Here is a 57127-nt window from a genome sequence, read left to right on the forward strand (position 1 = left end):
CCGTCCCGCGCCGCCCCGCCGCGTCGATCTAGGGCATATCGCTGCGGATGGAGATCAACTCACGACGATATGCCCTAGATCGACGGGGCTGGGGGCGGGGAAGGGGGCGGGCGGGGGAGGGGAGGGGCTTAGGCGGGGGATTCGGTACGGTCGCCGGCCCAGGTGGTGTGGAACGAGCCCTCGCGATCGACGCGCTGGTAGGTGTGCGCGCCGAAGTTGTCCCGCAGGCCCTGGATCAGCGCGGCAGGCAGCCGCTCGGCACGCAACGCGTCGAAGTAGGCCAGCGACGACGAGAACGCTGGCGTCGGCACCCCGGCCCGGGTCGCGTCGGCCACCACCCGCCGCCAGCTCGGCACGCCAGCGCCGACGGCCTCGGCGAAGTATGGCGCCACCAGCAGCGTCGGCAGGTCCGGCTGCTCGTCGTACGCCTCCCGGATCCGGTTCAGGAAGCGGGCCCGGATGATGCAGCCGCCCCGCCAGATGGTCGCCGTGCCGCCCAGGTCGATGTCCCAGTCGTACTCTTGGCTGCCCGCGCGGATGTGGTCGAAGCCCTGCGCGTACGCGACGATTTTGGAACTGAGCAGCGCCCGGCGGACGTCCTCGACGAACGCCTCGCGGTCGGCGACCTGCCACTTCTCGCCGGCGTCCGGGAACGCGCGGCGAGCCGCCTCGCGCTGGTCGATGTGGCCGGAGAGCGAACGGGCGAAGGTCGCCTCGGCGATCCCGGTGATCGGGATGCCCAGGTCCAGTGCGCTCTGCACGGTCCAGCGGCCGGTGCCCTTCTGCTCGGCCCGATCCTGCACCACGTCGACGAAGGGCCGGCCGGTCGCCGCGTCACGGTGCGCCAGCACGTCGGCGGTGATCTCGATGAGGAAGGACTCCAACTCGCCGTCGTTCCAGCCCCGGAAGATCTCCGCGATCTCCGCCGGCTCCGCGTCCAGGCCGGCTCGAAGCAGGTCGTACGCCTCGGCGATGAGCTGCATGTCGGCGTACTCGATGCCGTTGTGCACCATCTTGACGAAGTGCCCGGCGCCGTCCGGCCCGATGTGCGTGCAGCACGGCACTCCGTCCACCTGGGCGGCGATCTTCTCGAACATCGGGCCGAGCTTGGCGTACGACTCGGCGGAGCCACCCGGCATGATGCTCGGCCCGAGCAGAGCGCCCTCCTCGCCACCGGAGACGCCGGTGCCGCTGAAGTGCAGCCCCTGTGAGCGCAGCGTCTCCTCCCGACGGCGGGTGTCGGCGAAGTGGGCGTTGCCACAGTCGACGATGATGTCGCCCTCCTCCAGCAGCGGCACCAGCTCGTCGATCACCGCGTCGGTGGGCGCACCCGCCTTCACCATCACGATCACCGCGCGAGGCCGCTCCAGGGACGCCACGAAGTCGGCCATCGACTCGCCGGGCACGAACGTGCCCTCGTCGCCGTGCTCGGCGACCAGGCTGCGGGTGCGCTCCGGCGAGCGGTTGTGCACCGCCACGGTGAAGCCGTTGCGGGCCAGGTTGCGGGCCAGATTGCGGCCCATCACCGCCAGCCCGGTCACGCCGATCTGCGCCGTCGCCTGCTCAGCCATCCGTGCCGCCACCCTTCGCCGTCGTACTGCCGTGCTGCGACCGTATCGCGGTGCACGATGGTGTGTGCGGTGTCATCGACAGCCGGTCACCGGCCGGTGGCGCTCAGCCCCGGGCCAGTCGATCTTCCACGTGCGCCACCTTCGCGGTGAGCGCGTCGGTCACACCCGGCCGGACGTCCGCCTTGAGCACCACACTCACCCGGGGCGCCTGCGCGGCCACCACGTCGACGGCTCGCTTCACCACCGCCATCACCTCGTCCCACTCGCCCTCGACGGTGGTGAACATGGCATCGGTCCGGTTGGGCAACCCGGACTCACGGACCACCCGTACCGCCTCGGCGACCAGGTCACCAACGGACTCACCGACACCGAGCGGGGTAACCGAGAACGCGATCAGCATGCCGTCGATGGTGTCAGGAAAAGCGGCTGCGCCGATGCCCCGCAGCGGATAGCGTCTGGTTCATGCGTAACTGACGCCCCACTTCCCGAGCCGGCCCGCAGCCCCGCGCCGCGGTCCGTACGCTCCCGGGCGCCCGCATCCCCACCCGCCGCGACGGCGGTGCTGGCCTGATCGACCCCGGTGAGCAGTCCCTTCCCGTTCGACCGTCGCGGTACGACGGTTCACCAGCCGATCCGACCGACCGCCGAAGCGCGGGACCGGCCGCGACGGTCGGCACCGAAGGAGGCCCGGATGCCCGCCAGGCGCAACCCGAAGAAGTCCCGTACACCCGGCCCGACGCCGCCCGGCACCAACCCGCCGGCCGGCCACGGCCCATTCCCGCTCCCACCGACCCGCGACCTCGTGGCGGAACCGGTCGAGCCGGCGCTGGTCGGTGAGCCGGCGCTGCTCATCGAGCCGGCGTTGCCAGCGGTGCTGGTCGAGCCGGCGTTGCCGGGTGGTGTGGTCGAACCGGCCCTACCGACGGCGTTGGTTGAGCCGGCCTTACCGACGGCGTTGGTTGAGCCGGCGCTGCCAGGTGGGGTGGCGCTGCCGGTCGACACGCCGGCAGTGGTCGACGCGCCGTCGGTCGCGGATCTGCCGAAGGCATCCGGTCGGCCGGCGGCGCCGACGGCCGGGCCCCCGCAGGGCGGCGGAACCCGCTCCGAAGGTGGCCGAAGCCAACGAGCCGGCCAACCCCGTCGCTACGCCTTCCGTCGAAGCTAGGCCATCCCACCCCGCTGGCCTGGTGCGGCGTGCCGCGCTGACCTGGCGCGGCGGGCGGAGGCAGCAGTTTCAGGGTTGTAGTGGCCTCTGCAGCCAGCGAGGCCACTACATCCCTGTAGTTGCGTGGATCTTGCGGCGCGCGGCGTGCGGCGTGCGGCGTGCGCCGCGCCCGGTGCGCGGCATGCGCCGCGGGAGGCAAGCGGCGGCGCGGGGAGGGTTAGCTGATCAGGGGGCGGAAGGTGCCTAGCAGGATGCTGGTGGTCAGGGTGGCGGCGGCCAGGGCTGTGGCGGTGGCGATGAGCAGGGCGTCGGCGCGGGTGAAGGGCTGACGACGGGCCGTGGTTCGCGGGGTGCCGGCGTCGAAGCCGCGCGCGTCCATCGCCACGGCCAGCCGGGTGCCCCGGCGGATGGCCCCGACCAGCAGAGCGAACGCGGTGGAGACGAACAGCCGTAGCTTCGCTGCCGGATTTCGCCCGGCGTCGACGCCGCGCGCCCGCCGCGCCATGCTGATCATCTGCCACTCCTGACCGAGCAGCGGCACCAGTCGGAACGCGGCCAGCGCCCCGATGGCGAACCGGGCCGGTGCCTTCGCGTTCTGGATGAGCGCGTCGGCCAGGTCGGTGGGATCGGTGGTGGCAAAGACGATCACGCCGGGCAGTGCCACCGCGAGTACCCGCAGCACCAGGCCGAGCGCGGTGCGCAGCACTCCGGTGGTGACCAGTACCGGTCCCGCGTCCAGCAGGACCCGGCCGGACCGGTCGGCGGCGAAGAGCACCAGGGTGACCAGGATGCCGGCGGCGCTGAGCAGCAGCGGCAGGGCCCGCCGGGCCAGCACCCGGTAGCGGACGCCGAACAGCGGCAGCACGGCGAGTTCGATCGCGATCGCGATCGCCGGAGCTACCGGGTCCAGGGTGGCCAACAGGGTGAACGAGAAGACCAGCGCGGCGGCGACCTTCGCCACCGGGTTGCGCCGCGCCAGCGGTGCGCCGGGCGCGGCGACCGGCTCGATACTGATCATCGAATGCCGTCCCGGCTGGGCTGGCCGGCCAGCACACCACTGGTGCAGCCGTCCCGGCTGGGCCGGCCCGCGGGTACACCGCTGGTCACGGTCGCTCCAGGGTGACGGTGCGGTCGGCGAGCGCGGTCACGAAGTCCGCGTCGTGGGTGACCGTGACCACGCCGTGCCCGGCGTCGCGCAGGTCGGCGAAGAGGTCGACCAGTTCCTGCCAGGTCCGCCGGTCCTGGCCGAAGGTGGGTTCGTCGCAGATCAGCAGGCGGGGCGCGGTGGCCAGGGCCGTCGCCACGCTCAGCCGCCGCGCCTCCCCACCCGAGAGGGTGTACGGGTTGGCGGCGGCGAGGCGGGTCAGCCGGAGCCGGTCCAGCAGCTCGGTCACGGTGTCCTTGACGGCTGGCTCGGGTTGGCCGGTACGGCGTGGGCCGAGCGCCAGCTCGTCGAAGACGGTGCCGGTGACGAACTGGTGCTCCGGATCCTGGAAGACCGAACCGATCCGTCGGGCCAGCGCGGGGGCCCGCCACCGGTGCGGGGGAGTGCGGTGGTCCGGCCCGGCGAGTTCGGCGGACGCGGTGACCCGACCGGTGCCCGGCTTGAGCAGCCCGCCCAGCAGGAGTGCCAGGGTGGACTTGCCGGCGCCGTTGGGTCCGCGTACGGCGAGTGCCTCTGCGGCGCGTACCGCCAGGTTGGTGGAGCCCAGCCGGGGTGGTAGGCCGAGCTGGTCGGCGGTGAGCAACAGGTCCCCGGCCGCGGTTTTCGCCGGCCGGGGCGCGATGGGGTGGCCGGGGACCCAGACGCCCTCGGCGGCGAGCGCGGCACCGTGCGCGGCGAAGACCGCCTCGGGCGGGCCGTCCGCGCGGACCCCGCCGCCCGGCTCCAGTACGACGACCCGGTCGACCAGCGGCAGCGCCTCGGCGACCCGGTGCTCGACCAGGATCAGCGTGGTGTCGGCGTCCAGCGCGCCGGCCACCGCCTGCCGGATCAGGGTGGCCCCGGCGGGGTCGAGGTTGGCGGTCGGCTCGTCCAGGAGCAGCAGGCCGGGGCGCAGGGCCAGCGCGCCGGCCAGGGCGAGTCGTTGCTGCTCGCCGCCGGAGAGCGCGGCGGTGGACCGGTCCCGGTGGTACGGGAAGCCGACCCGGTGCAGCGCCTCGTCCACCCGCGGCCAGATCTCGCCGGCCGGTACTCCCCGGTTCTCCAGCCCGAACGCGACGTCGTCGCCGCAGCGGGCCATCACCAGCTGGGTCTCCGGGTCCTGGAAGACGATGCCGACCCGTTCGCGGCCCTTGCGCGGGTCGAGCCCGTCGATCTCGACGGTGCCCTCCTGCTCGCCCGAGTCCTCGGGCAGTAGCCCGGCCAGCGCGCTCAACAGCGTGCTCTTACCGGCCCCCGAAGGCCCGAGCAGCAGAACCCGCTCCCCAGCCTCAATCCGCAGGTCGACCCCACGAACAGCCCAGGCCCGCCGCCCAGCGTGCCGCCACCCGAACCCCCGCAAAAAAACCCCACCCACCCCCACCCCAACCCCAACCCCAACCCCAACCCCAACCCCCACCCCAACCCCCACCCCAGGCCGCCGGCTTCACCCTGCCCGGTCGATCATGAGGTTGACGGTGGTTCCGGAGATCCAACCGACCGCCAACCTCATGATCGACACGACGGGCGGGGTTAGATGGGGGCGCGGTCTCGGGCTACCGGGAAGCGGTCCAGGGCTCCGGTGTTGGCCAGGGCCTTGGTGAGCAGCCAGCCTCCTGCGCCGGCCACGACCGTGGCGCTGACGATGGTGAGCAGCGCGTACGGGATGCGGTAGTCGGTCAGCTCGTAGTCGGCGTTCCAGACGAAGAAGTCGAACAGCGCGGCGCTGAGGCCGGTCAGCGCGCCGGCCAGCACCGCGGTCGGCAGCCGGTACGACCGGTAGCGGAAGGCGGCGAAGGCCAGTTCGGCGCCGAGACCCTGCACGATGCCCTGTGGGATCACCGTGCCGGCCCACTGGCTGCCCAGCAGCGCGGAGAGGACTGCCGCGACCGTCTCGCAGTAGAGGGCGGCACCGGGCTTGCGGATGACCAGGCCGCCGATCACGGCCGGCATCAGCCAGATGCCGTAGAGCAGGGTCTGCGCCGGCGGGAAGAAGGCGAACGCGCCCTCGGTGGCGCTCCAGACCAGGCCCCAGGCCCAGAAGATGACGCCGAAGGCGACCGCGATCACCGAGGCGACCACGATGTCGATGGTTCGCCAGCGGTTGGTGGTGTTGTCCATGCTTGACTCCCAGTTCAAGAGAAAGAACCAGGAGAAGACGCACGCCGCGCGTCCGGTTGCACCGGACGGCGGCGCGGCTGGAGGTCGACCGAACTCCCTGCGCTGGCATTACCCAGATCAGGTTCGAGGGTCTGCGGGCGTGCCCGCACTCTCAGCGCTGTGCGCTCCCCTGTCGGATGTGAAGTTGTCTCGCTGACGCTAGCACTGACCAGGGGTATCGGCCCAGCAGGGCGTCCGCCACCTCGGCGTCCGGCCGCTCCGCCGCCGGCTGGGTAGGCTGACGATCATGCGGGTCGACGCGCGAGGTCTGACGTTCGAGGTACGCACCGGCGGTCCGCAGGACGGCGCGCCCGTCCTGCTGCTGCACGGCTTCCCGCAACACGGCGGCGAGTGGGACGAGGTCGTTCCGGCGCTGCACGCCGCCGGGCTGCGCACGTACGCGCCCGACCAGCGGGGCTACTCGCCGGGCGCGCGGCCGACGGAGGTGACCGCGTACCGGATTCCCGAGCTCGTCGCCGACGCGGTGGCGGTGCTCGACGCGCTCGGGCTGGACGCCGTCCACCTGGTCGGCCACGACTGGGGCGCGATCGTGGCCTGGGCGCTCGCCGCCGATCACCCCGAGCGGGTCCGTACGCTGACCGCGGTGTCCGTACCCCACCCGGCGGCGATGGCGCACGCGCTCGCCCACGACGGCCAGCAGAAGGCGCGCTCGTCGTACATCGCGCTGTTCCGTCAGCCGGGCAAGGCGGAGAAGGTGCTGCTGGCGTTGCACGCGACCGCACTCCGCAAGCTGCTCGGCGGAGTGGGAGACGCGTCCAGGGTGGACCGTTACGCCGACCCGATGCGCGAACCGGGGGCGCTCACCGCGGCACTGAACTGGTACCGGGCGATGTCCCGCGCGGATCTGGCCGGCGTCGGGCCGGTCGCGGTGCCCACGACGTACGTGTGGAGTGACCGGGACGTCGCCATCGGCCGGACCGCCGCCGAGGCGTGCGCCGGCAACGTCACCGGCGACTACCGCTTCGTGTCGCTGCCCGGGGTGAGCCACTGGATCCCGGACGTGGCGCCGGGCCCGCTGGCCGAGGCGATCCTGGCCCGCGTCGGCACCGCCGCCTGAGCCGCGCCGGTCGACGAGGAAGGACCACCGTGACGACGGAGACCGGCGGGCCGGGCACCCGGCGCTCGCTCGCCGCGCAGCTGCGCCTGCTCGGGGTACGCCCCGGCGGGACGGTGCTCGTGCACGCCGCCCTGAGCCCGCTGGGTTTCGTCTGCGGGGGGCCGCAGGCGGTCGTGCTCGCCCTGCGCGACGCGCTGGGCCCGGACGGCACGATCGTGGTGCCCACCCACACCCCCGACAACAGCGACCCGGCGCAGTGGCGCAATCCGCCGGTGCCGGCGAGCTGGTGGCCGTTGATCCGCGCCGAGATGCCCGGCTTCGATCCGGCGATCACGCCGAGCCATTTCATGGGCGCGGTCGCCGAGATGGTCCGCTGCTGGCCTGGAGCGCTGCGCAGCACGCATCCGCAGGTGTCGTTCGCGGCGCTCGGACCGGCCGCCGAGCGGGTGGTGGCCGGGCACGACCGAGCCGACATGCTCGGCGAGGGCTCCCCGCTGGCCCGGCTCTACGACCTGGACGCCGACGTGCTGCTGCTCGGCGTGGAGCACGACGTGAACACGTCACTGCATCTCGCCGAGTACCGCTGCCCGGCCCCGCCCCGGGAGCGGCTGGGCGCGGCGGTGCGTACCGCCGACGGTGGCCGCGCCTGGGTGTGGTGGGAGGACGTACGGCTCGACGAGGCCGACTTCGGCGCGTTGGGCAGGGACCTGGAGGCCACCGGGGCGGTCCGTACCGGGCCGGTCGGCACCGGGACCGGCAGGTTGATGCGCCAACGGGCGGCGGTCGACTTCGCGGTGCGCTGGATCGCCCGTAACCGGAAGAGGGAGGACGCGTGAGCGTGAGTGCCGAGGACTATCTGGCCGTGGTGACCGAGACGATCGGCCGGGTGGCCGCCAGCCAGCGGAAGGCGGTGGGGCGGGCCGCCGACCTGATCGCCGACGCGGTCCGCGCCGACGGGGTGGTACACGCCTTCGGTACCGGGCACTCGGAGGCCCTCGCCATGGAGATCGCCGGCCGGGCGGGCGGTCTGGTGCCGACCAACCGGATCGCGCTCCGCGACCTGGTGCTGCTCGGCGGCGAGCCGGCCGAACGGCTCGGCCCGCTGTTGGAGCGGGACCCGACGGTGGCGCACCGGCTCTACGAGCTGGCACCCGTACGGCCCGCCGACGTGTTCGTGCTCGCCTCGAACTCCGGGGTCAACGGGGCGATGGTGGAGTTCGCCACGCTGGTCAAGCAGCACGGCCACGGGCTGGTGGCGATCACCTCGGCCCAGCACTCCGGCCAGATGACCTCCCGCCACCCGTCCGGCCGCAAGCTGGCCGACATCGCCGACGTGGTGCTCGACAACGGCGCCCCGTACGGCGATGCGACGCTGCCGCTGCCCGGCGGCGGTGCGGTCGGTGCGGTCTCCTCGATCACCGCGGCGCTGCTGGCCCAGCAGATCACCGTGGAGGTGGTGGCGCGTCTGCTGGCGGCGGGGGAGCGGCCCCCGGTCTACCTGTCGGCGAACATCCCGGACGGCGACGCGCACAACACCGCGCTGGAGGCCCGGTACGCGGGCCGGATCCGCCGCGGCTCCTGACGCCCCTGGTCGCCGGCCCGGTTGTCGTGAGCTTGTTTCGCGCTCGGCCGGGTGGGGCACTGGCGTTGCTGCCGGCGGCTGGGACCGCCGGCAGTACCGTCGCACCGGAGGTAGCACGTGTCGAAGGAGACCGAGAAGCAGCGTTGGCAGCGCAACTTCGCCGACCTGCTGCAGGAGTTGCGGGTCGCGCAGACCGGCGTACAGATCCTCTTCGCCTTCCTGTTGACGCTGCCGTTCAGTAACGGCTTCACCCAGACCAGCGAGTTCCAGCGGGACGTCTACGTGGTCGCGTTGCTCGCCGCGGCCGCCGCCACCGCAATGATCATCTCGCCGGTGGCGTTCCACCGGGCGCTGTTCCGGCAGGGCCGCAAGCCGGAGTTGGTCCGGTTCGCCCACCGGATGGCCACCGGTGGACTCGCCTTCATGCTGATCGCGATGGTCAGCGCGGTGCTGCTGATCACCGATTTCGTGCTGGACCGGCCGATCGCCTTCGTACTCAGCGCGGTGACCGGCCTGTGGTTCCTCACCTTCTGGATGTTCCTGCCGTTCGCCCGACGCAGCTGGGGTGACGACGATATCGACGACGACGATGACGACCCGGAGACGCTCACCCGTGGCTGATCGCGTCGAGACAGCTCGTGCCGATCTTCACGGACCGCTACCCCTGGGTAACACCCGGGAGTAGCGTGACGGTAGTCGCGCACCTCGACGCAGCCGCACCGAAGTTCTGAGGGGGCAGCCGTGACCACGACACAGAACAGCCGACCCGCGCCGGACGGCCCGGACCAGCCGGTCACGTCGACCGACGAACCAGCCGGCCCGGCGGACACGGCCGGCGCGGCCGGTCCGTTGCCCCGGGAGGCCGGCCAGGTCTCGGAGAAGGAGGCCCGACAGGTCGCCGAGGCCGCCCGGGAGTCCGCCTGGGACCGGCCCAGCTTCGGCAAGGAGTTGTTCCTCGGCCGATTCCGGCTCGACCTGATCGACCCGTGGCCTCGGTCCGCGCCGGACGACGTGGCCCGCGCCGAGGACTTCCTCGGCCGCTTCCGCGCCTTCCTGAGCACCGAGGTGGACGGCGCGGCCATCGAACGGGACGCCTCCATTCCGGACTCCGTCTTTCACGGGCTGGCCGACCTGGGCGCGTTCGGCATGAAGATCGACCGCTCGTACGGCGGTCTCGGGCTGAGCAACCTGCACTACTGCCGGGCGTTGATGCTGGCCGGCTCGGTCAGCCCGGCGATCGGGGCGCTGCTGTCGGCGCACCAGTCGATCGGCGTGCCGCAGCCGCTCAAGATGTTCGGCACCGCCGAGCAGAAGCAGCGGTTCCTGCCCCGGCTCGCGGCCGGCGAGGTCTCCGCGTTCCTGCTCACCGAGCCGGACGTCGGCTCCGACCCGGCCCGGCTGGCCACCATCGCCGAGCCCACCGAGGACGGCACCGGCTACCGGCTCAACGGGCTGAAGCTGTGGGCCACCAACGGCACCGTCGCGACCCTGCTGGTGGTGATGGCCCGGGTGCCCGCGGCCGAGGGGCGGCGCGGCGGTATCACCGCGTTCGTGGTGGACGGCGACAGCGCGGGCATCACGGTGGAGCGGCGCAACGAGTTCGTCGGCCTGCGCGGCCTGGAAAACAGCCTCACCCGGTTCCACGACGTGTTTGTACCGGCCGAGAACGTCATCGGCGGCGAGGGCAAGGGGCTCAAGATCGCCCTGACCACGCTGAACACCGGCCGGCTCTCGCTGCCGGCGATGTGCGTCGGTGCCGGCAAGTGGGCGCTGAACGTGGCCCGGGAGTGGGCCGCCGACCGCGTCCAGTGGGGCCGTCCGGTGGGCGAGCACGAGGCTGTCGCCCAGAAGCTGTCCTTCATCGCCGCCACCACGTACGGCATGGAGACCATGCTCGACCTGTGCTGCCTGCTCGCCGACGACGACCGCAACGACATCCGGATCGAGGCCGCGCTGGTCAAGCTGTACGCCAGCGAGATGGCCTGGAAGATCGCCGACGAGCTGGTCCAGATCCGGGGCGGGCGCGGCTACGAGACGGCCGACTCGCTGGCCGCCCGTGGCGAACGCCCGGCCAACGTCGAGCAGGTGCTGCGCGACCTGCGGATCAACCGGATCTTCGAGGGCTCGACCGAGATCATGCATCTGCTGATCGCGCGGGAGGCGGTCGACGCACACCTGTCGGTGGCCGGCGACATCATCGACCCGGAGGCGGGGCTGGGCCGCAAGGCCCGAGCCGGTGCCCGGGCCGGGGCCTTCTACGCGAAGTGGCTGCCCACCCTGGCCGTCGGCCGGGGGCAGAGCCCCTCGGCGTACGCCGAGTTCGGTCCGCTGGCCGGGCACCTGCGGCAGGTGGAGCGCTCGTCGCGCAAGCTGGCCCGGTCCACGTTCTACGCGATGTCCCGTTGGCAGGGAAAGATGGAGCGCAAGCAGGCGTTCCTCGGCCGGGTGGTGGACATCGGCGCCGAGTTGTTCGCGATGTCCGCGGTCTGCGTCCGGGCCTCCGCCGAGCGGGACACCCGACCGGAGAACGTCGAGCTGGCCGACCTGTTCTGCCGGCAGGCCCGGGTCCGGGTCGACGCCCTGTTCGGCGCACTCTGGGACAACACCGATTCGGTCGACACCGCCGCCGCGAAGCGGATCCTCGCTGGCCGCTACGCGAGCCTGGAGGAGGGCGTGATCACCCCGTCCGACGAGCTGCCCTGGGTGGCTCGCTGGTCGCCCGGTGCGTCCACCGCCGAGGACGTCCGCCGCCGCATCCCACCGAAGCCGTGACCGGTACCGCCCGGCGCTGCCACCGCGCCGGGCGGGCCGACGGCTGCGTCGCGCTCGGGGGGTCGGCGGGCCGACGGCTGCGCCGCTCTCGGGGTCGGCGGGCCGACGGCTGCGCCGACCGAGGTCAGCGGGCGACCGCCCAGGCCAGCACCGCCGCCAGGATCAGGCCGTTGAGCAAAGCCAAGCCGAGGTACGCCGCGGGCGGGATCTTCCTGCCCCGTCGGACGAAGGAGACGAGGACCGCGGCGTAGCCGAGCAGCAGGACGGCGATGACGACCAGGAAATAGAACACCCGACGACCTTAGCGGCCCCTACCGCGCAGGCCGAGTTGGCGCAGCTCCAACGCGGCCAGGGCGTCGACCGTGTCGTCGTCGCCGCGCCGCCATGCCTCGGCGACGTCCGGCGCGATCCGGGTCAGCCGGCCCAGCGGCTGGGTGGCCAGCGCGCGCAGGGCGAGCAGGTCCCGGCCGGCCGGCCCGGCGGCCAGCTTCGCCGCGGACCCGGCCCGGCGCATCCAGCGGACCCGCAGCGGCAGCCATCCGAACAGCACGATGCCGAGCGGGAAGATCAGCACCGCGACGGCGAGCGCGAGGGCGAGCTGGTCGACCAGGTGCTGCTGGTCGCGACCGGCGTCGGCGAGCGATCGTGCGGCATCGGCGGCCCGCTGAAAGGGCGCGGTCAGCTCGTCGCCGACCAGCGGCACCCGGCGGACCTTGCCACCGGCGTCGGCGAGGTTGTCGGCGAGCCCGCTGCCCGCACCCTCCAGCTTCTGTCCGGGTACGGCGAGCTTCTGCACCAGGTCGTGCAGCCAGAGTGCGCCGCGGATCGCGACGTACACCCAGGCGACGACGAGGAGGTCGGTGAACAACTGGCGGGCGGCGGTCGGAAACCGATCGGCGTAAATTTTCACGCCGGACAGCGTGCCACGAACGGCCGGCGCTGGCACCCGACGGATCAGCCGGCGGGACGCCCCGGCATGATCACTTTGCCCTCAGCAGTTGTCAGCGGGCCCGGCGAACTACTGACGACAAAGTGATCATGAGATGACGGCGGCACGGCGGCACGGCGGCACGGCACGGCGACAGCTCAGTGGACGCAGCCTGGGCAGGTGCCGAAGATCTCCAGCGTGTGGCTGACGTCGGCGTAGCCGTGCTGGGCGGCGACCCGGTCGGCCCAGCTCTCCACCGCCGGGCCGGCCACCTCGACCGTACGACCGCAGGCCCGACAGACCAGGTGGTGGTGGTGCCCCTCGCTGCACCGGCGGTAGAGGTGCTCGCCGCCCGGCGGGCGCATCACGTCGATCTCGCCCGAGTCGGCCAGTGCCTGCAGGGTGCGGTAGACGGTGGTCAGGCCGACCCGGTCGCCGCGCTGCCGGAGCATCGCGTGCAGGTCCTGGGCGCTGTGGAAGCCCTCCATCTCGCCCAGCAGCGCGCTCACGGCCGATCGCTGCCGGGTGTTGCGCACCGCGGCGCCACTCTCGCTCATGATCCCTCCCCGGCGTGGCTGACCGCGTCCGCGACGATGTGCGCGACGTGCTCGTCGACCAGGCTGTACGCGATCTCCCGACCTCGGCGCGAACCACGCACCACCCCCGCGCCGCGCAGCACCCGCAGGTGCTGGGAGACCAGCGGCTGTGCGGCACCGAGCTGCTCCACCAACTCGTGCACGCACCGCTCACCGGACGCGAGTTCGCTGACGATGGCCAACCGGATGGGGGCCGACAGAGCGCGGAGCAACTCGCTGGCACCCTCGAAGCCCTCGTAGCCCGTTGCGCTGGTCACCTCGTCACGGTAACCAATATCGCCGGCCTCCGGCTGATCAGCATCACTGGAGTACGACCTCGTGCGGCTCCGCGGCTGCCGCGGCGGCCGGGACGGACCGGCGGCGCAGCGCCCGCCAGATCCCGCCGGCCACGGCCACCACCAGGAAGGACGCGATAGCCAGCAGCACCACCGAGGCACCCGGCGGGGTGTTTGCGGTGGCGGCCACCCAGACACCGGAGCCGGCCGCGAAGAGCCCGAGCGCCATCGCCGCCGTCATCGTGCTGCGAAAGCCCCGGGTGACCTGCTGGGCGGTGGCCACCGGCACCACCATCAGCGCGCTGATCAGCAGCACTCCGACGGCCCGCATCGCGATGGTCACGGTGACCGCGGTGGTGACCGCGATCAGCAGGTTGAGCGTCCGCACCGGCAGACCGGAGACCCGGGCGTACTCCTCGTCGTGGGTGACCGCGAAGAGCGCCGGGCGTAGCGCGATCATGGTGACCAGGATCGCCGCGCCGAGCACCGCGATGGTGGTCAGGTCGGCGGGCTTGATGGTGGTCAGCGAGCCGAACAGGTAGGCGTTGAGGTTGGCGCTGGTGGCGTCGGAGAGGCCGACCAGCAGCACACCGCCGGCGATGCCGCCGTAGAAGAGCAGGGCCAGGGCCAGATCCCCGGAGGTACGCCCACGGGAGCGGACCACCTCGATGGTGATCGCGCCGACGGTGGCGACCAGCACGGCCACCAGCACCGGCGAGCGGTTGAGCAGCAGGCCGGCGCCGACCCCGGTCAACGCCACGTGCCCGACACCGTCGCCGATCAACGCCAGCCGGCGCTGCACCAGATAGATGCCGAGCGCCGGCGCGGCCAGGCCGATCACCAGCGCGCCGATCAGGGCACGCTGCATGTAGGGGTACTGGAAGAGTTCCATGTCAGTTGCTCCACAGCCCGGCGGGCGCATCGGGACCGTGCGGGTGCACGTGGTCGTGGTCGGGCTCCGCGTGATGGCCGGCCGGGTCCGGCACCGGGCCGTCGTGACAGATACCACCCTGGTGTACGACGACAGCCCGGCTGATCACCGGTCGGAGCGGGCCCAGCTCGTGGGCCACCAGCAGCACCGTCCCGCCGTCGGCGACGAAGTCGCGCAGCGCTCCGGCGAACGCCTCCTGGCTGGCCGCGTCCACCCCGGCGGTGGGCTCGTCGAGGACCAGCAGTTCCGGCTGCCCGGCCAGCGCGCGGGCGATCAGCGTGCGCTGCTGCTGGCCGCCGGAAAGGGTGGCCACCGGATCGGAGGCCCGGTCGGCGAGCCCGACCGCGCGCAGTGCGTCGTCGACGGCGGCCCGGTCGGCCGCGCCCGGCGGGCGGAGCACGCCCCGGCGGGCCAGCCGGCCGGAGGCCACCACCTCGCGGACGGTGGCCGGTACGCCACCGCCGGCGCCCAGGCGCTGCGGGACGTACCCGATGCGTTCCCACTGCCGGAACCGCCGCAACGGCCGGTCGAAGAGGGTGATCGAACCGGCGCTGAGCGGGACCAGCCCGAGCACGGCGCGGATCAGCGTGGACTTGCCGGAGCCGTTGGCGCCGAGCACCGCGACCACCTCCCCGGCGGTCACGGTGAGCGAGACGTCCCGGAGCACGGCGCGGCCGTCGTAGCCGACCACCCCGTGCTCGACGGAGATCACAGGCGCGCTCACGAGCAGCTCAACGCCGTCCGCAGGGTCTGCAGGTTGGTACGCATCACCGAAAGGTAGTCCGCGCCGGTGCCGGCGGCGAGCCCTTCGATCGGGTCGAGCACCGCGGTTCTCGCGCCGACCTCTCCGGCGATGGTCTCGGCGACCTTCGGGCTGACCAGCGTCTCGAAGAAGATCGTGGTGGTCTTGTGCGCCCTGGCCTCCTCGATCACCTGCGCGAGCCGTTGCGGTGAGGGCTCGACGTCCGGGCTCAACCCGGTGACGCCGACCTGATCGAGCCCGTACCGGTCGGCCAGGTAGCCGAACGCGGTGTGGCTCGTCACGATCTCCCGCCGCTCGCAGGTCGCCAGGCCGTTCTTGAACTCGGTGTCCAGGGTCGTCAGGTCGGCGCGCAGCGCCGCCGCCCGATTGGTGTAGTCGGCCGCGTGATCCGGGTCGGCCTTGCCGAGCCGCTGGGCGAGCTGGTCGCCGATGGTGCTCAGCCGGGTCGGGTCGAGCCAGACGTGCGGGTCCTTGCTGCCGTGCTCCGGTGCGTCGGGCTCCTCGCCCTCGTGGTTGTGCCCGCCCGCGGTCGCGTCCAGCAGTGGCTGCACGCTGGTCACGTCGAACGCCCGGTCGCCACCGCCCTGCTCGACGGCGTCGTCCACCGCCGGCTGGAAGCCCTTCAGGTAGACGATCAGCTCCGCGTCGCTGACCTGACCGACCTGGCTCGGATTGAGTTCCAGGTCGTGCGGCTCGGCGCCGGGCTTGGCGAGGTTGGTCACCCGCACCGCGTCGCCCCCGACCCGCTCGGCGAGGAACTGGAGCGGGTAGAACGCGGCGACCACGTCGACCCGTTGGGGGTCGGCACCGGACGCGCCGTCGGTGGAGCAGCCGGCCCCGGCACCCAGGGCGAGGAGGGCGGTCGCGGCGGCCAGGACACGTGCCGTGGTGCGGTTGGTCATGCCGCCAACTGTCCTCGGTAACGATAATGATTGTCAAAAACGCATGATTGCATGTCAGAGCAGCTTGGCGAGGCCCACCGTCACCAGCAGGGTGAGCATCAACAGTCGGATCACCCGGGTCTGCGGTGCCTGAACCGGCCAGGTGGTCGCCAACAGGGCGATCAGGGCCGCCGCCAGTGCCAGTGTCAGCAGCCCGCCGAGCACTCCGGGCGTGAAGAACGCCACCAGCACCACCACCAGGGTGAGCAGGAACACCGACGTCGGGTTCGCCCCGGCCAACCGGGCCAGCAGAGGCCGCTGCGTACGCTGCATCCCACAGACTCTACGAGGAGGAACCCGGTGCTGGTGACCAACCGGTTCGTGGTCGACGTCGATGTCGCCGACGACTTCACCGAACGGGCGCACACCGCCCTCACCGCGCTGGCCGCCCGCCCCGGCTACCTGCGCGGTCAACTGCTCCGGGCGCTGGACGACCCCCGCCACTGGTCGCTGATCACCGAGTGGGAGTCGGTCGGTACGTACCGGCGGGCGCTGGGCGCCTTCGAGGTCAAGGTCAGCTCCGTGCCGTTGCTCGCCGAGGCGCTCGACGAGCCGTCCGCGTACGAGTCGCTGGCCAGCGCCGCGCCGGGCGGGGCCGTGGTGGTCGCCGAGAGTGATCGGGCTGCGGGTCCTTACCGCTAGGTCATCGGGCACTACCCTGCTCCTATGACCGCACCCGCCCCGCCGCCCGGTCCCGGTGTGGCTCCGCCGTTCGCCGCGCCGCCCACCGAGGGCCGCCGGACCCGGCTCTGGATCGGCCTCGGCGTCGGCGCGCTCGCCGTGGTGCTCTGCTGCGGCGGGGGCGGCGCGGCCGTGGTCGGCCTGGCCGTCAGCGGCGTGCAGGCGGTCCGGGAACAGGGCCGCACGGTGACCGGTGACTACTACCAGGCGTTGGTCGACCGAAACTACGGCCGGGCCTACGACCAGCTCTGCGACGACGCGCAGCGGCGCGAGTCGCGCCCGGAGTTCGAGCGACGGGCCGCCGCCGAGCCGCAGGTCGCCACGTTCCGGGTGGGTGAGGTGGACACCACCAACCTGACCGTGCCGGTCGACGTGACGCTCGACGGCGGCGAACGGGAGCAACAGCAGGTCAGCCTGGGCCAGGACGGTCAGACCGGGGGCATGGAGGTCTGCGGGATCAGCTGACTTCGCCCCGGTATTCTGCTGGGCTCGGGGCGACGGTGGTCGTACCGTAGTCCCGAACCGACCGTTCCATCCACATCTCGCCCCCGCCGACCGCCAGCCGGCGTAGGAGGAAACATGCCAGCCGACCGTATCGATGCCGTCGTCAGCCTCGCCAAGCGCCGAGGCTTCGTCTTCCCCTCCAGCGAGATCTACGGAGGCACCCGGTCGGCGTGGGACTACGGTCCGCTCGGCGTGGAGCTGAAGGAGAACGTCCGCCGGCAGTGGTGGAAGACCATGGTCCAGCAGCGCGACGACGTGGTCGGCCTCGACTCCGCGGTGATCCTGTCCCGCAAGGTCTGGGAGGCGTCCGGCCACATCTCCGAGTTCGTCGACCCGCTCACCGAGTGCCAGTTCTGCCACAAGCGGTTCCGGGCGGACCACCTGGAGGAGGCGTACGAGGCCAAGCACGGCAAGCCGCCGGTCTCGCTCGCCGAGCTGAACTGCCCCAACTGCGGCAACAAGGGCACCTTCACCGAGCCGAAGATGTTCAACGGCCTGATGAAGACCTTCCTGGGCCCGGTGGAGAGCGACGAGGGGCTGCACTACCTGCGTCCCGAGACCGCGCAGGGCATCTTCGTCAACTACAAGAACGTCGAGACGGTCGCCCGCAAGAAGCCGCCGTTCGGCATCGCGCAGACCGGCAAGTCGTTCCGCAACGAGATCACCCCGGGCAACTTCATCTTCCGGACCCGCGAGTTCGAGCAAATGGAGATGGAGTTCTTCGTCGAGCCGGGCTCCGACGAGCAGTGGCACGAGTACTGGCTCCAGGAGCGCTGGAACTGGTACATCGACCTCGGCCTGTCGGCGGACAACCTGCGCCTCTTCGAGCACCCCGCAGAGAAGCTCTCGCACTACTCCAAGCGGACGGTGGACATCGAGTACCGCTTCCAGTTCGGCGGCACCGAGTTCGCCGAGCTGGAGGGTGTCGCCAACCGCACCGACTTCGACCTCTCCACGCACAGCAAGCACTCCGGCGTCGACCTGTCGTACTTCGACCAGACCAAGAGTGAGCGCTGGATGCCGTACGTCATCGAGCCGGCCGCCGGTCTGACCCGCGCGGTCCTCGCCTTCCTGCTGGAGGCGTACGACGAGGACGAGGCGCCGAACACCAAGGGCGGCGTGGACAAGCGCACCGTGATGCGGTTCGACCCGCGGCTGGCCCCGGTCAAGGTCGCGGTGCTGCCGCTGTCCCGCAACGAGGCGCTGTCGCCGAAGGCCAAGGACCTCGCCACGCTGCTGCGCAAGCGCTGGGTGGTGGAGTTCGACGACTCGCAGGCCATCGGCCGCCGCTACCGCCGGCAGGACGAGATCGGCACGCCGTTCTGCGTGACGGTCGACTTCGACACCCTGGACGACAACGCCGTCACCGTCCGGAACCGGGACACGATGGTCCAGGAGCGGGTCTCCCTGGACCAGGTCGAGCGCTACCTGATCGAGCGCCTCCCCGGCTGCTGAGGTGCAAGGAAGGGCCCCTTCTTAACGCCTCCGGTAGAGAAGGGGCCCCTTCTTAACATCACCCGCCCGCCGCCGACGGGAACGAGCCGGGTGGATCGACCTGGACCCGGAGGGTGTCGCCGATCCCGCGCCGGGACTCGTACGCATCCTCGACGGTCTGCCGGATCCGACCGGGATGTCGTCGGAGCTGCGCCGGCGTGAAGTGCAGGACCAGAATCCCCTGGCGACTGAGCTCGTTGTGCCGCTCCAACGTCCGTGCCCAGTCGCTCGGGCTGAAGTGGTACTCCTGCGAGTCGACCTCCAGCGCCACCGCCGAGTCGATCAAGTACCCGTCCGGTGTCGGCAGCACCGCGTCATCCGCAGTGCGTAGGCGTGGATTCCACCGGATCTCCGGCAGCACCCGGCTGCCCGCGAGGCACTCCCGCAGCTCGGCCTCCGGTGCGGAACGTGTCCCGGCCAGGACCTCCGCGTACGCCAGCCTGACCAGGGCCGTGCGACTACGCCGCGCTCGGCGGATCTCCTCATCCAACGCGGCGAGGTCGGTGAATCCGCGCTGCACGGATTCGGCGATGATGGCCCGCACCTGGCGTAGCTGCCGCAGGTCACGAGCCGCGTCCACCACAGCCCGGGCCGGCGAGCACACCGAGTAGAGCGCGGCCGACCGGGGTCGAGCGTCGAGCGTCAACGCTCGCCGAATATGGACATACCCCACCGATCGGCGCCGCGCGTGGTGCGGCATGACCAGGTGTACGTCGGTGCTGCGCGGAATCTGCCGGAAGCCGTACCAGGTGAGCGCGGCCAGGCCGGTGAGCTGTGCCTGCGGTCCGGCATAGAGCGCGGCGGAGATCCGTGTCTGCTCTTCGGTCAGCACCCCGGTGACCAGGGCGTACGTCGCAGGGAGGATGCGCTGCCACAGACCGCGCCGGGCCTGACGGTACAGGTACATGTCGTCGTAGCCCGCGGTCAGCAGTTGTGCGCGGGTGACGATCTGCTGTTGCCGTTCGGCCAGTTCGGCCAGCTCTGGTGGGTGTTCGCGCATGGGTCGCAGCATGGGCGCCGGAGCCGGGCGCCGTCCTGCCCCGACCCTCCTCGGTGTGGACAGCCGGCCTGCTGTGGAAAACCCGTTCGACGCGCCGCCGCTGTGATATGCGTCGTGTTAGCAGGGGACCCTTCCTATGCACGAGGCGTTAAGCGGGGGCCCTTCCTTACACTTGTCCGGTGACTGCATCGACTCTGCCTGCGCTGCGCCCGTTGACGCTTGGGCAGTACCAGGTGTGGCCACCGGTGGTGCTCGCACCGATGGCCGGGATCACCAACGTCGGGTTCCGCCGGCTCTGCCGGGAGCAGGGCGGCGGCATCTACGTCTGCGAGATGATCACCACCCGCGCCCTGGTCGAGCGGAACCCCAAGACGCTGCGCATGATCGCGTTCGGCGCCGACGAGCAGCCGCGTAGCCTCCAGCTCTACGGCACCGACCCGGAGATCACCGCTGCCGCCGTGCGGATCGTGGTCGAGCGCGACCTCGCCGACCACATCGACCTCAACTTCGGCTGCCCGGTGCCCAAGGTGACCCGCCGTGGTGGCGGCGCGGCCTTGCCCTGGCGGCGCCGGCTCTTCGCCCGGCTGGTGCGGGCCGCGGTGGACGCCGCGTCACCGGCCGGAGTGCCGGTCACCGTCAAGATGCGCAAGGGCATCGACGACGACCACCTGACGTACGTCGAGGCGGGGCTCGCCGCCCAGGAGGCCGGCGTCGCCGCGGTGGCCCTGCACGGGCGGACGGCTGCGCAGCGCTACTCGGGTACCGCCGACTGGGACGCGATCGCCACTCTCAAGCAGGCTCTCGACGTGCCGGTGCTCGGCAACGGCGACATCTGGGAGGCGGACGACGCGCTGCGGATGGTGGCGCACACCGGGGTGGACGGCGTGGTGGTCGGCCGGGGCTGCCTGGGCCGGCCGTGGCTCTTCGCCGACCTGGAGGCCGCGTTCAACGGTCGGCCGGAGCGGCGGTTGCCCAGCCTCGGTGAGGTGGCGGTGACCATGCGCCGGCACGCCGAGCTGCTGGTCGACCAGTTCGTCGCGGGCGCGCGCAACTCGACCCGGGGTGAGCGGGACGGCTGCACCGACTTCCGCAAGCACGTCGCCTGGTACCTGAAGGGTTTCCCGGTCGGCGGCGAGCTGCGCCGGTCGCTGGCGATGATCGAAAGCCTGGCCCAGCTCGACGACCTGCTCGGCAAGCTCGACCCGGCCGAGCCGTTCCCGGTGGCCACCCTGGGCCAGCCGCGCGGCCGGACCAACTCGCCGGGCAAGGTCGCCCTGCCGGAGGGCTGGCTGGCCAGCCGCGACGACGACACCGTCCCCGAGGGCGCGGAGATGGACGACTCCGGCGGCTGAGCCTGCGACGGCAGATGACCGTCCTGAGCGCCGATACCTGATCGGGACGTGGCGAAGGGCCGGGCCCCGTGGTGGGGTCCGGCCCTTCGTGGTGGTGTGTGGTGGGTCAGCTGGTGGCGTAGCCGCGGGTGGCGATCCAGTCGGCGAGGTGCTCGACGGTGACCTCGTAGGAGGCCATGTTCGGGTCGGCGGAGTCGGCGATCTTGACGATGTTCCCGCCGTCGCGGTAGCCCACGACGCTGATGTAGTGCCCGCCCTCGAAGGAGTGCGTGGTGCCGTCGGTGTCGGTGGTGGTGCCGGCGATGTTGGCGACCACGGCCCGGCCGTCGTCGACGGTGCGTACGACGTCGGCGCGCAGGGTGTCGGTCTGCTTGGTGTCGGCGTTGGGGTTGCTGATCTCGACGCTGTGGTAGGCGTTGTTGCCGGTTTCCTTGTTCAGGACCGGGGTGATGTCGTTGATGGAGTTGGTGCCGGCCTCGGTGGTGCCCATTTCCTTGGCCATGGAGTCGACGCTGATGTCCTTGCCCTGCACGGACAGGGCGTTGCGGGTGGCGGCGGGGCCGCAGTAGTAGAAGTTCGGCTGGGCCTCGTAGCGCACGCCGAGTTGACGCTCGCCGTGGCTCTTGCGGTCGCTCTGGGTCTGCGTGGTGGGCTTGGCGTCCGACGCGGCGTACGCGGCGGTGATCGGCCCGGCGATGGCGCCGCCGGTGAAGGCGAGGCCGGCAGCGGTCAGGGCGGTCTTACGGATCAGATCGGTACGCATGATGGCGTGCTCCTCTGCCTCAGGGGGTACGCACGACACACCAGGGGGGTGGTGTGTCACGCGGAGGGGGAAGTTCGAGGGGGATCTGCCCGGCGATCCAGGGACCTGCTCGGGGCGTCCGGGGGGTGTAACGGTTCGGGGCGGCGGGTCATTCCGCCGAACTCCCGGGGGTCAGGTCCGGTGGTGCTGCTCGGGCCTGCGGGGTGTGTAACCGTCGCGGGGCGGCGGGTCATTCCGCCGTACTCCCCGGGGGTCAGGCTCGGGTGGTGCTCGGGCCTGCGGGGTGTGTAACCGTGCCGGGCGGCGGATCATTCCGCTGGGCCGGGGGCCGGGGCGGGGGGCCGCCGGTTGTCGTGGTTACCCCCTGTACAACGACCCGGGCCGGCCCACGATTCCGCGATCGGGGTGGCCCCGCCCACGGGACGATCAACCACAAACCCGACACCATGCCCGCCCGCTCACGCCGCGTGCCCGTGGGCCGCTCGCCGCGTGCCCGTGGGCCGCTCGCCGCTCGCCGTTGCCCGGTCGCGAGATCCGCGCAACATCACCGAAAGTGCTGCCTCCCGCCCACCGCAGGCAGCACTTTCCCTGTAGTTGCGCAGATCTGGGGGGGTGACGGGGCAGATCTTGGCTGGTGTGGGCGGGGGCGGATGGTGGGCGGTGTGAGCGCAGATCTTGGCCGGTGTGGCGGGCGTGGACCTTGGGCTGTGTGGGGGTCGGCTGTGTGTGGTGGTGCCGGCGATACCGGAGTTCCTGCGGCCCAACGGGAAGAGGCGGGCGGTGTCAGGATGCCTCGGTGTCGGCCTGGGTCCTGTCGAGCTGGGTGGGGATGGTCGGTGTCGCCGGCCAGGGGATCTCCGGTGCACGGTGGAAGGCGATGTCGGCGGTTGCCCAGCGCGGCCCGTGGCCGGCCAGCCGGGTACGGAAGTCGTCCCAGTCGTGCGTCGCGCGGGGTGACCAGCCCAGCTCGGCGATGGCGGGCAGGCGGGGCAGCAGCATGAACTCGATCTCGGCCAGCGAGGTGACCGATTCGGTCCAGAGCGGTGCCTCCACGCCGATCACGGCGGCTTCGGGTACGCCCGGCACGTGTGTCCCCGGATCCCAGTCGTACGACCGCCGGACGTCGATGAGGCCGGCCCAGTCGTGCCCGATCGGGGTGTCCGGGGCGTACTTCATGTCCAGGTAGGCGTGGTTGCCGGGAGAGAGGATCAGGCGGGCGCCCCGCTGAACCGCCTCGCGCGTGGTCGGGTCCTCGGCGGTGGTGCCCCACCACTGCAGGACCCGCCCGTCGACGTGCCCGGCCGGCGCGAGCTGGTGCCAGCCGACCACGGTCTTGCCGGTGCCGGCGACGATCTGCTGCGTCCGCTCGACGAAACCGGTGTACACCTCGCCCTTGACCTTGAACGCCTCATCGCCGCCGATGTGCAGCCACGGCCCGGGGGTGAGGTCGGCCAACTCGCCCAGCACGTCGGCGATGAAGTCGTACGTCCGCTCGTCGGCCGGGTCGACGTAGCTGAAGCCGACCTCGGTGCCGGTGTACGGCGGCGGTGCGATCTTGTCCGGTGCCAGCTCCGGGTAGGCGACCAGCGCGGTGTTGGTGTGCCCGGGCAGGTCGATCTCCGGGACGACGGTGACGTGCCGGGCGGCGGCGTAGGAGACGATCCGCCGGTAGTCGGCCTTGGTGTAGTGCCCGCCGGGGCCGCCGCCGACCTCGGTCGCTCCGCCGACGGTGGCGAGCCTCGGCCAGGAGTCGATGGCGATCCGCCAGCCCTGGTCGTCGGTGAGGTGCAGGTGCAGGTGGTTGAGCTTGTAGCGGGCGAGGTGGTCGACGACGCGCAACACGTCCTCGACGGCGAAGAAGTGCCGCGCCACGTCGAGCATCGCGCCCCGGTACGGGAACCGGGGTTGATCGACGATCGAGCCGCCGGGCAGCACCCAGCGTGCGGTGACCGGGACCGGGCTCTCGATCGCCGCTGGCAGCAGTTGGCGCAGGGTCTGCACGCCGTAAAAGAGGCCGGTGGCGGTGCCCGCGGTGATGGTGACCCCGGCCCGGGTCACGCGGAGCCGGTAGCCCTCGGTGCCCAGGTCGTTGTCGTCGGCCAGCGCCAGCGCGATGCCACCGGCCGGGGCCGGTTCGGTGGCGTTGGTGACCGGCAGCGGGTAGCCGGTGGCGGGTCGCAGCAACTCGGCGAGCTGCTCGGCGACCGCCAGCGCGGCGGAATCGGTGCTGGCCACGATGACCGCCTCGGCCGGCAGCAGCCAGTCCTCGGCCGGGTCCGGCTCGACCTGCTGCGGGGCGGGCACGACGTCGGCCAGCCGGATCGGCGCTGGCGGGGCCAGCAGGTCGGCCGCCGCTCGGTCGGCCGCCTGGGTCAGCGTGGCGGCGTCCGGTTCCTGGGCCGACAGCGGCACCGGGCCGCTGGGGCCGGCCGCGCTCGGGGAGGTGGCGGAAGGGGTGGACACGGCGGCGGCTCCGGGGGTTATTCGCGTCGGTTATGGCAAAAGTGAGGTTCACCGACAGGGGTGGCGTCAAGGGTACGACGGCCGGCCGAGATGCGTGATCCTGCGCGTGGAAGCGTTCCCAAAAACCGGTACGAACGCGGATAGTCGTGATGGCTGTGCCTATTGTCACCGAACGGTCCCAGGCCACCCGATGTTCGCTTAACCTTCGCCCACCGATCGGCGGCGATGACCGGATTACCGGCGGGCCACCTCGGGGTATGAGGGCAACTGAACCTTCGTTAAGTGTCGGACCGGCGCGTGGGAGGCTCCAGGTGGCAGCGCAAGAGACGGTGGAAGACAAGTACGTCTACGACTTCTCCGAGGGCAACAAGGACCTCAAGGACCTGCTCGGAGGCAAGGGGGCGAACCTGGCCGAGATGACGAATCTCGGTCTGCCCGTTCCGCCCGGCTTCACCATCACCACCGAGGCCTGCAAGGCGTACCTGGCCACCGGTGCGGAACCGGACGGGCTCGCCGGTCAGATCGAGGCGCACCTGGAGTCGCTGGAACGGGCGATGGGCAAGCGCCTCGGCGACCCGCAGGACCCGCTGCTGGTCTCCGTCCGATCCGGGGCCAAGTTCTCCATGCCCGGCATGATGGAGACCGTCCTGAACGTCGGCCTCAACGACCAGAGCGTCGAGGGGCTCTCCGCCCAGGCCGGCGGCTCGGCCGACCGGGCCGCCTCCGGCGGCGCGGACCGGTTCGCCTGGGACTCGTACCGGCGCCTCATCCAGATGTTCGGCAAGACCGTCTGCGACGTGCCCGGCGACGAGTTCGAGCACGCGCTCGACGACGCCAAGCGCGCCAAGGGCACCCGTGACGATCTGGACCTGGACGCGGACGATCTGCGCGGGCTGGTCGACGCGTACAAGAAGATCTTCTTGAAGCACACCGGTCGGGAGTTCCCGCAGCAGCCGCGCGAGCAGTTGGATCTGGCCATCCGCGCGGTCTTCGAGTCGTGGAACGCCGAGCGCGCGGTGCTCTACCGCCGACAGGAGCGCATCCCGGCCGACCTGGGCACCGCGGTCAACGTGGTGGCCATGGTCTTCGGCAACCTCGGTCCGGACTCCGGCACCGGCGTCGCGTTCACCCGCGACCCGGCCAGCGGCGCGCAGGGGATCTACGGCGACTACCTGGCCAACGCCCAGGGCGAGGACGTGGTCGCCGGCATCCGCAACACCGTGCCGTTGCAGGAGTTGGAGCAGCTCGACAAGGCGTCCTACGACGAGCTGATCGGGATCATGGCCCGGTTGGAGGGGCACTACAAGGACCTCTGCGACATCGAGTTCACCATCGAGCGCGGCAAGCTGTGGATGCTGCAGACCCGGGTCGGCAAGCGCACCGCCGCCGCCGCGTTCGTCATCGCCGGACAACTCGTCGACGAGGGTCTGATCGACCTGGACGAGGCGCTGCACCGGGTCAACGGCGCGCAGTTGGCCCAGCTGATGTTCCCCCGCTTCCAGCTCGACCACGAGTTCCAGCCGGTCGCCAAGGGCATCGGCGCCTCGCCCGGCGCGGCGTCCGGCACGGTGGTCTTCACCTCCGCCCGGGCCGTCGAGCTGGCGGCCGAGGGCGAGTCGGTGATCCTGGTCCGTCGGGAGACCAACCCGGACGACCTGAACGGCATGATCGCCGCCAAGGGCATCCTCACCTCGCGCGGTGGCAAGACCAGCCACGCGGCCGTGGTGGCCCGGGGGATGGGCAAGACCTGTGTCTCCGGCGCGGACGAGATCGAGGTGAACGTGCCGGCCAAGCGGTTCACCGTGGCCGGGCAGACCGTCGGCGAGGGCGACGTCGTCTCCATCGACGGCACCACCGGCAGGGTCTACCTGGGCGAGGTGCCGGTCATGCCGTCCGAGGTGGTGCAGTACTTCGAGGGCAGCCTCGACCCCGAGCACATCGACAACGCGCTGGTCCGGGCCGTACACCGGATCATGACGCACGCCGACGGGAAGCGGCGGCTCGCGGTCCGCACGAACGCCGACACCGGCGCGGACGCGGCCCGTGCCCGGCGCTTCGGCGCCGAGGGCATCGGGTTGTGCCGCACCGAGCACATGTTCCTCGGCGATCGGCGCGAGCTGGTCGAGCGGCTGATCCTGGCGCGCGCCGCGGACGAGCGGGAGGCGGCCCTGGAGGCGCTGCTGCCGTTGCAGCGGGCCGACTTCGTGGAGATCTTCCGCGAGATGGACGGGCTGCCGGTCACCGTCCGGCTCATCGACCCGCCGCTGCACGAGTTCCTGCCGCCGTTGGAGCAGCTCGCCGTCAACGTCGCGGTCGCGCAGGAGCGCGGCGAGGACGTGGCCAAGGAGGAGGCGCTGCTCGCCGCCGTCCGGCGGATGCACGAGGAGAACCCGATGCTCGGCCTGCGCGGCGTCCGTCTCGGCCTGGTCATCCCCGGCCTGTTCGCGATGCAGGTCCGGGCCATCGTCGAGGCCGCGGTCGAGTGCGCCCAACGCGGCGGCGATCCCAAGCCGGAGATCATGGTCCCGCTGGTCGGCGCGGTGCAGGAACTGGAGACGGTACGCGCCGAGGCCGAGAAGATCATCGAGGAGGTGACCCGGGAGAAGGCGGTCGAAGTGCTGATCGGCACCATGATCGAGGTGCCCCGGGCCGCGCTCACCGCCGGGCAGATCGCCGAGGCGGCGCAGTTCTTCTCGTTCGGCACCAACGACCTGACCCAGATGGGCTGGGGCTTCTCCCGCGACGACGTCGAGGGCGCGTTCTTCTGGCGCTACCTGGAGCTGGGCATCTTCGGCATCTCACCGTTCGAGTCGATCGACCGCGACGGCGTCGGCCGGCTGGTGCGGATCGCCGCCGAGGAGGGCCGGGCCGCCCGACCCGGGCTGAAGCTCGGTGTCTGCGGTGAGCACGGCGGCGACCCCGACTCGGTGCACTTCTTCCACGAGGTCGGCCTGGACTACGTCTCCTGCTCACCGTTCCGGGTGCCGGTGGCCCGTCTGGAGGCCGGGCGCGCGGTGGTGGAGACCGGCGGGTCGGACAGCCGCTGACCGCACGCCGACGGCGGGCCCGGCTCCCGGGCCCGCCGTCGGCGACGGCTCAGATCGGCGGGCGACGCCAGGTGGGTCGGGTCGAGCGGTGCAGTTGCGCCGGCAGAGTGGCCATCGGGGTACGCACGGCCAGCGGCGCGTTCGCGTCCGGTAGGGCGGTGGCGCCGATCCCGCCGCCGCGGATGTCCAGCATCGAGCCGGCCCGGCGGGCCACCGCCCGGGCCTCCTCGTGCAGCGACTCCAGTTCCTCGGGCATCGCGACGGTGACCAGGGTCAGCAGGGCGGTGCGCCCGGCCGGGTAGGTCACCACGCAACCGGCGGTGGTGCGTACCACCGACTCCCGGAACTCGCCCCGGCGGACGGTGTCGGCCACCCGGTTGCCGAGCCCGAAGCTGGCCGCCGCGAGCGCGGCCAGGTGGGTGGCGTCGGTGCTGGGTAGATCGCTGGAGATGAGCAGCCCGTCGGTGCCGGCCAGGACGGTCCCGGCGACCTCCGGGCGGCGCCGGCGGAGCCAACGTAGTTCCGTTCCCACCACCGTGTCTGCGTCCACGAGCGTCTCCTACCGGTCGGGCTCTGCGTTCGGTCGGGCTCTGCGTTGGGTCGGCTGGTCACGTTCCGCGCTGGGAACGCTACCGCTGGCCATCTCCGCTCGCGAGCCCGTAACCCTCGGCAATCGGTCGACAACTCCAGACCGATCGGCTGTTGTGGACCTACGGACGAGGCGTCGTCGGCGGGTCGAGTGGGCCCGGCGGGCGTAACCTTGGCTCGCTCGTACACCGCCGATTGCGCACGCCGTCGAGGGGGAAGGGTGACTGCATGACCAGCGTCTGGGAGAACCTGACCGTCGATGCCCGCGATCCGGCCCGACTGGCCCGTTGGTGGGCCGAGGCGCTCGGCTACCAGGTCGTCACCGAGACCTCGGACGAGGTGGAGATCCGCCAGTCCGCGGACCGGCTGCCCGGCCTGGTCTTCGTGCCGGTGACCGACGTCAAGGAGCGGAAGAACCGGCTGCACCTCGATCTGCGCCCGACCAACCAGGAGGCCGAGGTCGAGCGGTTGGTCGACATGGGCGCCCGGCACGTCGACATCGGCCAGGGCGATGTCGAGTGGACGGTGCTGGCCGACCCGGAGGGCAACGAGTTCTGTGTTCTTCGTGAGCGTGAGGAGTGAGTTGACCGCTCCACCGTCCGCCGCGGCGGACGCCCGGCTCGTCGAGGAGTCGCCAAAGGACACCGGCCACCGCCGGTCACCCTACGAGCGCGACCGCGCCCGGGTGCTGCACTCGGCGGCGTTCCGCCGGCTGGCCACCAAGACCCAGGTGCACACCGCCGGCACCGACGACTTCCTGCGTACGCGGCTGACGCACTCGCTGGAAGTGGCCCAGATCGCCCGGGAGATGGGTGCCCGGCTGGGCTGCGACCCGGACGTGGTGGACGTCGCCGGGCTCGCCCACGACCTCGGGCACCCGCCGTTCGGGCACAACGGCGAGGCGGCACTGGACCTGCTCGCGTCACCCTGCGGCGGCTTCGAGGGCAACGCGCAGACGCTGCGGGTGCTGACCCGACTGGAGGCGAAGGTGCTCGCCCCGGACGGCACCTCCGCCGGGCTGAACCTGACCCGGGCCTCGCTCGACGCGATCGGCAAGTACCCCTGGCCGCGCCGCCCCGGGCAGCGCAAGTTCGGGGTGTACGCCGACGACGTGGCCGTCTTCGGCTGGATCCGGGCCGGTGCGCCCGGGGACCGCCGCTGCCTGGAGGCGCAGGTGATGGACTGGGCCGACGACGTCGCGTACTCGGTGCACGACGTCGAGGACGGCATCCACGGCGGGTACGTCACGCTGCGCCCGCTGCTCGCCGACGCCGACGAGCGGGCCGCGCTCTGCGCCGACGTGGCGGAGAGCTACTCCGGGGAGTCCGCTGCCGACCTGGCGGAGGTGCTTGTCGAGTTGCTTGCCGATCCGCTGCTCGCTCCGCTTGTCGGTTACGACGGCAGCCATCGGGCCCAGGTCGCGCTGAAGGCCACGACCAGTGGCCTGACCGGCCGGTTCGTCTCGGCGGCGGTGGCCGCCACGGAGGAGCGGGCCGGTCCGGGCCCGCACCGCCGCTACGCCGCCGATCTGGTGGTGCCGGGGCTGGTCCGGGCCCAGTGCGCGCTGCTCAAGGGCATCGCCCTGCGCTACGTGATGCGTCGCTCGGGTTTCCGGGGCCGCTACGAGCGGCAGCGGACGATGCTGGCCGAGTTGGTGGCCGCCCTGGTCCGGCGGGCGCCGGACGGGCTCGACCCGGTCTTCGCGCCGCTGTGGCGTGCCGCGCCGGACGACGCCGCGCGGTTGCGGGTGGTGATCGACCAGGTCGCCTCGCTCACCGACCCGGCGGCGGTGACCTGGCACACGCGTCTGGTGGCCGACAGCGCACCGCCGGTGGGCACCGTGGTCACTTAGGTTAGCCTAAGTGCATGACGGAACGCCCCAGGAACGTCACCTCGGTCCGGGTGCTGCGCACCGAGCGGCCCACCCCGCATCTGATCCGGCTCGTCCTCGGTGGGGATGAGCTGGTCGGGCTTCCGGTGGGTGAGTTCACGGACCACTACATCAAGCTGGTCTTCCCGTACGCCGGCGTCGACTATCCGCAGCCGCTGGACCTCGCCGCGATCCGCCGGGACATGCCCCGGGAGCAGTGGCCCCGGCTGCGCGCGTACACCGTGCGTCGGTGGGATCCGTTGGTCGGGGAGCTGACGGTGGACGTGGTGCACCACGGTGACGAGGGGCTGGCCGGGCCGTGGGCGGCCGCGCTGCGTCCGGGTGACCCGGTGCACTTCGTCGGCCCCGGCGGTGCGTACGCGCCGAGCCCGGATGCGGACTGGCACCTGCTGGTCGGCGACGAGAGCGCGCTGCCGGCGATCGGCGCAGCCCTGGAACGGCTGCCGCTGGGCGCCCCGGCCCACGTGTTCGTGGAGATCGCCGACCCGGCGGACGAGCAGCAGCTGGTCAGCGCGGGCGCGGTGCAGCTCACCTGGCTGCACCGGGGCGACCGCCCGGTGGGCGACGCGCTGGTGGCGGCGGTGCGGGAGTTGGAGTTCCCGCCGGGTGTGGTGCATGCCTTCGTGCACGGTGAGGCGACGTTCGTGCGGGAGTTGCGCCGACTGCTGCGCGTCGACCGCGGCGTGCCCGCCGACCGGCTGTCCATCTCCGGCTACTGGCGCCGTGGCATGGACGACGAGGGCTGGCGCTCCACCAAGGCCGACTGGAACCGGCAGGTGGCCGCCGATGAGCCGGCCGCCGCGTGAGCCCCGCTCAGCCGTCCAACGCCCCGCTCAGTCGTCCAACGCCTGGCTCGCACTGATCAGTCGTCGGGTGAGCAGCACGGCGTACCCGACGATCGCCACCGAGAGCAGGGACAGCATCAACCTGGGCTCGTGCACGGTCGCGGTGATCAGCACGGCCGAGCCCACCCCGTAGAAGGTGACCCCGAACCGGCCGACGCTCGGCCGGTTCCACACCCAGTGCAGGGACAGTCCGCAGAGCATCCAGGCCACGACCGAGGCGGCCAGCAGGAGCCGCAGCTCCAGTGGCAGGTGGGCCGCGTCGTGGTCGGCCAGCCGCACCACCTGTCCGAGCGCCCAGCCGAGCAGCAGCAGCGAACCGCCGAGCGGAATGTGCAGGTAGCCGTACGTCTGCCCGCCACGTAGCCGCCGCTGCGAGAGACGGGTGGTGACGAATGTGACGTAGACCCACCAGACGGCCGCCGGCACCAGGAAGGCCAGCCCCGCCGTGACGATCATGTTCGGCCGAGGATGATCGGGCACCGCGAAGAGCAGGCTGGCCAGCGCGCTGCCCAGGACGATGATGGTGAACTGCCCGATCCGTTCTGGCAGGTGCTGATTGTCGACGGGGAAGCGGTTGAGCCAGCGCTTGCCGACCCAGGGTGTGGCCAGCTCGATGACCATCGCGCCGGTCCACAGCGCCGGGCGCGTCGAGATCGGCGCGGTCAGTGACACCAGCCAGATCAGCCAGCCCGCTCCGAAGCCGGTCAGATAGATCGTGGTGACCGTACAGGCCATCGGGCTGGTGGGCCGTGCCCGCAGGTACAGCAGGAGCAGCACGCCCCGCACGATCAGGTACCCGACCGGCAGGAGCACGCTCTCCGGCACCTCGTCGACGCCGAGCGTCATCGCACCGGCCCCGACCAGCGCCACCAGCACCAGCATCCGGTGCGGCGCGTCGTCCGGATCGAAGCGGGTGTCGTAGTAGACCTGACCCATCCAGGCCCACTGGATCACCACGAAGAGCCCGAGCACGGCCAGCACGGCGGTCGGTGACGGGGTCGGACCGTTGCCCAGCCGGGCCACCACCGCCGCCAGCGCGTACACGAAGATGAGGTCGAGGAAGAGTTCCAGCCAGGTGGCGTGCCGGTGTCCGGCCTCGTCCGCCGAGGGTTCGGCCCCGCGCAGGCCGAGTCGGCCCGCCAGCCATCCGGGCCGGCGGGCGCCGTCGGGCCGTACCCTGCGCATCTGGTCATGGTCCCCGCGCGGGCCGGGCCTGCGGGCCGGAACCGGCGAGCCGGTCGGTTGCGGGGTCGCCGGCCGCGCCGGTGACCCCCGCAACGGTGCCGGCTTCAGCCGAGGTTGGCCCAGCTGGACCAGGGACCGCTCGTGGTGGTCTGCCACATGCTGTAGAGGCTGCCGTTGCCGCCGACGACGAAGACCTGGAGGCGTCCGTCGGCGTTGGCGGCGACGGCCAGGTCGGTGCTGAGGCCGTTGCCGCCGAGGCTGGTCCAGTCGGCGAACACCCCGTTCGGGGTGGTCTGCCACTTGTGGTAGAGCTTGCCGTCGCCGCCGATGGCGAACAGCTCGATCCGGCCGTCGGTCTTGGTGACCGCCTTGATGGCGTGCAGGTCGGTGCCGTCGAGGTTGGTCCAGGCCGACCAGGGGCCGCTGGTGGTGGTCTGCCAGATGCTGTAGAGGGCGCCGTTGCCGCCGATGACGAAGGCTTGCAGGCGGCCGTCGGCGTTGGTGGCGATGGTCAGATCGGTGGTGAGGTCGTTGCCGCCGAGGCTGGTCCAGTCCGCGAAGGGACCGTTAACCGTGCTCTGCCACTTGTGGTAGAGCTTCGAGTCGCCGCCGATCGCGAACAGCTCGATCCGGCCGTCTTTTTTCTTCACGGCGCTGAGCGAGCGTAGGTCGGTGCCGCCGAGGTTGGCCCAGGTGGACCAGGGGCCGCTGGTGGTGGTCTGCCAGATGCTGTAGAGGGCGCCGTTGCCGCCGATGACGAAGGCTTGCAGCCGTCCGTCGGCGTTGGTGGCCGTGGTGAGGTCGGTGGTGAGATCGGTGCCGCCGAGGCCGGCCCAGTCGGAGAACGGTCCGTTCGGGGTGCCCTGCCACTTGTCGTAGAGCTTCGAGTCTCCGCCGATGGCGAGCAACTCGATCCGGCCGTCCGGCTTGGACACCGCCGTGGGGGCTTGCAGGTGGGTGCCGCCGAGGTTGGCCCAGTCGCCGAAGACGCCATTGGGGGCGGACTGCCAGGTGCTGTACACCGCGCCGGAACCGCGGGTCTGGAATGCCTGCAACCGCCCGTCGGCATTCAACGCCACCGCCAACGACCGGGCGGATGGCCGGGAGCCCCACTGGCCGAAGTCGATGGCCCATGCCTCGTCAAGGTCACAGTCGGCCCCGCCGATGGTCACGCCGTTCTTGACCTGTCGGAGCTGTGCGCGGGAGTCCCACTGGCCGGACGACCACGCGTACGTCTGCCAGCCCCACCGAATCTTGCCGGCGTCGAAGAGCCGCTTGATCACGTAGTAGCCGCCGTAGGCGCCGACCCGGGCCCGGCCCAGCACCGAGGCCACCCCGTCGAAGTACGCGTTGATGACGGTCTGCTGGGACGCCGAGGCGTCGAAGTCCACGCTGAAGTAGATCGGCTTTCCCGCCGGCATGCCGCAGGCCAGCGCCTGGCTCTGCGCCTTGGTGGCGTTCTCCACCCCCTTCGCGTACCCCTGCAGCGCCTCGCCGGCGGTGTACTCCCAATTGGAGACGATGTCGATACCGGCGGCGATGAGGGCGTCCGCCTCGCCCGGGGTGAGGTTCTTGCCAGTGGTGCTGTCGCTCAGGTATCGACAGGCGAAGGTGTAACCGCCGGCCTGGAGGGCGCTGATGCTCGGGCGACCCCACGAGTAGTCGACGCCCTTGCGTACGACGGTCGCGGCCGCCGGGGACCCGAAGGCCAGGCCGGTGACGCCGCCCGCGGCGACGGCGGCCAGACCAGCCAGCACGCTGCGTCGGGAGATCTGGTGGGGCAGGTGCGGTGCGGAGGGGACACGCATGGGAGAAGTTCCTTTCCGAGGGCTACCGGGGCGTAGGAGGACGCGGCTCCGCCGGGGACGGGCCGGGAATCTGCGGGAGAGTTGTCGGCGGGGGAGCGGGGGTCACCGGCGCGGCCGGTGACCCCCGCGGCGGTGCCGGGTCAGCCGAGGTTGGTCCAGGCGGACCAAGGGCCGCTGGTGGTGGTCTGCCAGGTGCTGTAGAGGGCGCCGTTGCCGCCGATGACGAAGGCCTGCAGGCGTCCGTCGGCGTTGGCGGAGACGGCGAGGTCGGTGGTCAGGTCGTTGCCGCCGAGGCCGGCCCAGTTGGAGAACACCCCGTTCGGGGTGGTCTGCCACTTGTGGTAGAGCTTCGAGTCGCCGCCGATGGCGAACAGTTCCATCCGGCCGTCGGACTTGGTGACGGCCTTGACGGCGCGCAGACCGGTGCCGTCGAGGCTGCTCCAGTCCGACCAGGGCCCGCTGGTGGTGGTCTGCCAGATGCTGTAGAGGGCGCCGTTGCCGCCGATGACGAAGATCTGGAGACGTCCGTCGGCGTTGGTGGCGACGTTGAGGTCGGTGGTGAGGTCGTTGCCGCCGAGGCTGGCCCAGTCCGAGAAGGGACCGTTGGCCGTGCTCTGCCACTTGTCGTAGAGCTTGCCGTTACCGCCGACGGCGAACAGTTCGATCCGGCCGTCCGGCTTCTTCACGGCCGTCAGTGAGCGCAGGTCGGTGCCGCCGAGGTTGGCCCAGGCCGACCAGGGGCCGCTGGTGGTGGTCTGCCAGATGCTGTAAAGGGAGCCGTTGCCGCCGATGACGAAGATCTGGAGACGTCCATCGGCGTTGCTGGTGACGTTGAGGTCGCTGCTGAGCGCGCTGCCGCCGAGGCTGGTCCAGGCGCCGAACGGGCCATTCACCGTGCTCTGCCACTTGTGGTAGAGCTTGCCGTCACCGCCGATGGCGAACAGTTCGATCCGGCCGTCCGCCTTCGTCACCGCCGTCGGGGATTTCAGGTCGGTGCCGCCGAGGCTGGCCCAGTCGCCGAAGACGCTGTTCGGGGCGGACTGCCAGGTGCTGTGCACCGCGCCGGAACCGCGGGTCTGGAACGCCTGCATCCGCCCGTCCGCGTTCAACCCGACCGACAGCTTCGTGGCCAGCGGCTTCGCCGGAGTCGACGGGGGGGCGATCAGACCGGTGCGCCGGATCGGCTGGAAGCTCGACAGGTCGCCCGCGTTGTTGAAGCCCAGGTTGTCGAAATTGCTCCTCTTGTAGGGGTTCTGGACCGTCTCACCTCGCTCGTTGAACGAATAGACGTAGGCGCCCTTGCTGTGGTCGTTCCGGTCGGCCCAGAAGGCGAACAGTTCCATGTGGCCTTCGCGCACCATCGCGTCGCCGGGCTGCCAGTCGTCCCTGCTGCCCAGCGTGAACCACATCGGGTTGGACCCCTGGAAGTCCTCGGTGTTGTAGTCCCAACCGGTCGACTTCTTGTTCAGGTGCCAGGCCATGGAGACCAGTCCGGAGCAGTCCCGGCGGTACGTGTGGGAACCCTCCTCGTCGGACGCCGCGACGTTCTGTTCCTGGGTGTACGTGATGCCCCGGTCGACCCAGTCCTGGGCCCGGAGCAGGATCTCGTTGCGGCTGATGGGGCCGTTGATCGTGGAGGCCTGGGCGGGGGCCGGTGACAGGCCGACAAGTCCGGTGGCGATCATGGCTAGGGCGCCGATGATGCTGCCCGCTCGGCGAGCACGGCGGAATCGTGACTGCACAATTTTCCCTTCGAGGTGGATGAGCGGGAGAGTCATAGTGCCGACCCGGATTGCATCAAGACCCTTGGCTGGAGCTGACGCGGCCGGTTAAGATCCGCGGCGCAGGCTTCATCGCGGGACCTGTCCTCAGTGACCGGTCCCTGTTGGTCCTGCTCTGCGGTTGTGGGTCGGCAACCATCCCTTCGGACAAGGACACAAGAGCCGTGGCGCCTCGCTGAGCGGTGTCGCGTGCTGTCGGCGATGGCTGGCTGGGGAGACCCTCGCAGCCGGATCCGGTAGCGAACCTGAATTGATCCTTGACAACATGGACGGCCTGTTCCTGGGCCGTGTAGGCACTACGGGCGCGGGGGCGAAGCCGTGGAACTACGCATATTGGGTGACCTGCAGGTTGTGGTCGATGGGCGAGCGGTGGAGCTAGGTCCGCCGAAGCAGCGACTGGTGTTCGCCGCGCTCGCCGTCGACGTGGGTCGAAGCGTGCCCATCGAGGCACTTGTCGATCGGGTCTGGGACGAGACGCCGCCAGCCGACGCACGCGGCGTCCTGTACACCTACCTGACCCGCATCCGGCGGATCCTGGCCACCGCTCGGTCCGCGGAGACGGTGCCGATCAGCGTGGTTCGAAGTCAGACCGGCTATCTCCTCGCCGCCGATCCGGACCGGGTGGACCTGCACCGACTGCGCCGCCTCGCCGAGCAGGCGCAGGGCCTGCCGGTGGAGCATCCGGACCGGCCGGATCTACTCCGGGCGGCGATCGACCTGTGGCGCGGGGAGCCCCTCGACGGGTTGCCCGGCGACTGGGCGTCCCGGGTCCGGGAGGGGCTGCGTCAGCAGCTCATCCGGGTCCTGCTCGACTGGGCCGACTGCGAGATCGCCCATGGCCGGCCCGGCCCGGTCACCGAGCGGCTCACCCTGGCCGTGGACCGAAGCCCGCTCATCGAGCCGCTGGTGGTGAGCCTGATGCGGGCCCTCTACTTCAACGGACGCCGGGCCGAGGCGCTCGACCTGTACGCCCGAACCCGCGTCCGGCTCGCCGACGACCTCAGCATCGATCCGGGCACGGAACTCCAGGACCTGCACCGGGAGATTCTGCGCGGCACCCTGCGGCCGCCGCTGGCGGCGCTCGCGAGCACGTCCCGGGCGGCGCAGCCGACGGCCGCCGTTCCGGCGCCGGTTGAGGCCGACCCGGAGCTACCGCAGCGCATCAGCGGAGGGCCTGGGTGCCAGCTCCCGGCCGACCTGCCCGACCACGTCGGATGCGAACCGCAGATCTCCCGCGCGCTGAGCGTGTTGCAACCCGACGGCAGGCCCGCCGAGGGCACCGCCGCACCCGTGCTGATCCTCTCCGGTCCGGGTGGGGTCGGGAAGACGGCGCTCAGCATCCGGCTGGCATACCTGCTGCGGCGCGCGTACCCGGATGGTCAGATCTTCGTCACCCTCAGCGGCCACGGTCGCGACCCGGGGGAGGCGGTCGATCGGGTGCTGCGGGCCCTCGGCGCCACCAACATCCACCAGCTCCCCACGCTGGAGGACAAGCTCGGGCAGTACCGGGCCATGCTGAGCGGGCGGCGCTTTCTCATCGTGCTCGACTCGGCGGCCAGTGCCGAGGAGGTTCGGCCCCTGGTCCCCGGCGGGCCGGGCAGCGCCCTGATCGTGTCCAGCCGTGCCCTGCTGACCACCGTCCCCGGTGCCGAACACATCGAGGTGCCGCTGCTGGATGGGGCCGACTCGATCCAGCTGTTGGATCGCATCATCGGGCCGGGCCGGGGTGCGGCGGAACCGGAGGCGACCGACGCGCTGGTCGAGATGTGCGCCGGGCTGCCACTCGCCCTGCGCATCGTCGGCGCGCGGATCGCAGCGCGACCGCACCGGCGGATCGCCCGCCTCGCGGAGCGGATGCGGGACGAGCGCGGGCGGCTCGACGAGATGGCCGCGGACGGGTTGGCCGTGCGGGTCAGTGTCGGGGTCGGCTACCAGGCGCTCGACCCGGCGGCCCGGCGGGCGTTCCGGCTGCTCGGCTTCCTCGGGGTGCCAAACTTCGCGGAGTGGCTGGTGGCGGCGCTCATCGGGGGCTCGGTGGACGATGCGGAAGAGCTGCTGGAACAGCTGACCGACGCCCGGCTGGTGACCGCCCTGCCCGACCCGACGCACCGGCTGCTCCGCTACCACATGCACGACCTGGTCCGGCTGTTCGCCAGGGAACGCGCCGTCGAGGAGGACGCCGACGCTGCGTTGCGCGTTGCCGTGGCCAGGGTCCTGGCGACGGCCACCGACCTGGGGGAGCGGCTCAACCAGCGGCAGCCGTACGCCATCCCGCCGCTCTACCGACAGACGCCGCTGCCGGTGGACGTGCCGGCGGTTCCGCTCCCGCCGGACCATCAGCTACCCGGCTGGCTGGAGGTTGAGGCGTCGACACTGATCGTCACGGTGGAGCGGGTCGCGGAGCTCGGCATGGACGTGGCGGCGTGTGCGCTGGCGGACGCGTTGGTCTACGCGTCCTTCGCGGTCCGGAACGACTTCGTCGGATGGGGGCGCACGCACGCAGCGGCGTCCGCGGCGGCACGCGCGGCCGGGAACGCCGTCGGTGAGGCGGTGATCGCGTGTGGCATCGCGATGCTGCGGTACAAGGAGGACCGCTTCGGCGAGGCCGAGGAGAACTTCCGTACCGCCATCGAACTGTTCGAAGCGGCCGGCCACGAGCACGGGTCGGCCGCGGCGCGCAACGGTCTCGGCACCGTGCTTCGCGAGATCGGCCGGCACCGGGAGGCCGTCCCGCTGCTGACCGCGGCGGCTGACGTGTTGAACCGGATCGATGGCGACAACGCCGCGGCGCACGCGGTCTACGGGATCGGACACTGCCTACGCGAACTCGGCGACGACGAAGAGGCGATGCGCTACATCGGCCGAGCCATGGACGCCTATCGTGAGCTGGGTCATGTCCGGGGCGAGGCCATCGCTGCTCGGGGTATCGGCCTGGTGCACCGGGCCCGGGGCGAGCTAGACGAGGCGCACCGCTGGTGCGTCCAGGCCCATGAGCTGATCGTGGCGACCGGTGACGAGCTGCTCGCCTGTTACACAACGCAGGCGTTGGCGAAGGTGTGGCTCCGGCAGGGGGGCGTGGGTAGGGCGAGGGCACCGTTGGAGCGCAGCCTGGCGACCTGCCGCCGGCTGAATGACCGGTTCGGCACGGCGCTGGTTCAGCGAACCGTCGGTGAGCTGCACCTGGCGGCCGGGCGCCCGGAGGCGGCCCTGGGAGCACTCCGGCTGGCGTACGACGGCTGGATCGAGCTGCACCATGATCTCGGCGCTGCGCGTACCCTGCGCGACCTCGGCGCGGCGCATGCCGCGCTGGGCGACGTCGCGTCGGCGCACGAGGTGTGGGAGACCGCTGCGGCGACCTTTCGACGGCTCGGTACCCGGGAGGCCGATGAGGCACCGGGCTGGCACGAACGGTGGGGGTGCGGGTGCGCCACGACATCCCTTGCGGGTCGGATCGTGCCCGGTGCGCACCTGGTCTGAGAAGCCGGCGACCTGTGCTTCCAGGTTCTGTAAAGATCAACCGCAGGTCGTCTCCCTAGCGTCGGACGGGCACCGCAGCTTGCGGCAGCTCCGACGAGAGGGAGAAACGATCATGACGATCCGACGCAGTGGTGCCTACCTGGTGGTGGCGGTGGCGCTGGCCCTGTCGGTTGCCGGATGCGCGCACGACGAGCGCACCGGCGGCGCGGCGAGTGCCCCCGCGCCGACGTCGTCCGGGCCGGTCGCCGTACCGCAGCCCACCCCTTCCGGACCGCAGGCGACCGCGACGACCGCCGGCGTCCCCGCGCCACCGGCTTCCGCCTCGGCTCGCCCCGGTGCGGGAGCCGGTCGGGCGGTCGACCCTGCCCCGACCACGACCAGGCCGAAACGTCTCGACGACCAACACGTCACCGACAACACCCCGTCCTGCCGCCCGGAGGCACTGCTCCCGGCCACCAGAGCGGCCCTGAGCGGGCAGACTGTGCAGGACGTGGCGGTGTTCGCCTGCCGCAACGGCTACGCCCGGCTGATGGCTGTCGCCCCGCAGTCGGCGGAGATTCCCGACGGCCAGGTGTTCCTGCACCAGGATGCGAAGGGCTGGCGGGTCGTGGCGCGTACCTCGGCAGCCACCGACTGCGGCGACACGGGCCTCAGCGCGGCCGTCCAGACCGCCTGCGCTGGCCTGGCCTGACGGTGCGGGGCCCGGCCCCGGGGCTGGAACCGCCCACCCGGCAGCGGTCGCCGCCACACCGGCGTCCCCCGGCCGGCGCGTCGTGGGTCCCGCAGGGCAGGATGTACGCGGAGGGGGTGGCGCATGGCTGGGCGGATCCGGGACGAGGACATCGCACTGGTCCGGGAACGCACCTCGATCGGGGACGTGATCTCCGAGACGGTCACCCTGAAGTCCGCCGGCGGCGGAAATCTCAAGGGTCTGTGCCCGTTTCACGACGAGAAGAGCCCGTCGTTCAACGTGTCCCCGGCACGCAACGTCTGGTACTGCTTCGGCTGCGGGGCGGGTGGCGACGCGATCAAGTTCCTGATGGACGCGGAGCACCTCAGCTTCGTCGAGTCCGTCGAGCGGCTGGCGGCCCGCGCCGGCCTCCAGCTGCGCTACATCGAGGACGACAAGGGCACCCCGCGCCCCCGCCCGCAGCAGGGCCAGCGTCAGCGCCTGGTCGCCGCGCACGCCGCCGCCGTCGAGTTCTACCGGGCGCAGCTCACCACCGCCGGGGCCCGGCCGGCCCGCGAGTTCCTCGCTCAACGGGGCTTCGACCGGGCCGCCGCCGAGCGCTACGGCTGCGGCTTCGCGCCGGAGGGCTGGGACCCGCTCACCAAGCACCTGCGCCAGCAGGGCTTCACCCATCAGGAGTTGGTCACCGCCGGGCTCTCCCGGGAGTCCCGCTCGGGCACGCTGATCGACCGGTTCCGCCGCCGGCTGCTCTGGCCGATCCGTGACCTGGCCGGCGACGTGATCGGCTTCGGTGCCCGCAAGCTCTTCGACGACGATGACGGCCCGAAATACCTGAACACCCCCGAGACGCCGATCTACAAGAAGTCGCACGTGCTCTACGGCATCGACCAGGCCAAGCGGGAGATCGCCAAGCAGGGGCGGGCGGTGATCGTCGAGGGCTACACCGATGTGATGGCCTGCCACCTGGCCGGGGTGACCACGGCGGTGGCGACCTGCGGCACCGCGTTCGGCGCCGACCACATCGGGGTGCTGCGCCGCCTCCTGCTGGACACCGACTCGGTGGCCGGCGAGATCATCTTCACCTTCGACGGGGACGCCGCCGGGCAGAAGGCGGCGCTGCGCGCCTTCTCCGACGACCAGCGTTTCGTGGGCCGGACGTTCATCGCGGTCAGCCCGGACAACATGGACCCGTGCGAGCTGCGGCTGGCCAAGGGTGACCTGGCGGTGCGCGACCTCGTCGCCCGGCGCGAGCCCCTGGTCGACTTCGCGCTGCGGCACGTGATCAGCCGCTACGACCTGGACACCGTCGACGGCCGGGTCGAGGCGATGCGCCGGGCCGCGCCGCTGGTCGCGCAACTCAAGGACCGGGAGAAGCGCCCAGAGTACGTCCGCAAGCTCGCCATGGACCTCGGCATGGAGATCGAGCCGGTGCAGCGGGCGGTGCTCGCCGCCGCCAACGCCCCGCCGCCCGCCACCCGGGACGCCGCACCCGCCGCCCGCCCCACGCCGACCCGCGCCGAGCCGGCCCTGGACAACCCGCAGTCGATGGTCGAGCGGGAGTCACTGAAGCTCGCCCTCCAGCAGCCGGTGCTGGCCGGGCCGATGTTCGACGCGGTCGAGGCCACCGAATACCGGCACCCGGTGCACGTCGCCGTACGCGCGGCCATCGCGGCGGCCGGCGGGGCCGCGTCGGCGACCGGCGGCGCGGTCTGGATCGAGTCGGTCCGCGACACGTGCGACGACCTGGCCGCCGCGGCGCTGGTCGGCGAGCTGGCGGTGGAGCCGCTGCGGATCGACGGTGAACCAGACCCGCGCTACGTGTCGATCACGATGGCCCGGGTGCAGTTCGGGTCGGTGACGGCCCGGATCCGGGACCTCAAGTCGCGGATCCAGCGGATCAACCCGGTCAACAACAAGGACGAGTACTTCGCCGCCTTCGGCGAACTGCTGTCGCTGGAGCAGCACGCCCGAGCGCTGCGTGAGCAGGCCGCGGGAGGCCTCTGAGATGGGACTGTTCAGCCGCAAGCCGAAGCTCCCCCCGGCCGACCGCCCACCACTCGCCGCCGAGGAGCGGGTGCTGGCCTGGGCGGCGTCGGGCAACGGGGAGGGCGACGGGGTGGTGGTCGCCAGCAACCTCGGGCTGTGGCTGCCCGGGCGCGGGCACCGGCTCGGCTGGCACCACATCCTCAAGGCGGTCTGGTCCGGCCGGGAACTGACCGTCACACCCGCCGAGGCCCTCGCCGAGCGCGACGGGTACGCGCTGGTCACCGACGGCACCGCCGAGACGTACCTGCTGCTCGACCCGGGGGAGTTGCCGGAGCAGGTACGGACCCGGGTGACCCGCTCGGTCGCGTACACCGAACACCACCCGGTGCCCGGCGGCGCGGCCCGGGTCGCGGCCCGCCGCGAGCCCGGCGTGGACGGTCTGACCTGGACCGTCCGCCTAGACCCCGGCACCCCGCCGGACAACGAGGCCCTACTAGCGGAAACCGACCGCCTAGTAACAGCAGCCCGCACCACCACCACCCCCACCCCGTAACCCCACCCCGCGCCGCCGCGCCCCTCGCGCCCCGCGGCCCCGCCCCGCCCCGTGCGCCGCCGCCCCGCGGCCCCGTCGATCTAGGGCATATCGTCGCTAGTTGATCTACACTAGCAGTGATATGCCCTAGATCGACGCGGGCTGGGCGGGGACGGAGGGGGGGAGGAGGCGGGGCGAGGTTAGCGTGCGCCAACACCCCGGAACCCCTAGCCGCCCGTGCGCCCGCTCCGTGCGCCGCCCAGCCCTGTCGATCTAGGGCATATCGTCGCTCGGGTAGATCAACTAGCGACGATATGCCCTAGATCGACGGGGCTGTGGGCGTGGGCGAGGGAGGGGGCGTGGGCGGGGCTGTGGGCGGGGCTGTGGGCGGGGGTGGGGTGGGGTGGGGCAACAGGGGGTTAGCGGGCGCCTAGGTCTTGTAGGGCTTTGGTGGCGCCTCGGTGTAGGGGGACCGGTTCGGTCTTGCGGGCGGTTTCCAGGGAGATGCCCTTGGCTGCCGCGTTCGCCTGGGTCAGGGCGTCGCGCTTGTCGAAGACGGTCCGGGTGATCGCGCATGCGACGTTGGCGTCCAGGTCCTTGCGGACCAGCAGTACGTTCGGCACGACGATCGTCGGGGTGTCGGCTGCCGTCCGGTACGCGTCCCGGCCGATCGTTCCGGCCTGGTAGGCGGGGCTCAACTCGGCCATCTTCGGCAGCAACGGTGCGATGTCGATGAACTTGACCTTGTCGCCGGTGGTGGTGAACAGGTCGGTCAGGCCCCCGGTCGGCAGGCCGCCGGACCAGAAGAAGCCGTCGATGCTGCCGTCCTTGACCCCCTCGACCGTCTTGGCGAGGTCGAGCCGCTGCGCCTTGATGTCCTTGGCCGGATCGAGGCCGGCGGCCTCCAGCAGCCGGTTGGCGATCACCTCGGTACCGGACTTCGGCGACCCGGTGGAGATCCGCTTGCCCCGCATGTCGGCCACCGAGCCGATCCCGGAGTCGTTGCGTACCACGACCTGGGTGTAGTTGTCGTAGATCCGCGCGAGCGCCTCCACGGGCTGCGGGGCGGTGAAGCTGCCCTTGCCCTGCACCGCGTTGACAGCTGTGTCGAAGAGCGAGAAGGCCACGTCGTACTGGCCGCTGACCAGCTGTTCGACGTTCTGCACCGAGGCGCCGGTCTCGGCGGCGGTGCCGGTGAGCTTGCCGCCGGTCGCCCCGGAGAGCTGCCCGGCCAGGGCGTTGCCGACCACGTAGTAGACGCCGGTCGCGTTGCCGGTGGCGATGCCGACCCGGGTCTCCTTGGTCACCTCACACGTGACGTCGCTGGACGCGTCGTCCTTGGCCGCGCCGCCCTGTTGGCCTCCGCAACCGGCGGCGCCGACCGCGACGAGGGCGATCACGCTCAGGCCCGCCACGAGCCGTACGTCGATTCGTCTCACGGTTTCTCCTCCCGGAGGTTCGCTGGTGATTCGGCTCGCGGGCCGCCGGTCCGGCCGACGGATCCGTGTCGTACGAGCACTCCCGCCACCGCGACGGCGGCCAGTACCGCGCCGACCGTGACCGGTACGGGTTCGAGCCAGAGCAGGATGACGCCGGACAGCGCGCCGAGTACGCGTTCCGGGATGCCGACGGGGCCCACACCGGGCAGCCAGCCGCCGGCCGCGACGGCCAGCACGGTCACGCTGAGCGCGCTGACCGCGCCGGCGAAGGCGATCCGCTGCACCCCGCCGATGCCGAGCAGGCCGAGCCCGGCCGGCGTGATCACGAAAGCGATCGGGGTCAGGTAGGCCGGCAGCGCGTACCGCAGGGTCTGCCACATGGTCGGCACCAGCCGGCCGCCGGTGACCGCGGCGGCGGCCACCGCGGCGAGCGCGGTGGGTGGTGACACCTCGGACAGGACGGCGAAGTAGAAGACGAACATCGCCGCGGCGGGCGCAGTCACGCCCAGGTCGAGCAGCGCCGGGCCGACGATCACCCAACCGATCACGAACGAGGCGGTGACCGGTACGGCCAGGCCCAGCAGGGTCAGTGCGACGGCCGCGAGCAGCGCGGTGAGCACCAGCACGAGTGTCGGGTCGGAGGTGGCCGCCTCGGCTCCGCTGACCAGCAGCGCCGCGGCCTGTGGCCCGAGGCCGGTCTTGGTCGTGGTCGCCGTGATGATGCCGGCGGCGGCGCAGACGGCGGCCACCGCGAGAACGCCGCGGACCCCGGTGACGAGCGCGGCCGTCAGGCGCGCCGGGGTGAGCCGGTTGGCGCGGTCCAGAAAGGAGAGTACGACCGCCAGGACGGTCGCGTAGACGACCGCTCTGGTCGCGGACATGCCCACGGCGAGGAACGCGATGATGGCGATCAGCGAGGCGAAGTGGTAGCCGAACCGGGCCAGCAGACGCCAGGGCGAGCTGACGTCGATCGCCACCGGGCGTACGCCGGAGCGCCGTGCGTCGATCTCCACCGAGAGCAGGATGCCGAGGTAGTAGAGCACCGTCGGCACGGTGGCCCAGCCCAGCACCTGGAGATAGGAGACGCCCAGGTATTCGGCGATGATGAACGCCGCCGCGCCCAACGTGGGCGGCGAGAGGATCGCGCCCACGCCGGCCGCCGCCAGCATGCCGCCGGCCCGTTCCGGTGGATACCCGGCCCGGCGCAGCAGCGGCCAGGTGACCGCACCGATGCTCACCGTCGTCGCGGCACCGGACCCGGAGACGGTGCCGAGCAGGAAGCCGGAGGCCACCGCCGTCCGCCCGGCGGCGGTACGCGAGCGGCGAAACGCCGCCGCCGACAGGTCGACGAAGAACCGCCCGGCCCCGGAGAGCTCCAGCACCGCGCCATAGATGGTGAACAGCACGATGTACGAGGCGGCCACATCCAGCGGAGTGCCGTAGAAGCCGCTGTCGGAGTTGTAGAACGCGTCGACCAACTGGCTGAAGTCGAGCCCGGCGTGCGCCACCGGCCACGCCTGCGGCAACAGCCCGCCGTAGTAGCCGTAACCCAGGAACAGCAGGCAGACCGCGGGCAGGATCCACCCGGTGGCACGCCGGCACGCTTCGAGCAGCAGGAGCAGCAGGAGGGTGCCCATCACCAGATCCAGCGGTACGAGCAGGCCCTGCCGGTCGAGGAAGGCGTTGTAGCCTCCGCCGCCCGTGCCGAACGAGATCGGCAGCACGGGATAGAGGCAGGCCGCCACCGCCACGACGACGAGCGCCCAGTCGACCACGGTGGGACGCGTCGAAACCGCCAGCGGCAGGCCCGGGTCGGCCAGCTGGTCGGTGCCGCGCGGCCCGGCCGTGGCCTCGCTGGGGCGCGGCCGGGCCGTGCCTCCGCTGCGCCGCAGCCGGGCCGGCAGCCGCAGGCCGGCCGGGTAGACCAGGAAGACCAGCGGCAGTACGCCAGCCAGGAAGATGATCAAATAATATTTGCTGCCCTGCGCCAGTGGACGGAACACCTGCCACAGGGCGAGCCCGCCGACCGCGAGCGCCGCCACGGTCAGGAGCAGACCGGCCGGCCCGGCCAGCACCCGGCCCGGCTTCTCGTCCTCGAACTGGGCGGCGAGGTCCCGTGTCGCACGTTCGGCATCGACGGTACGGGCATCGTCGACGAGCTCCGCCTGTCTCTGGGCGCTGCCGGCTTGCTCGGCGGTGCCGGCTTGCTCGGCGGTGCCGGCTTGCTCGGCGGTGCCGGCTTGCTCGGCGGTGCCGGCTTGCTCGGCCGTGTCGGCTCGTTCGGCGGTGCCGGCCGTGTCGGCTGGCCGGGCGATGTCGGCCTTGTCGGGCTCGGCCGCTCTCGGTCGGGGTGGCGCGCCGCCGGCGGTCGGGTCGGGTTCGCCGGCGGGGGAGTTGGCTGGTCGTCCGGGTGGTGACGAACCGTCAGGTGAACGGATGGGCGACACGATCGGACGATACACGTCGATTGAACAACAGGCGGGGCATCGATGGGCGTTTCGTGTCCGTCGTCAGGGAGCTCGGCTCGTACACCAGAGGGTTTCGGGTTTCAGATCTTCTCGGGATCTCGCCCCGAGCGCGGGCGAACCCAGGCGAGGAACCGCTCGACGTAGGCCGCCGGGTCGGGCTTCAGGCCCAACTGCACCGCGTCGGCGTACGCCTCATTCAGAAGCGTCGTCAGCATGAGGACCATGCCGATCCGGTCGCCGTGCCAACGGGACAGCAGGGACAGCCGGGCGGCGGAGCACGGCCAGTGAGCCCCGCAGCGGGTGCAGCGCCAGTGTGGGGTACCCGGGTGGTGTGGCGGAGCGGGACGCGGCATCAGCCGACCCTCGCCGGTCGTCGGGGGGCGGTTCGGCGGGCCTGCGGCGCGGGTTCGTCCTGCCACCTGATTCCCGTACGCAGCACGAACAACTCCCGCCTTGCCGTCGCCTGGCCGCCGGGGCCTGCCAGTTCGTAAGCCTCAATCCACGTCCAGCCGTAGGGCGGATGCCGGTCGACCATCTCGCGAATCGCGCGAACGAAGATCGGGCGGAGGAACTGCGGGCTCGCGGCACGGGTCAGGTGCAGGACGTCGCCGGCCCGTACCTCCCGCGCGCTCATCAGGTCACCCAACGGTGCGCCGGAACGCGGTTGGGGTAGACGCTCCGGCCCGGCACGCGGTTCGAGTTCTGGGCGGCCGGGCGCGCGGTCGGTGTGGTGGGCGGTGGTGTGTCGGGCTCGGCGGGATTCGGCTTCTCGTCCGGCATGGTGCTTTTCCTTGCTGCCGTTGGGAAGGGGCCCGGCCTCGGTGCTCGCCGTCGGGTCGGCCGGGCCCCCGCTACGAGCGCGTCCGCCGGATTCGTGTCCCTGCCGGCCGCGCCGTCTGGTGACACTCTGATGTGGAGGCCGTTACTCTCGGAAGGCACCTTCGGTGTCCGGGCTGAGCTGGCAGTTCGGCCTCCCGGCAGGTGGCGGCCCGGGTAATCGACCTTCAGTTTGGGGAGTCTTGGATGGCAGACCTACCAGGCCCGTTGGCGGCGTTCATCGTTGGTGAGATGCGCCGCGCCCGGGGCGCGGCGGGCATGACACAGGAGACGTTCGGTCGCGCTGCGGGTTTCAGCGCCTCGCACGTCAGCGCCGTGGAGGGCGGCACGCGGGCGCTGACGATTGACTTCATCAAGGGGACTGACCGGGCGCTGACCAGTGGCGGCCTCTTCGAGCGCCTGGCGGCGACGTTTGGTGCGCCATCATGGTTCTTGCCGTGGTTGGACGCCGAGCGGGCGGCGACCCAACTCCGCTACTTCGAGCCGAATCTCATCCCGGGGCTGTTGCAGACCGAGGCGTATGCGCGTGACGTACTGCGACTCGATCCGCGGTTGACCGGCGAGGAGGTCGAGCGACGAGTGAAAGCCCGAGTCGAGCGTCAATCAATCCTGCACCGGGAGGCACCCCCTACCCTCGTCGTGGTCGTCGACGAAGGTGCCATTCGGCGCTCGGGCCTGGGTGCCGAAAAAATGATGGATGAGCAGCTAGAGCACCTTGTAGCCTGCGCGGAAAGGCCTAACGTCAGCGTGCACGTTGTGCCTGCCGACGTGGGCGTCTACGCCGGGCTGTCCGGCCCGCTATCGCTGGCGCACCTGCTGGATGGCGGCTGGGTAGGTCACCTCGAAACCCAACTGGGCGGCGAGGTGGTGGACCGGCCGGGCGACCTGGATACGCTCTTCGAGCGGTGGGAGAGCGTCCGCAACGAGGCGCTGCCGCGACGGCAGTCCCAAGACCTGATCAAGGAGCGGCTGACCAATGGATCAACCTGATGCGCGGTGGAGAAAGTCCACTCGCAGCGGCACCAGCGGCGGCAACTGTGTCGAGGTCGCCGACAACCTGACCGGTGTCGTCCTGGTTCGCGATACCAAGGACCGCGACGGGGGCACGCTGAGCTTCAGCCCCGCGTCGTGGCGCGGCTTCGTCGCGATGGCGAAGAACGCCGACTGACCGACCCACCCCCGGAAGGCCCTCGATGCTCAGCATCCGATCAGGGCCTTCTGCGTGTCGGGCGGCTCTGAGTCGCCTCCCGCGACTCGAATTCCGTGGAGAGCTGTCGGACCTGGCCGTTAGGGTCGGGCGGTGACTTCGGGGCGACCACTGATTCAGGCCCGCGGGTTGGTGAAGCGGTTCGGCGACTTCACCGCCGTGGACGGCATCGACGTCGAGGTGCGCCCGGGTGAGGCGTTCGGCTTCCTCGGGCCCAACGGCGCAGGCAAGTCCTCGACCATGCGGATGGTCGGCTGCATCTCTCCACCGAGCGGCGGCGAGCTGCGCATCCTCGGCATGGACCCGGTCCGCGAGGGGCCGGCGATCCGGGCCCGGCTCGGCGTCTGTCCACAGTTGGACAACCTCGACCCCGAGCTGACCGTCCGGGAAAACCTCACCGTCTACGCCCGCTACTTCGGCATCTCGCGTCGGGTGGCCCGGGCTCGGGCCGCCGAGCTGCTCGACTTCGTCCAGCTCACCGAGCGGGCCGACAGCAAGGTCGAGCCGCTGTCCGGCGGCATGAAGCGTCGACTGACCATCGCCCGCGCCCTGGTCAACGAGCCGGAGTTGGTGCTGCTCGACGAGCCGACCACCGGGCTCGACCCGCAGGCTCGACACCTGGTGTGGGAGCGGTTGTTCCGGCTCAAGCAGCAGGGCGTGACGCTGGTGCTGACGACGCACTACATGGACGAGGCCGAGCAGCTCTGCGACCGGCTGGTGGTGATGGACGGCGGGCGGATCGTTGCCGAGGGCTCTCCCCGGGCGTTGATCGAGCAGCACTCCACCCGCGAGGTGGTCGAGTTGCGCTTCGCCGCCGAGTCGCAGGAGCCGTTCGCCGGCAAGCTCGACGGGCTGGGGGAGCGGGTCGAGGTGCTGCCGGACCGCATCCTGCTCTATGTGCCCGACGGTGACGCCGCGGTCGCCGAGGTGGCCGCGCTCGGGCTCAACCCGGTCAACGTGCTGGTGCGGCGCAGCGGCCTGGAGGACGTCTTCCTGCATCTGACCGGCCGAACCCTGGTCGACTGACGGCGCACATGGGCAGTCGGCATCCAGGAAGTCGAGTCGATCAGCGCGGCGAAACCCGGGGGACAGGTCGGTGGGGGCGTCGTAGGGTGACCGGCGACCTGTCGTACCCCGAAGGTAGGAAGGTCGTGGTGGTTGGCCTGGTGTGGCGGGGGTGGTCGTGGTGAGTGCGGCGGGTTCGGCGCGGGAGCGGGCTCGTCCGGCGTTGCCACGGGTGCCGGCGCTCGCCGTGTTCGGCTATTTCCTGGTGGGCTACCGCCGCACCTGGCGGGCCGGGGTGTTCTCCTCGTTCCTGCTGCCGGTGCTGACCGTGCTCGGCTTCGGGCTGGGTGTCGGCGCCTACATCGACCAGGGTGTCGATGGGGTGCGCTACCTCGACTGGTTGGTCCCCGGGCTGATCGCCTCGACCGCTCTCCAGGTGGCCATCGGCGACTCCACCTGGCCGGTGTTCAGCAACTTCCAGTGGATCAAGACGTACTTCGCACAGAGCGCGGCACCGCTGCGGGTCGCCGACATCCTGGGTGGGCACCTGGCCTTCGTGGTGTTCCGGGTGTTCACCAGTATCGCGGCGTTCCTGCTGGTCACCGGGTTGTTCGGGGCGTTGCGTTCGCCCTGGGCCGTGGTCGCCCTGCCGGTGGTCATGCTGCTCGGGCTGGCGGTGGCCGCGCCGACCTTCGCGTACGCCGCGGTCGTGTCCAGCGACAGTTGGTTGGCGATGCTGTTCCGGTTCGCGATCATCCCGATGACGCTGTTCGCCGGGGTGTTCTTCCCGGTCGAGTCGCTGCCCGAGGTTTTGCGTTGGCTGGCGTACGCAACGCCGCTGTGGCACGCCGTCGACCTCTGCCGCGCCGCCACGCTCGGCGTCGCTCCGCAGTGGTCGGTCGCCGGTCACCTGCTCTACCTGGCGGCCTGGTCGGTCGGCGGCTGGCTGCTGGCGCTGCGCGCCTTCCGTCGCAAGCTCATCGTCTAGGGAGGGTTCGTGCTCACGCTGGTCCTGCCGCGGCTGGTCGACGTGTCCGCCGCGTCCCGGCGTTCGGCGTCGGTCATCGAGCGCAACGTCGCGGTGCTCAAGTCGGTCTACTGGCTGCTGTTGCTCTCCGGCTTCGTGGAGCCGCTGCTCTACCTGCTCTCCATCGGGGTGGGCGTCGGCACGCTGGTCGGTGACCTGCCGTTGCCCGACGGGCGGCTGGTCTCGTACGCCGAATTCGTGGCCCCGGCGATGCTGGCCTCCTCGGCGATGACCGGTGCGCTGGCGGAGACCACTTTCAATTTCTTCGGCAAGATGAAATACCTGAAGCTGTACGACGGGGTGATCGCCACCCCGGTGCGGCCGTTCGAGATCGCCGTCGGTGAGCTGGGCTGGGCGATGCTGCGGGGCAGCGCCTACTCCGCGGCGTTCCTCGGCGTGATGGTCGCGATGGACCTGACCACTGTCGCCCGGGCACTGACCGCCCTCCCGGCCGCCGTGCTTGTCGGGTTCGCGTTCGGCGCGCTCGGCATGGCCCTGTCGACCTTCATGCGCAGCTGGCAGGATTTCGACCTGATGGGCTCCGCCCAGTTCACCCTCTTCCTCTTCTCCGGCACGTTCGTGCCGGCACAGGCCTACCCGGTCCTGCTGCGCTGGCTGGTCGAGGTGACCCCGCTCTACCGGTCGGTGCACCTGATCCGCGGTGTCGCGCTGGGCGTCGACGGCTGGGCCTGGGTGCTCGACGTGCTCTACCTGCTGGCGATGATGGCGTTCGGCCTGCTGGTCGCCTCGCGCCGGATGGGCAGGTTGCTCTACCGGTAGGGGTTACCCACGGCCGTCGGCGGGGCATGTCGGAGGTGACACCACCGACGATGAGGAGGGGCGATGGCCTCAGACGAGTCTTCCGCCCACAGCGGGCGTGAGCGTGGCTCCGCCACCGCGCCCGTCGGGCCCGACGCGGGGCCGGACAGCCCCACCGACCTGTCCGGTGCCGGCTGGGTGGCGGCGCTGCGCCGGACGGTCAGCGAGTTCCAGGACGACAGCCTGACCGACTGGGCGGCGGCCCTCACCTACTACGGGGTGCTGTCCATCTTCCCCGGCCTGCTGGTGCTGATCTCCCTGCTCGGCCTGCTCGGCGACAGCGCCACCCAGGGTGTCCAGGACACCGTCAACCAGGCGGTGCCGAACGACAGCGTCCAGAAGATCATCGAGGACGCGATCAACCAGGCCCGAGACAGCGGCGGGCTGGCCAGCGTCGCGGCGATCATCGGTCTGCTGGCCGCGTTCTGGTCCGCCTCCGGCTACATCGGCGCGTTCATGCGCGCCTCGAACAGCATCTACGACGTGCCGGAGGGACGGCCGATCTGGAAGACGGTGCCGATCCGGGCCGGCGTTACCGCCCTGATCGGCGTGCTGCTGCTGGCCTCGGCGGTGATCGTGGTCTTCACCGGACGGCTCGCCGAGGCGGCCGGGGACGTCATCGGGGTGGGCGCCACCGCGGTCACGGTGTGGGACATCGCCAAGTGGCCGGTACTGCTGCTGCTGGTCATCCTGATGTTCGCCATCCTCTACTGGGCCTCGCCCAACGCTCGGCACGGCGGGTTCCGCTGGGTCAGCCCGGGCGGCGTACTGGCCATGGTGATCTGGCTGGTGATCTCCGGGCTGTTCGCCTTCTACGTGAGCAACTTCGGCTCGTACAACAAGACCTACGGGGCGCTGGCCGGGGTGATCATCTTTTTGGTCTGGCTCTGGCTGAGCAACATCGCGATCCTGCTGGGTGCCGAGTTCGACGCGGAACTGGAACGGGGTCGGGCCATCGCGGCCGGCCACCCCGTCGACGACGAGCCGTACGTCGAGCTGCGCGACGACCGCAAGCTCAGGAAGAAGGCCGGTCGCTGACCGTCCGCTACCGCCCCGCCACCGATCCGTGGGTGGCGGGGCATCTTGCTGTCCGGGCCGGTACGCCGGGCGAGCGGACGCGGGCGACCAGTGAACCTTTCCTTGATCGACTAGTAGCTTTTGTTCTTTCGGACAAAAGTTGGGATCGGAATGGCTGAAGCTCTGGACAGGTGACGCGGAACGCTCCTACTGTGTCGGACACAACACCTCGGCATTTCGTCGATGTGAACGAGTGCGATGAAGAGGTGAGCCCTCGTGCGGACCGTCGACCCCCTGCACGTCCGGCTGTTGCGGTTGCTCCGCGACGAGGGTGCGGTGTCCCGGGCCGAGCTGGGCGACCGGTTGCAGATGCCGCGACCGCGCCTGCTGGCCGAGCTGGATCGCCTGGTGGCACTGGGTTACGTCGCCGAGGCCGGGCTCGCCGCCTCCCGGGGTGGACGTCGCTCCACGTTGGTCGAGCTGAACCCGAAGCTGCGGTTCGCCGCCGTCGACCTGGGCGCCAGCTCGATGGACGTCGAGGTGGTCAACGGCCGGCTCGAACCGGTGGCCCACTACGCCGAGCCGGCCGACATCCGCAACGGGCCGAAGGTGACCCTGCAACGGGTCAACGAGCTGCTGCACAAGGCCCGAGTCGACGGCGCGTACGAGCGACTGGACGCGGTGGGCATCGGGGTGCCCGGCCCGGTCAGCTTCCGCGACGGCGTTCCGGTCTCTCCCCCGATCATGCCCGGTTGGGACCGCTTTCCGGTGCGCGAGCTGCTCACCCGGGAGCACGGCTGCCCGGCGGTCGTCGACAACGACGTCAACATCATGGCGATCGGCGAGCGGCACGGCGGCGTCGCCCACTCGGTGGACGACTTCCTCTTCGTGAAGATCGGCACCGGAATAGGGTGCGGCATCTACCTCAGCGGTGAGGTCTACCGGGGGACCGACGGCTGCGCCGGGGACATCGGCCACATCCAGGTCGACTCGCACGGTCCGATGTGCTCCTGCGGCAACGTCGGCTGCCTGGAAGCGTTGTTCAGCGGTGCCGCACTGGCCAAGGAGGCCAGCGCCGCCGCCCGTACCGGGGTGTCGCCGGCGTTGGCCGAGCGGATGTCCGCCCGTGGTCTGGTGACCGCGCTGGACGTCGCCGAGGGCGCCGTCGAGGGGGACGTGACCTGCATCCAGCTGATCCGCGACGGCGGACGGCGGGTCGGCGGTGTGCTCGCCGGCCTGGTCAGCTTCACCAACCCGTCGATGATCGTGATCGGTGGCGGGCTCGCCCAGCTCGGGCACATCCTGCTCGCCGAGATCCGCAGTGTCGTCTACCGCCGGTCGCTGCCGCTGGCCACCGGCAACCTGCCCGTCGTGCTGTCCGAGCTCGGCGGTCGCGCCGGTGTCGCCGGCGCGGCCGTGCTCGCCAGCGACGTCGCCTTCGGGGAGGCGTCGTGAGCGCGAGGAGTGAGCCGGGTTGGCGAGCCCCGCAGTCGCGAGCCGAGGAAGCACTGTGAGTGAGGAGGGGACCGTGGTCCAGCCGGAGGGGAACACCGCCACCGGGCCGACCGACGACGGCGCCGACGCGCCGCTGGTCGAGGCCCCCGCCGACACCGTCCCGGGCGAGGTGGTTCTGCGCCTCACCGACGTGGTCAAGACCTTCCCCGGCGTACGCGCGCTGGACGGCGTGCAGCTGGAGGTGCGCGCCGGTGAGGTGCACTGTCTGCTGGGCCAGAACGGCGCCGGCAAGTCCACTCTGATCAAGGTGCTGGCCGGGGTGCACCAACCGGATTCCGGTCAGGTCGAGTGGCGTGGTGAGCCGGCCAGCTTCGCCAACCCGCAGGCCGCCATGCGCGCCGGCATCGCCACCATCTACCAGGAGCTCGACCTGGTGGAGCACCTGTCGGTGGCGGAGAACGCCTTCCTCGGTCACGAGCCCCGCAGCCTCGGCTTCGTCCGGCGCGGGCAGATGGCCCGGCGGACCCGGCAGATCCTCGGTCGACTCGGTCACGGCGAGATCCCGCCGCGACGGATGGTCCGCTCGCTGCCCGCCGCCGGGAAGCAGATCGTCAGCATGGCCCGCGCGCTCTCGCACGAGGCCCGACTGATCATCATGGACGAGCCGAGCGCGGTGCTGGCCCACGACGAGGTCGGCAACCTGTTCCGGATCATCCGCGAGCTGACCAGCCAGGGCATCGCGGTCATCTACATCTCGCACCGGTTGGAGGAGATCCGCGAGATCGGCGACCGGGTGACCGTACTCAAGGACGGCCGGACCACGGCGGCGAACCTGCCGGCGCGCGACACCCCGACCCGCGACCTGGTCAGCCGGATGACCGGCCGCACCATCGAGTACGTCTTCCCGGACCGCCCCACCGAGTCCACCGTCGGCGCCGAGCTGCTGCAGGTCGAGGGGCTGACCCGCGCGGGCGAGTTCGCCGACGTCTCACTCGACGTCCACGCCGGCGAGATCGTCGGGATCGCCGGCCTGGTCGGCTCCGGCCGCTCCGAGTTGCTGGAGACCATCTACGGCGCCCGCCAGGCGGATGCCGGCTCGATCCGGATGGCCGGCCGCGCGCTGCGTCCGGGCAGCGTCGGCGCGGCGGTACGGGCCGGGCTGGGGATGGCGCCGGAGGAGCGCAAGAGTCAGGCGCTGCTGCTCGGTGAGCCGATCTACCGCAACGTCACGCTGGCCACCTTCGGCCGGTACGCGCGGTTCGGCTTCACCGACGCCGGCAAGGAACGGGCCGAGGCGGATCGGATCGCCGAGAGTCTGGAGTTGCGGCCCCGGGACGTCAACCGGCCGGTACGCACCCTCTCCGGTGGCAACCAGCAGAAGGTGGTGGTCGGGCGCTGGCTGCTCGGCGGCACCAAGCTGCTGCTGCTCGACGAGCCCACCCGGGGTGTGGACGTGGGCGCGCGGGCCGAGCTTTACCAGGTCATCCGGGCGCTGGCCGCCCAGGGTGTCGGGGTGCTGCTGGTCTCCAGTGAGGTGCCCGAGGTGCTGGGCCTGGCCGACCGGGTCCTGGTGATGCGGGAAGGGCGGGTCGTCCGCGAGGCCCCCGCCGAGGATCTCGACGAAAACACCGTGCTCGACCTCGTCATGGCGGGGTCCCTGATGGAAGGCGCACCGGCATGAGTGAGGTACCCGCTCCCACCGCGACGCCGGAGCGCGCCGCGCAGCTTCCGGCGCAGTCGCCTCCGGTGGATCCGGCCGAGACCGCGGCGGCCAGCGACCGGGCGGAGACGTCCGCGGGTCGGCTCTCCTGGTGGCGGGGGGACGCCGGCGAGGGCGCCAAGCGCAACCTCGGCCTGATCGGTGTGCTGGCCGCACTGATCGTGGTGGGTGCGGTCACCAAGCCCGACCTCTACGGCGATCCGCACTGGGTCTGGAACAACGTCCTGGCCATCCTGCAGCTCGCCTCGGTCGTCGGCGTGGTCACGGTCGGCATGACGTTCGTGATCATCGGCGGTGGCATCGATCTGTCGGTCGGGGCGATCGTCGCCCTGGCCGGGGTCTGGTGCACCACGGTGGCCACCCAGAGCTACGGTGCCGGCGGCATGATCTTCGCGGCCATCGTGGTCGGCATCTGCGTGGGTCTCGTCAACGGCGTACTCATCTCGTACGGGCGACTGGTGCCGTTCATCGCCACGCTCGCGATGTTGGTGGCCGCACGCGGGCTCGCGGCGTCGATCTCGAACAAGCAGACCCAGGTCTCCAGCAGCACCTTCATCAACGACATCGCCGCGCGCAAGGTGCTGGGGATTCCGATCCTCGTCTACATCCTCGGCGCGGTGGTGCTGGCCGGGTGGGTCCTGCTCAACCGGACGACTTTCGGCCGACGCACCATCGCGGTCGGCGGCAACCCGGAGGCGGCGCGGCTGGCCGGCATCAACGTCCGCCGGCACACGATGCTGCTCTACGCGCTCTCCGGCCTCTGCTGCGGTATCGCCGCCATCATGCTCACCTCCCAGGCCACCTCGGCCCAGGCGGCCATGGCCAACCTCTACGAGTTGGACGCGATCGCCGCCGCGATCATCGGTGGGACGCTGCTCAGTGGTGGCCGGGGCACGGTCGTCGGCTCACTGCTCGGCGTCATCATCTTCGCCACCATCACGAACCTCTTCGCGATCAACGGCCTCTCCATCGAGGCGCAGAACATGGTCAAGGGCGGCATCATCGTCGCCGCCGTCCTGGTCCAGCAGTTCCAGTTCAAGTCCTTCACTCGGCTCCTCGCGCGGAACAGGCTCACCACCACAACCTGACGCACCGCACGTTGTTCCTGGCGACGTCGATCTCTTCGACAGTGGCCGGACCTTTCACACCCTCACCAACCCCACCCTGTATCCCAGGAGGTCGTCATGACCCAGCACAGTCCCGACGTGTCGCGCCGTCGGCTGCTGTTCGGCGGGGCCGCCGTCGGCGCCGCCACCCTGCTCACCGCCTGCACCAGCAACGACACCCCGCCGGCCAGCACCCAGACCAAGGCCGCCGGAGATGGTGCCGGCAACAACGCCCCCGGCAAGAAGGTCGTCATCGGCTTCTCGGCTCCCGCCGCGGACCACGGGTGGATGGGCGCGATCCACGCCAACGCCAAGGCCCAGGCCGCCGCCTACTCGGACGTGGAGCTGAAGGAGGTCGACGGCGGGGCGAACTCGGAGGCCCAGCGCTCGACCCTCGGCACGCTGATCGCCCAGAAGCCGGACATCATCGTCGTGCTGCCGCACGACGGCAAGGAGGTCAACGCGGTCGCCCTGCAGGCGATGCAGGCCGGCATCCTGATCGTCAACCTGGACCGGGCCTTCCCGGACGCGCTGGCCTCGCGGCTGGTCATCAAGGGCGACAACTACGGCATGGGCGTCTCGGCCGGGCACTTCATCGGCAAGCAGCTCAAGGACAAGGGCGTCGCCAACCCGGTGATCGGCGAGATCGCCGGTCTGGAGATCCCGCTGACCGTCGAGCGCAGCAACGGCTTCGCGGCTGCCCTGGCGACCTACGGCTTCAAGGTGACCAACCGCCGCTCGGCCGAGTTCACCTCGGACAGCGGCCAGCGCGAGGCGGCCCAGCTGCTCCAGGCGCTGCCCAAGATCGACGCCATCTGGAACCACGACGACGACCAGGGCATCGGCGTGCTCGCCGCCGTCAAGCAGGCCAACCGCTCGGAGTTCTTCATGGTCGGCGGCGCGGGCTCGAAGCTCGCGATCGACGCCATCAAGGCCGACAACACCGTGCTCAAGGCGACGGTCACCTACAACCCGTCGATGGCCTCGTCGGCGATCTCGCTGGCCCGGCTCATCGCGCAGGGCCGCGGCCTGGGCG

At 71.3% G+C, this 57127-nt stretch carries 51 protein-coding genes, 2 pseudogenes and 1 riboswitch (1 of these 54 cut by a window edge); of the genes and pseudogenes, 28 read left to right on the forward strand and 25 right to left on the reverse strand.

Features of this window, described 5'->3' with window-relative positions; genetic code table 11:
* Positions 1-128 precede the first annotated feature (128 nt).
* Entirely contained in the window at positions 129-1571 is a 1443-nt protein-coding gene (gene gndA, locus ACFQGL_RS20510; RefSeq protein WP_377513803.1) for an NADP-dependent phosphogluconate dehydrogenase, read from the reverse strand.
* A gap of 103 nt (positions 1572-1674) precedes the next feature.
* Complete coding sequence (locus ACFQGL_RS20515) at positions 1675-1971, reverse strand: MTH1187 family thiamine-binding protein (RefSeq protein WP_377513804.1); 297 nt, start codon at positions 1969-1971, stop codon at positions 1675-1677.
* A gap of 291 nt (positions 1972-2262) precedes the next feature.
* Here ACFQGL_RS20515 and ACFQGL_RS20520 point away from each other — a divergent pair, with 291 nt between their 5' ends.
* Positions 2263-2736 carry a hypothetical protein gene (locus tag ACFQGL_RS20520; RefSeq protein WP_377513805.1) on the forward strand — a complete coding sequence of 158 codons (474 nt, stop codon included), beginning with the start codon at positions 2263-2265 and terminating at the stop codon, positions 2734-2736.
* Between the two features lie 217 nt (positions 2737-2953).
* Here the strand turns inward: ACFQGL_RS20520 and ACFQGL_RS20525 are convergent, their stop codons facing one another.
* The 3 genes from ACFQGL_RS20525 to ACFQGL_RS20535 form a co-directional block, all read right to left on the reverse strand.
* Complete coding sequence (locus ACFQGL_RS20525) at positions 2954-3754, reverse strand: energy-coupling factor transporter transmembrane component T family protein (RefSeq protein WP_377513806.1); 801 nt, start codon at positions 3752-3754, stop codon at positions 2954-2956.
* A gap of 85 nt (positions 3755-3839) precedes the next feature.
* Positions 3840-5255, reverse strand: coding sequence for an ABC transporter ATP-binding protein (locus ACFQGL_RS20530; protein WP_377513807.1), 1416 nt, complete (start codon positions 5253-5255; stop codon positions 3840-3842).
* Between the two features lie 155 nt (positions 5256-5410).
* Positions 5411-5998, reverse strand: a complete 588-nt coding sequence (locus tag ACFQGL_RS20535; protein ID WP_377513808.1) for an ECF transporter S component — start codon at positions 5996-5998, stop codon at positions 5411-5413.
* Between the two features lie 76 nt (positions 5999-6074).
* A riboswitch (TPP riboswitch) is annotated at positions 6075-6179 on the reverse strand.
* A gap of 105 nt (positions 6180-6284) precedes the next feature.
* Between ACFQGL_RS20535 and ACFQGL_RS20540 the strand changes: the two genes are divergently transcribed.
* The 5 genes from ACFQGL_RS20540 to ACFQGL_RS20560 all read left to right on the forward strand — a co-directional run bounded on the left by ACFQGL_RS20540 (position 6285) and on the right by ACFQGL_RS20560 (position 11469).
* Positions 6285-7115, forward strand: coding sequence for an alpha/beta fold hydrolase (locus ACFQGL_RS20540; RefSeq protein ID WP_377513809.1), 831 nt, complete (start codon positions 6285-6287; stop codon positions 7113-7115).
* Between the two features lie 29 nt (positions 7116-7144).
* On the forward strand, positions 7145-7951 hold the full coding sequence (locus ACFQGL_RS20545; RefSeq protein ID WP_377513810.1) for an AAC(3) family N-acetyltransferase: 807 nt from the start codon (positions 7145-7147) through the stop codon (positions 7949-7951).
* Complete coding sequence (locus tag ACFQGL_RS20550; RefSeq protein ID WP_377513811.1) at positions 7948-8697, forward strand: sugar isomerase domain-containing protein; 750 nt, start codon at positions 7948-7950, stop codon at positions 8695-8697. Before ACFQGL_RS20545 ends, ACFQGL_RS20550 begins: the two co-directional genes overlap by 4 nt.
* A gap of 117 nt (positions 8698-8814) precedes the next feature.
* Positions 8815-9318 (forward strand): DUF6328 family protein, encoded by a 504-nt coding sequence (locus ACFQGL_RS20555; protein ID WP_377513812.1) that lies wholly within the window; start codon positions 8815-8817, stop codon positions 9316-9318.
* Positions 9319-9438: 120 nt separating this feature from the next.
* A complete protein-coding gene (locus ACFQGL_RS20560) occupies positions 9439-11469 on the forward strand; it encodes an acyl-CoA dehydrogenase family protein (protein WP_377513813.1) in 2031 nt (676 codons plus the stop codon).
* 124 nt (positions 11470-11593) lie between these two features.
* On the opposite strand, the gene ACFQGL_RS20565 is transcribed toward ACFQGL_RS20560, so the two are convergent.
* The 8 genes from ACFQGL_RS20565 to ACFQGL_RS20600 all read right to left on the reverse strand — a co-directional run bounded on the left by ACFQGL_RS20565 (position 11594) and on the right by ACFQGL_RS20600 (position 16176).
* Entirely contained in the window at positions 11594-11761 is a 168-nt protein-coding gene (locus ACFQGL_RS20565) for a hypothetical protein (protein ID WP_363756449.1), read from the reverse strand.
* 9 nt (positions 11762-11770) lie between these two features.
* Positions 11771-12379: a hypothetical protein gene (locus ACFQGL_RS20570; protein ID WP_377513814.1), complete on the reverse strand. Its 609-nt coding sequence runs from the start codon at positions 12377-12379 to the stop codon at positions 11771-11773.
* A gap of 176 nt (positions 12380-12555) precedes the next feature.
* Entirely contained in the window at positions 12556-12954 is a 399-nt protein-coding gene (locus ACFQGL_RS20575) for a Fur family transcriptional regulator (RefSeq protein ID WP_377513815.1), read from the reverse strand.
* The gene (locus ACFQGL_RS20580) at positions 12951-13250 is read right to left on the reverse strand and encodes an ArsR/SmtB family transcription factor (RefSeq protein ID WP_377513816.1); all 300 of its coding nucleotides are present in this window, start codon (positions 13248-13250) and stop codon (positions 12951-12953) included. The genes ACFQGL_RS20575 and ACFQGL_RS20580 overlap by 4 nt, the downstream gene beginning before the upstream one ends.
* A gap of 43 nt (positions 13251-13293) precedes the next feature.
* Positions 13294-14160 carry a metal ABC transporter permease gene (locus tag ACFQGL_RS20585; protein WP_377513817.1) on the reverse strand — a complete coding sequence of 289 codons (867 nt, stop codon included), beginning with the start codon at positions 14158-14160 and terminating at the stop codon, positions 13294-13296.
* A gap of 1 nt (position 14161) precedes the next feature.
* Positions 14162-14923: a metal ABC transporter ATP-binding protein gene (locus ACFQGL_RS20590; RefSeq protein WP_377513818.1), complete on the reverse strand. Its 762-nt coding sequence runs from the start codon at positions 14921-14923 to the stop codon at positions 14162-14164.
* Positions 14920-15864 (reverse strand): metal ABC transporter substrate-binding protein, encoded by a 945-nt coding sequence (locus ACFQGL_RS20595; RefSeq protein ID WP_377513819.1) that lies wholly within the window; start codon positions 15862-15864, stop codon positions 14920-14922. The genes ACFQGL_RS20590 and ACFQGL_RS20595 overlap by 4 nt, the downstream gene beginning before the upstream one ends.
* Before the next feature lie 54 nt (positions 15865-15918).
* Complete coding sequence (locus tag ACFQGL_RS20600; RefSeq protein WP_377513820.1) at positions 15919-16176, reverse strand: hypothetical protein; 258 nt, start codon at positions 16174-16176, stop codon at positions 15919-15921.
* Between the two features lie 27 nt (positions 16177-16203).
* Between ACFQGL_RS20600 and ACFQGL_RS20605 the strand changes: the two genes are divergently transcribed.
* The 3 genes from ACFQGL_RS20605 (at position 16204) to ACFQGL_RS20615 (ending at position 18543) form a co-directional block, all read left to right on the forward strand.
* Entirely contained in the window at positions 16204-16545 is a 342-nt protein-coding gene (locus ACFQGL_RS20605; protein ID WP_377513821.1) for an antibiotic biosynthesis monooxygenase family protein, read from the forward strand.
* A gap of 24 nt (positions 16546-16569) precedes the next feature.
* Complete coding sequence (locus ACFQGL_RS20610) at positions 16570-17049, forward strand: hypothetical protein (RefSeq protein ID WP_377513822.1); 480 nt, start codon at positions 16570-16572, stop codon at positions 17047-17049.
* 114 nt (positions 17050-17163) lie between these two features.
* Positions 17164-18543 (forward strand): glycine--tRNA ligase, encoded by a 1380-nt coding sequence (locus ACFQGL_RS20615; RefSeq protein ID WP_377513823.1) that lies wholly within the window; start codon positions 17164-17166, stop codon positions 18541-18543.
* Positions 18544-18601: 58 nt separating this feature from the next.
* On the opposite strand, the gene ACFQGL_RS20620 is transcribed toward ACFQGL_RS20615, so the two are convergent.
* The gene (locus tag ACFQGL_RS20620) at positions 18602-19582 is read right to left on the reverse strand and encodes a type IV toxin-antitoxin system AbiEi family antitoxin domain-containing protein (RefSeq protein WP_377513824.1); all 981 of its coding nucleotides are present in this window, start codon (positions 19580-19582) and stop codon (positions 18602-18604) included.
* 179 nt (positions 19583-19761) lie between these two features.
* Between ACFQGL_RS20620 and dusB the strand changes: the two genes are divergently transcribed.
* Positions 19762-20934: a tRNA dihydrouridine synthase DusB gene (gene dusB, locus ACFQGL_RS20625; protein WP_377513825.1), complete on the forward strand. Its 1173-nt coding sequence runs from the start codon at positions 19762-19764 to the stop codon at positions 20932-20934.
* 106 nt (positions 20935-21040) lie between these two features.
* On the opposite strand, the gene ACFQGL_RS20630 is transcribed toward dusB, so the two are convergent.
* Complete coding sequence (locus ACFQGL_RS20630; RefSeq protein WP_377513826.1) at positions 21041-21697, reverse strand: C39 family peptidase; 657 nt, start codon at positions 21695-21697, stop codon at positions 21041-21043.
* A gap of 782 nt (positions 21698-22479) precedes the next feature.
* Positions 22480-24181: pseudogene (locus ACFQGL_RS20635) on the reverse strand (beta-N-acetylhexosaminidase); the annotation flags it as partial.
* Positions 24182-24471: 290 nt separating this feature from the next.
* Here ACFQGL_RS20635 and ppdK point away from each other — a divergent pair.
* Positions 24472-27207: a pyruvate, phosphate dikinase gene (ppdK, locus tag ACFQGL_RS20640; RefSeq protein ID WP_377513827.1), complete on the forward strand. Its 2736-nt coding sequence runs from the start codon at positions 24472-24474 to the stop codon at positions 27205-27207.
* Between the two features lie 49 nt (positions 27208-27256).
* On the opposite strand, the gene ACFQGL_RS20645 is transcribed toward ppdK, so the two are convergent.
* Positions 27257-27757: a roadblock/LC7 domain-containing protein gene (locus ACFQGL_RS20645; RefSeq protein WP_377513828.1), complete on the reverse strand. Its 501-nt coding sequence runs from the start codon at positions 27755-27757 to the stop codon at positions 27257-27259.
* Between the two features lie 266 nt (positions 27758-28023).
* Here ACFQGL_RS20645 and ACFQGL_RS20650 point away from each other — a divergent pair, with 266 nt between their 5' ends.
* The 3 genes from ACFQGL_RS20650 to ACFQGL_RS20660 are packed head-to-tail and all read left to right on the forward strand — an operon-like array spanning position 28024 to position 30492.
* Positions 28024-28377 (forward strand): VOC family protein, encoded by a 354-nt coding sequence (locus tag ACFQGL_RS20650; protein WP_377513829.1) that lies wholly within the window; start codon positions 28024-28026, stop codon positions 28375-28377.
* 1 nt (position 28378) lies between these two features.
* The gene (locus tag ACFQGL_RS20655; RefSeq protein WP_377513830.1) at positions 28379-29647 is read left to right on the forward strand and encodes a deoxyguanosinetriphosphate triphosphohydrolase; all 1269 of its coding nucleotides are present in this window, start codon (positions 28379-28381) and stop codon (positions 29645-29647) included.
* Between the two features lie 14 nt (positions 29648-29661).
* A complete protein-coding gene (locus ACFQGL_RS20660) occupies positions 29662-30492 on the forward strand; it encodes a siderophore-interacting protein (protein WP_377513832.1) in 831 nt (276 codons plus the stop codon).
* A gap of 27 nt (positions 30493-30519) precedes the next feature.
* On the opposite strand, the gene ACFQGL_RS20665 is transcribed toward ACFQGL_RS20660, so the two are convergent.
* From ACFQGL_RS20665 to ACFQGL_RS20675, 3 genes are all read right to left on the reverse strand, one after another.
* Entirely contained in the window at positions 30520-31716 is a 1197-nt protein-coding gene (locus ACFQGL_RS20665) for a low temperature requirement protein A (protein WP_377513833.1), read from the reverse strand.
* 104 nt (positions 31717-31820) lie between these two features.
* Positions 31821-33524: a DUF8189 domain-containing protein gene (locus tag ACFQGL_RS20670; protein WP_377513834.1), complete on the reverse strand. Its 1704-nt coding sequence runs from the start codon at positions 33522-33524 to the stop codon at positions 31821-31823.
* Positions 33525-33664: 140 nt separating this feature from the next.
* On the reverse strand, positions 33665-35209 hold the full coding sequence (locus tag ACFQGL_RS20675; RefSeq protein ID WP_377513835.1) for a PLL family lectin: 1545 nt from the start codon (positions 35207-35209) through the stop codon (positions 33665-33667).
* A 465-nt stretch (positions 35210-35674) separates the two neighbouring features.
* Between ACFQGL_RS20675 and ACFQGL_RS20680 the strand changes: the two genes are divergently transcribed.
* The 4 genes and pseudogenes from ACFQGL_RS20680 to ACFQGL_RS20695 all read left to right on the forward strand — a co-directional run bounded on the left by ACFQGL_RS20680 (position 35675) and on the right by ACFQGL_RS20695 (position 42012).
* Positions 35675-38782, forward strand: coding sequence for an AfsR/SARP family transcriptional regulator (locus tag ACFQGL_RS20680; RefSeq protein WP_377513836.1), 3108 nt, complete (start codon positions 35675-35677; stop codon positions 38780-38782).
* 112 nt (positions 38783-38894) lie between these two features.
* The gene (locus tag ACFQGL_RS20685; protein WP_377513837.1) at positions 38895-39473 is read left to right on the forward strand and encodes a hypothetical protein; all 579 of its coding nucleotides are present in this window, start codon (positions 38895-38897) and stop codon (positions 39471-39473) included.
* 101 nt (positions 39474-39574) lie between these two features.
* Positions 39575-41477: pseudogene (gene dnaG / locus ACFQGL_RS20690) on the forward strand (DNA primase).
* A gap of 1 nt (position 41478) precedes the next feature.
* On the forward strand, positions 41479-42012 hold the full coding sequence (locus ACFQGL_RS20695) for a hypothetical protein (protein ID WP_377513838.1): 534 nt from the start codon (positions 41479-41481) through the stop codon (positions 42010-42012).
* A gap of 398 nt (positions 42013-42410) precedes the next feature.
* On the opposite strand, the gene ACFQGL_RS20700 is transcribed toward ACFQGL_RS20695, so the two are convergent.
* The 5 genes from ACFQGL_RS20700 to ACFQGL_RS20720 all read right to left on the reverse strand — a co-directional run bounded on the left by ACFQGL_RS20700 (position 42411) and on the right by ACFQGL_RS20720 (position 46678).
* A complete protein-coding gene (locus tag ACFQGL_RS20700) occupies positions 42411-43430 on the reverse strand; it encodes a TAXI family TRAP transporter solute-binding subunit (RefSeq protein ID WP_377513839.1) in 1020 nt (339 codons plus the stop codon).
* The gene (locus tag ACFQGL_RS20705) at positions 43427-45877 is read right to left on the reverse strand and encodes a TRAP transporter permease (protein WP_465263532.1); all 2451 of its coding nucleotides are present in this window, start codon (positions 45875-45877) and stop codon (positions 43427-43429) included. The genes ACFQGL_RS20700 and ACFQGL_RS20705 overlap by 4 nt, the downstream gene beginning before the upstream one ends.
* Positions 45878-45978: 101 nt before the next feature.
* The gene (locus ACFQGL_RS20710) at positions 45979-46251 is read right to left on the reverse strand and encodes a flavin reductase (protein WP_377513840.1); all 273 of its coding nucleotides are present in this window, start codon (positions 46249-46251) and stop codon (positions 45979-45981) included.
* Positions 46251-46532, reverse strand: coding sequence for a hypothetical protein (locus ACFQGL_RS20715; RefSeq protein ID WP_377513841.1), 282 nt, complete (start codon positions 46530-46532; stop codon positions 46251-46253). Before ACFQGL_RS20715 ends, ACFQGL_RS20710 begins: the two co-directional genes overlap by 1 nt.
* The gene (locus ACFQGL_RS20720) at positions 46532-46678 is read right to left on the reverse strand and encodes a hypothetical protein (RefSeq protein WP_377513842.1); all 147 of its coding nucleotides are present in this window, start codon (positions 46676-46678) and stop codon (positions 46532-46534) included. The genes ACFQGL_RS20715 and ACFQGL_RS20720 overlap by 1 nt, the downstream gene beginning before the upstream one ends.
* 243 nt (positions 46679-46921) lie before the next feature.
* On the opposite strand from ACFQGL_RS20720, the gene ACFQGL_RS20725 reads away from it, so the two are divergent.
* From ACFQGL_RS20725 to ACFQGL_RS20770, 10 genes are all read left to right on the forward strand, one after another.
* Positions 46922-47725 (forward strand): helix-turn-helix domain-containing protein, encoded by an 804-nt coding sequence (locus ACFQGL_RS20725; RefSeq protein ID WP_377513843.1) that lies wholly within the window; start codon positions 46922-46924, stop codon positions 47723-47725.
* Positions 47712-47903 carry a DUF397 domain-containing protein gene (locus ACFQGL_RS20730; RefSeq protein WP_377513844.1) on the forward strand — a complete coding sequence of 64 codons (192 nt, stop codon included), beginning with the start codon at positions 47712-47714 and terminating at the stop codon, positions 47901-47903. Before ACFQGL_RS20725 ends, ACFQGL_RS20730 begins: the two co-directional genes overlap by 14 nt.
* 132 nt (positions 47904-48035) lie before the next feature.
* Complete coding sequence (locus tag ACFQGL_RS20735) at positions 48036-48968, forward strand: ABC transporter ATP-binding protein (RefSeq protein WP_377513845.1); 933 nt, start codon at positions 48036-48038, stop codon at positions 48966-48968.
* A gap of 160 nt (positions 48969-49128) precedes the next feature.
* Positions 49129-49935 carry an ABC transporter permease gene (locus ACFQGL_RS20740; protein WP_377513846.1) on the forward strand — a complete coding sequence of 269 codons (807 nt, stop codon included), beginning with the start codon at positions 49129-49131 and terminating at the stop codon, positions 49933-49935.
* Between the two features lie 9 nt (positions 49936-49944).
* Entirely contained in the window at positions 49945-50754 is an 810-nt protein-coding gene (locus tag ACFQGL_RS20745) for an ABC transporter permease (protein ID WP_377513847.1), read from the forward strand.
* A gap of 63 nt (positions 50755-50817) precedes the next feature.
* Positions 50818-51831 carry a YihY/virulence factor BrkB family protein gene (locus ACFQGL_RS20750; protein ID WP_377513849.1) on the forward strand — a complete coding sequence of 338 codons (1014 nt, stop codon included), beginning with the start codon at positions 50818-50820 and terminating at the stop codon, positions 51829-51831.
* 255 nt (positions 51832-52086) lie between these two features.
* Positions 52087-53265, forward strand: coding sequence for an ROK family protein (locus tag ACFQGL_RS20755; RefSeq protein ID WP_377513851.1), 1179 nt, complete (start codon positions 52087-52089; stop codon positions 53263-53265).
* A gap of 169 nt (positions 53266-53434) precedes the next feature.
* Entirely contained in the window at positions 53435-54946 is a 1512-nt protein-coding gene (locus ACFQGL_RS20760) for a sugar ABC transporter ATP-binding protein (protein ID WP_377513939.1), read from the forward strand.
* Positions 54943-56073: an ABC transporter permease gene (locus ACFQGL_RS20765; protein WP_377513852.1), complete on the forward strand. Its 1131-nt coding sequence runs from the start codon at positions 54943-54945 to the stop codon at positions 56071-56073. Before ACFQGL_RS20760 ends, ACFQGL_RS20765 begins: the two co-directional genes overlap by 4 nt.
* A gap of 96 nt (positions 56074-56169) precedes the next feature.
* Positions 56170-57127 carry the 5' portion of a substrate-binding domain-containing protein gene (locus ACFQGL_RS20770; protein WP_377513853.1) on the forward strand. Its footprint extends 95 nt past the window's final position, so 958 of the gene's 1053 nt are visible here — the first part of the coding sequence; the start codon lies at positions 56170-56172; its stop codon lies beyond the right edge, outside the window.

The organism is Micromonospora vulcania (assembly GCF_042658605.1).
Taxonomy (GTDB): domain Bacteria; phylum Actinomycetota; class Actinomycetes; order Mycobacteriales; family Micromonosporaceae; genus Micromonospora; species Micromonospora vulcania.

Excerpts from the sequence above, each read along its gene's own strand:
- ACFQGL_RS20630 (WP_377513826.1), bottom strand. The coding sequence starts at position 21,697 with ATGCGTACCGATCTGATCCGTAAGACCGCCCTGACCGCTGCCGGCCTC.
- ACFQGL_RS20525 (WP_377513806.1), bottom strand. The coding sequence starts at position 3,754 with ATGATCAGTATCGAGCCGGTCGCCGCGCCCGGCGCACCGCTGGCGCGG.
- ACFQGL_RS20520 (WP_377513805.1), top strand. The coding sequence starts at position 2,263 with ATGCCCGCCAGGCGCAACCCGAAGAAGTCCCGTACACCCGGCCCGACG.
- ACFQGL_RS20595 (WP_377513819.1), bottom strand. The coding sequence starts at position 15,864 with ATGACCAACCGCACCACGGCACGTGTCCTGGCCGCCGCGACCGCCCTC.
- ACFQGL_RS20650 (WP_377513829.1), top strand. The coding sequence starts at position 28,024 with ATGACCAGCGTCTGGGAGAACCTGACCGTCGATGCCCGCGATCCGGCC.
- ACFQGL_RS20535 (WP_377513808.1), bottom strand. The coding sequence starts at position 5,998 with ATGGACAACACCACCAACCGCTGGCGAACCATCGACATCGTGGTCGCC.
- ACFQGL_RS20660 (WP_377513832.1), top strand. The coding sequence starts at position 29,662 with ATGACGGAACGCCCCAGGAACGTCACCTCGGTCCGGGTGCTGCGCACC.
- ACFQGL_RS20685 (WP_377513837.1), top strand. The coding sequence starts at position 38,895 with ATGACGATCCGACGCAGTGGTGCCTACCTGGTGGTGGCGGTGGCGCTG.
- ACFQGL_RS20575 (WP_377513815.1), bottom strand. The coding sequence starts at position 12,954 with ATGAGCGAGAGTGGCGCCGCGGTGCGCAACACCCGGCAGCGATCGGCC.
- ACFQGL_RS20710 (WP_377513840.1), bottom strand. The coding sequence starts at position 46,251 with ATGCCGCGTCCCGCTCCGCCACACCACCCGGGTACCCCACACTGGCGC.
- ACFQGL_RS20585 (WP_377513817.1), bottom strand. The coding sequence starts at position 14,160 with ATGGAACTCTTCCAGTACCCCTACATGCAGCGTGCCCTGATCGGCGCG.
- ACFQGL_RS20695 (WP_377513838.1), top strand. The coding sequence starts at position 41,479 with ATGGGACTGTTCAGCCGCAAGCCGAAGCTCCCCCCGGCCGACCGCCCA.
- ACFQGL_RS20720 (WP_377513842.1), bottom strand. The coding sequence starts at position 46,678 with ATGCCGGACGAGAAGCCGAATCCCGCCGAGCCCGACACACCACCGCCC.
- ACFQGL_RS20610 (WP_377513822.1), top strand. The coding sequence starts at position 16,570 with ATGACCGCACCCGCCCCGCCGCCCGGTCCCGGTGTGGCTCCGCCGTTC.
- ACFQGL_RS20540 (WP_377513809.1), top strand. The coding sequence starts at position 6,285 with ATGCGGGTCGACGCGCGAGGTCTGACGTTCGAGGTACGCACCGGCGGT.
- ACFQGL_RS20665 (WP_377513833.1), bottom strand. The coding sequence starts at position 31,716 with ATGCGCAGGGTACGGCCCGACGGCGCCCGCCGGCCCGGATGGCTGGCG.
- ACFQGL_RS20615 (WP_377513823.1), top strand. The coding sequence starts at position 17,164 with ATGCCAGCCGACCGTATCGATGCCGTCGTCAGCCTCGCCAAGCGCCGA.
- ACFQGL_RS20600 (WP_377513820.1), bottom strand. The coding sequence starts at position 16,176 with ATGCAGCGTACGCAGCGGCCTCTGCTGGCCCGGTTGGCCGGGGCGAAC.
- ACFQGL_RS20765 (WP_377513852.1), top strand. The coding sequence starts at position 54,943 with ATGAGTGAGGTACCCGCTCCCACCGCGACGCCGGAGCGCGCCGCGCAG.
- ACFQGL_RS20620 (WP_377513824.1), bottom strand. The coding sequence starts at position 19,582 with ATGCGCGAACACCCACCAGAGCTGGCCGAACTGGCCGAACGGCAACAG.
- ACFQGL_RS20670 (WP_377513834.1), bottom strand. The coding sequence starts at position 33,524 with ATGCGTGTCCCCTCCGCACCGCACCTGCCCCACCAGATCTCCCGACGC.
- ACFQGL_RS20725 (WP_377513843.1), top strand. The coding sequence starts at position 46,922 with ATGGCAGACCTACCAGGCCCGTTGGCGGCGTTCATCGTTGGTGAGATG.
- ACFQGL_RS20675 (WP_377513835.1), bottom strand. The coding sequence starts at position 35,209 with ATGATCGCCACCGGACTTGTCGGCCTGTCACCGGCCCCCGCCCAGGCC.
- ACFQGL_RS20515 (WP_377513804.1), bottom strand. The coding sequence starts at position 1,971 with ATGCTGATCGCGTTCTCGGTTACCCCGCTCGGTGTCGGTGAGTCCGTT.
- ACFQGL_RS20730 (WP_377513844.1), top strand. The coding sequence starts at position 47,712 with ATGGATCAACCTGATGCGCGGTGGAGAAAGTCCACTCGCAGCGGCACC.
- ACFQGL_RS20750 (WP_377513849.1), top strand. The coding sequence starts at position 50,818 with ATGGCCTCAGACGAGTCTTCCGCCCACAGCGGGCGTGAGCGTGGCTCC.
- gndA (WP_377513803.1), bottom strand. The coding sequence starts at position 1,571 with ATGGCTGAGCAGGCGACGGCGCAGATCGGCGTGACCGGGCTGGCGGTG.
- ACFQGL_RS20715 (WP_377513841.1), bottom strand. The coding sequence starts at position 46,532 with ATGAGCGCGCGGGAGGTACGGGCCGGCGACGTCCTGCACCTGACCCGT.